Raw genomic sequence first — 57,671 nt, 5'->3', positions numbered from 1 at the left:
CGAGCCGCAGACCATCTGCCCGGCAGGTGCCATCCGTTTGCACTCCGGACAGTGAAACACCGGCGGTCCGCCGGGAGGAACGGTCGGAGGGGAACTGGTCGGCCAGGCCCAATGACCCCGCCGAAGAAGCTCGATGATCCGCATGCCCCCAACAGTGCGTCATCGTGACCGCCACCACCAGAGAACCCCGGTGAGGCGTGCACCATCCAAGGACGACGGCCACCCTTCAACTCACCCGGTCCACTCACCGGCCCGGCATCGCCGGGGCCGGTGACATCACCACCGAACTCACCAGCGCCCCGGCCCGGGTCCGTTGAGCTCATGCAGAACCCGGGCGGCTCTGTGAGCCGAAATCCATCGCCGACCTCGGCGTGCCAGGACGGTTTGGCGGCTGCGTTCCTCGATGTGCTCGTTGAACCGCCCGTCGTCGCATCGAAGGATGCGGCGCAGGCTGCCGCCGGGATGCCGCTCCAGCACCGGGGTGACCTGTCGCCATGTTCCGCGCACCAAACACCGGGAGTGCTCCGCCGCACTCCTGGCAGGTGCGGACACCGCCTGGCCCGGGGCCGCGTACGTCGCCCCGTGGCGCACCACCCCGCCCGCCGGCGGCGCCGAGGCGTTGCCCCGCAAGCTGGTCGGCCGAGTCAACCGCAGGCCACCCGACCTCGACCGGAACCGGTCGATCACCCGCACCTCCCCAGCATCTCCAACGACGCCAAGGAGGTGGGCGAAGCAGTGGAGAAAGCCGAACCCGCAGCCGCGTCGACCGGCGTCATCGACCTCATGGCCCTGCGCACCGACTCGGAGCGGGCCGCGAACCCGGAGGCCACCAGAGTGAGGCCACCGCCTCCACCAAGAACACAGCCATGAAGAGGGCGGCGGCGAAGAAGCGGATCCGATCCGCCCCCAAGAAGGAGAACGGGATCCATCAAGATCCTCATTGACCCATGTCAGCGCCTCAACACGAAGAGATCCGAAACGGCGCCACGGATTTCAGAACGTGCGGGCGCAGGCTGCTCTGCCGAGCCATCGACACGGAGCGATGAGTCTCTCGCTCCCTGGGAGCCTCCCAGACCCGGCATCGGCCGGCGGATGGCACTTGGGCGACCCGAAGCCTCCCAGCGGACACCTCGGAGGAAACGATTTGCCCGCAGGGGCCGCGTCCGGTCACATACGGCCATGAGCAGAATGGCGCAGGTACTCGTGCTGGCCCGGTACGAGGACGAGGTGATGGAGCCGCTGACGCGGGACGACGAGTCGCGTACATGGCGCGGCCGGTTCGCGGCGATACCCGGCTGGTTCGTCGGCGGGTGGTACCTCGAGTTCTTCCGGGAGGGTCAGCGCACCGGAGTCCTCAAGGACCTGGAGGCACTGCCGTGGAACAACCCCGAGTGCGTGCAGGTCATGCTCCACGACGAGGAGGACGACTGCTTCGGACTGTGGATGTTCCGTGAGGGCAAACTGGTGGAGCTGCCGCTGCCAGGCACCGAGCGCTTCCACAGGCCGGCCCCGCCCACGCAGGAGTACGCACCCCACCCCGGGTACTTGCTTCGTACGGACGTCGGGCACACGTGGCTGCCCGAGCAGACTCCGGAGGAACTGCGGGACCCGCGCCCGGCCTGGTAGGCCGGGACACCGCGAGGCCGGGGGCGCCCTCTCGATTCCGCTGACCGACCACTCTCTGCCTCAGCCGGACCGTCGGTGGCCGGCAGCTCCCGTGACAGGGCGAGAAGCAGCGGCAGCCGAATGCGGCGACTGGAATGAACGTGGGGCGGGAACGGGCGGCGGCCGGGGAACCCTCCCGCGGAACGCGGCGCGGCGCGGGTGGAGGACGGTGGCGTCAGATAGTGCGGGAGCGCGTCCACGAGGCGCCCGACCGCGGTGGAGGACGGGCCGCCCTTCCAGGACGTGTTGTCGCCGGTGCAGGCCAAGTACGCGCCGTGGAGGCCGGAACGCCCTGGTCGAAGATCCGGTCCATGCGGTGGGTCGGCCAAGGCCACTGGCGGGAGCCGATCAGGAGACCCACCTGTGTCTCGGGCAACACGTCCTGCACTCCAACGCTCGCGGCGCGGCAGCAACGGCGGACACACGGGCGACCCACCGCCGACCGGGCCCGGGCAGTGGCCGGTGAGGGCCGGGCAGCTCACTCGGGTTTGGCTCTGCTCGTGGATGAACTCGTGGACGAACTCGTGGAGGAAGCGGATCGGGTCGCGGCCGAGGGGTTGAGCGGGCCGGCGTAGACGGAGGCGAACGCCGAGGCCGCGACTTCGATGGAGTATCGCGCCCGGACGGTTGCTCGGGCGCGCCGGGTCATGGCGTCGACGGCCTCAGGATCCAGGGCCATCAGTCGCTCCAAGCCCTCGGCCAGGGTTTTGGGCGACGAGGTGTCCAGGAGAACTCCGTTGACCATGTCCTGGAGGTAGTGCGGGATGCCGCCCCGGTCGGTGCCCGCGACGGGCAGGCCCGCGTCCATGGCCTCCAGCACGGCGATGCCGAACTCCTCCTTGACGCTGGGGCAGACGTAAAAGGCTCGGCCCGTGGTTTCCGAGTGGGCCAGCGCCCGCTCCAGACAGCGGACCTCGGCGTTCGGCATGGCCGGCACCAGGGCCAACCGGGCGGCCGATTCGGGGTGTGCCTCGATCAGATCGGCGATGGCCGCGCGTACCTCCCGCTCCGCCGGGTCCCTTGATTCCGGTCGGGCGGACCCGCCCACGACGACTAGCGCGGATCGGAGGTGGAGGCCGGACTCGATCCACGCGCGGACCAGGACGTGCTGCTGCTTGAGCGGGTGGAGGCGCCCCACGGTGAGCAGGACGGGAAGGTCTCGCACCGTGGGGTCGATCGCCGAGGGCAGCCCGGAGAGCCCGGAGTCGAAGAGGCCCTCCAGCAGTCGCCCTTGCCGCAGTGCTTCGCCTTCGGCCGGAAGGTAGGCGGTGATCCCCTCCGGGGGTGCGTCGGGGCCTTCCCCGCCGTTGGAGGCGGCGAGCTGCGGAAAGTAGCGGATCAGCTCGGCCGTTCCGCCCCGCCCGGGGATGCCGATGACCTCGTCGGCTCGGTCGACGAGCATGTCCGCGACGAAGACGCGGTGCAGGTCGTCGCGGAGCTCCTCCGTTTCCGCCGCTCCGGTTGCCGTGCGTCCGGCGTGCCGTTCACCGATGCGGCGGTGCGGATCGGGCGTCGCGGTGAAGACGAGGCGTGCGCCCATCGCTCGGGCGGCCTCGGCGATCGCCAGCGAACCGTCGTCCGCGTATCTGACGTGGACGAGGTCGGGGCGTCGCCCGAGTCCGGCCACCAGGGTGCTCGCCCACCAACTCAAGGCGTGCCGTCCGGGGCCGCCCGGCCCGGGCGCGGCGTTGTCGTGCGCGTCGACGGGCAGGCAGAGCGTCCAGTGGCCGGCGCCGCGGCCGCGCAGGAGAGTCGGCTCCCGGGGGAGCTCCCGCGCGTCCTTCGTCACGAGGGTGATCACCGCGTCGATGCCCCGCGTGCGCGCGAGCGTATCGCCGAGGCCCGTGAGGAAGACTCCGAGTCCTCCGCTCGTTCCCTGCCCCGGACTGTCGATCTCGCCGAGCAGCATCGACTGGACCACGAGCAGACCGTCCTTCTGCGGCAGGACCGGTCGTTCGAACGCGTTTCCGTCTCTTGCGACCGTGAGCAGCAGGTGTTCGTAGGCATCGGCGGCCGTGTCGGGCTTCGGAAGGAGGTGGCGAAGGGGTGGGTGGCCCGCGAGGTGACGCCACAGGGCGATGCGGGCCGCCCTGTCCCGGAAGGGTTTCCGGGTGGCCATGTCGGCCCACTCGGCGGCGTCCAGTACCGCCAGGCGCGTCGCGGTGGCCAGATCGATCAGGCGGGCCAGCGCGGCGGGGTCGGTGCAGCGCGGGATGTCGTCGCGCAGTGCCCGGCGGACGTACGCGGAGCCGTGATGGCTCAGCGTCGCGGGCCAGGCCTCGGCCACGGTGCTGCGCAGACGTTCGTCATCGCTCAGCGCGGCGGCCAGGAGGTCCTCGGGGGCGATCACCTCTCGGGCCCGCAGGGCGCGGCGGAACGAGGCCGTCGTCCGGTCGAGGGGATCGGCCGGAAGTGGGAACGGTTCCTCGTGGTGCGGTGCGAGGTACTCGGCGTTCAGGAATGCCGTGAGAGTGCCGCACGTAGGGGGAACCCTCTCGGCCGTCCCGGGCGCCCAGAAGTTCTGGCGGGCCGCGACAAAGGGGTCGGTCCCGTCCTGCGGGGTGATTGCGTCCATGGGGCGCCGCTCTCGCTCGGTCGGATCGTCACCCTTCTTTCCGTGAGCTCGCCGGCTTCGGATGCGGGGGCAGAATTCATCGGTCCGATGCCTCCGGACGCGGGTCCCGCGAGGAAGAAGGGACCGATGTCCGTCCAGCGGAAGTGAATCCCCCATGCCTCGTGTCACCGTGATCGCTCCGCCGTTCCACTCGCACGCGGCTCCCCTGTCCGTGCTGGCCGGCGAGCTACGTGCAGCGGGGAACGAGGTGACGTTCGCCTGCGCGGAGCCGTTCGCCCCCCTTGCCAGGACGGCGGGGGTGGGATTCGCCCCGCTCACCGTGAGCCGGAACGCGAACACGGGAATCGCCCGGCGCACCGTTCAGGCCGACGACGAGGGTCGGCGCCTGGAGGAGTTCCTGGAGGCGACCCGGGCCGGAGCCGTTCCCGCCCTGCTGGTGCAGGCCCGCCATCGAAGGGCCGACATGCTGGCCGAACCGGAACGGGTCCTGGCGGAGCTGCGGGCGCTGCACGCCCGACGACCGGCGGACTGGTACGTCGTGGACCAGCTGAGCTATGCGGTGACGCTCGCGATGCACTGTCTGGACCTGCCGTACGCGACCTTCTGTCCCGGCCATCCGAGCTATCTGCCGGCCGCCCCGGGGGCCCTGTTCGGAGTACCCCAGGCGTGGCCGCGAGCGGTGCGACCGAGCGCCGCGGACCTGCGGACGTTGCGGGAGGAGGCCCGGGCGAACGACCGCTCCTTCACCGCGCTGTTCGCACGTTTCATCGCCCACCACGCTCCCCACCGACCCGTACCGAGCAGGGCCTTCGCCCACTGCTCTCCGAGCGCGGTCGTCCTGAACTACCCCCGGCTCGAATGGTTGCCCCAACGCCCAGAAGGCCCGGCCTACGTATTCAGCGGACACCTCACCTCCGCCGACGCCCTCGACCCGGGACCCTTCTGGAACTCCGAGGTGGGCCGGCTGCGCCGGGCCGGCAAGCGCCTGGTCCTGGTCGCGCTGGGCACCTTCCTCTCCGCGCGGCGGGACGTACTGGAGTCGGTGACGCGCGGCGTTCTCGCCGAACGGAACGACACCTCGGTGATCCTCGCGGCCGGGGACCAGGCCGACGCCCTCGCGCATCTGGTAGGGCCACGAGTGGCGGTGGCGGCGACCGTGCCGCAGCAGGCATTGCTCCGACACGTGGATGCCATGGTCCACCACGGGGGCAACAACTCCTTCACCGAATGCCTGGCGGCAGGTGTGCCCGCCCTGGTGCTGCCCTTTTCCAGCGATCAGTTCTCGGTCGCGCACGATGCCGAAAGGTCCGGCGCGGGCCTGTGTCTGGACCCCAACCGACTGGAGGCGAACACGGCGGGCCGGGCCGTCTCCACCCTGTTGGACGCACCCCGACACGCCCTCGACGCGCTGAGCGCGCACGTACACGCGCACGGCCCCACAAGAGCCGCGCGGGCCCTGAGCGAGCTGATGCGGGGACTGCGGGGCCTGTAACCGGGTCGGCGGGGGTGGGGCGCCGGGCTTCGGGCGCTGGGTGTCGGGCTTCGGGTGTCGGGCTTCGGGCGTGCGGACTAGATGAGGCGGGATTTCCGCTGGGCTGCCCTACGCGGGCGCTTGCCCGGATGGTCCGGGTCGTCCTGCGCCGTGGGGAGGGCGGAATGCCCCTCCAAGTGATCGTTCACCCAACCGCACAACGGGCAGGCGTACCTCCCGTTCAGGCCGGCGATCAACGTTCCGCACTGCCGGCACTCGGTCTCGGTGATCTCCAGCGCGGACAAAGGCGGTTCCTCGCCACTGGGCAGGCTCGGCGGTTCCCATCGCGTCATGGGCCCACGCTAACGCCCCGCCGCCCGGCACGACCGCGCTCCACCCACAATAGTTCGTGCAGAACCAGCGTCCGTCAGAACCCTGCTGCGCCCCTGCACCGCAGTTGGGGCAGTTGCTGGGAGTTCTCATCGCCCGTCTCCGTTCCTGAACGGCGCCCGGCGCACGCCGGGATCACGGTGGGAGACGCACGCGTTCCTACGACCCCGGCCACCAGTACAACCCTCGGGGCCCTCCGGGACAACACCCCGTCCCCGTTCCCCTGGGGGGCGGAACATCGGGGCCGCGGGCGGGGGTCGCGAACTCCTCGCTGTTGTGGTGAATCGCGGCCACGCCGACGGCTCCCGGCCTGAGCACGGGGCGACCGCATGGGGGCGCCGGATCGGTGATCAACGTATGGAGCGGTGATCAATGTGCGGATCGGTGATCAATGTGACCGGCGATCCCAATCCGTTCGCGTCCCGGCTGCGAAGTACGGGTGAATCGGCCGCACAAGGCGGCGTGGCGAGTGGCGGGAGCGGGCGCCCGCGCCCGCCGCAAGTTTCGGCCCCACGTCCGTCACATGCTCCTCACCGAAGGGATCCCGCGATGAAGCCCGTCGCCGAACGCCTCACCGAACTGCTGGGACACGTCCTTCCCATCCCTGTCCCCGTGCGGGTGCGAGGCTGGGACGGCAGCGAGTCCGGGCCCGAGCACGCACCCACGGTCGTGCTGCGGTCTCCCACCGCCCTGCGCCGCCTGCTCTGGCAGCCGGGCGAGCTGGGCCTGGCGGAGGCCTACATCAGCGGCGACCTCGACATCGACGGCGACCTCGCCGCCGCCCTCTCAACAGCCGGTCGGACGGTGCGCGACCAGGCGATCCCGCGTCCACGAACGACCCGACTGGCAGCGGCCGCGGCCCTGGCGGCCGGGCTGGGCGCGGCCGGCCCGCCGCCCCGCCGGCCCGACGGACGCGCCCGACTCGTCGGCCGTCTGCACAGTTCCTCCAGGGACCGCGCCGCGATCAGCCACCACTACGACCTGTCCAACGACTTCTACGCCTTGCTCCTCGACGAGTCGATGGCCTACTCCTGCGCGTACTGGACCCGTCCCGCCGGCCCCGACTACGGGCTGGCCGAGGCGCAGCGGGACAAGCTGGAGCTGATCTGCCGCAAGCTCGGGGTGCAGCCGGGCGACCGGCTCCTCGACGTCGGCTGCGGCTGGGGTTCCCTCGCGGTGCACGCCGCTCGCGCGCACAAGGTGCGGGTCACGGCGGTCACGCTGTCACGGGCGCAGCGCGACTTCGTCACCGAGCGGGCCGCTCGGGAAGGAGTGTCCGATCTGGTCGAGGTGCAGCTCAGGCACTGGCGCCACATCGACGGTGGCGGGTACGACGCGGCGAGCGCCATCGAGATGGGTGAACACGTCGGTGACGCCGAGTACCCGGTCTTCGCCACCAAGCTGCACGATGTCCTGCGGCCCGAAGGCCGTCTGCTCGTGCAGCAGATGTCGCGCGGGGCCAACGCTCCCGGCGGTGGACCCTTCATCGAGACCTACATCGCGCCCGACATGCACATGCGACCGGTCGGCCGCACGACCGACCTGTTGGAGACCGCCGGTCTGGAGGTCCGCTCCGTCGAGTCGATGCGCGAGCACTACGCGACCACCATCGATGCCTGGCGGACCCGCCTCGAGGACCGCTGGACGCAGGTCGAGGACCTCGTCGGCGAAACCACCGGCAGGGTCTGGCGCCTCTACCTGGCCGGAGCCTCCCTGGCGTTCTCCGAACGCCGCATGGGCGTCGACCAACTGCTCGCCGTCCGCCCGACCCGCGACGGGGGCTCGGCCATGCCGGCCACCCCCGCCACCTGGTACTCACCCTCATAACCAAGATCGCCTCACCGGTCGCGTTGCGGAGGCGCGGGAGAGCTTCAGGAGGACGGTGAAGAGCGGTGCGGGAGGCCGTCCGAGACCCGCCGGATGTCTTGCGGAGCAGTGCGGACCGCACCAACACCGTCGGCATCGGGGACGCGATGTTCGGCAACACCTGCGCGAAAAAGGAACACACCATAGACTGAACGCGTTCAAATCACTGGGGACCGGGGGGCGCATGCCAGGCGACACGCACACCACGAAGGACAAAGGACTAGAAGTCGGAGCGAAAAGGCTTGCCGCTCACCCGTGGCAGACAAGGATCGCGCTGACAGCCCTGATGCTCCCGCTGCCATGCGCCTTCGCAGTCGCAGTCGACGGCGGGTCGATCTTCCGCCTGGCAGTCCCCGCCCTCCTCCTCGGGATACCCCTGACCCTCCGTCGGAACCGGGCGTGGTTCATGACCTCCTGCGTCATCACCGCCGTCCTGGTGCTCGGATGGTCCGTCGTCGGCATCCTCGAAGGAACCTGGGCGTTCCTCTCCTCAGCACCCCTACTCATCTGCGCGAACTTCGCCGACCCTCGCGCATACCGGACACCCGCCCTCGTCGCCGCCACCCTCGCGTGCGTCATCTCCACACCGCTCACCCTCGCCATCACCACCCTGTTCATCACGTCGTAGGGCCGGCCACACCCAACCCCCGGCCGGCCGACCGGACGGCGGTCGGATGCCTGCGACGCGACTTCGGCCGACCGGCGGTCGGAGCGGGCGGGTCGTGATCGGCTCCTACGTGCCTTCGCCCGGATGCGTCCAGATGCCGGGGCGCGACCGGAAGGCGGTGCGTTCGCGGGTGCCCGTTCGCATAGCGGACGGAATGATTGGTTCCGGGACCTCGTGACCGCGGATGTGCCTTTTCGGTCAGGTGGGAGCGGTTACTCAGGGTAGGGCGCATCGTCCTGCCCAGAGGCCCGACTTCGGCCACCCCTTGGCCCGACCGCCTCCCGCCGACCGCCTCGCTCACAGGAATTCACACGGTGATACCCCGGATGGTGCGAAGATTTTTTCGAGGAGGGGCTGTTGGGCCGTCAAATACGTCCGAAAGTGACAGGTTTGCTTTGACTCCCGACGGATGCATCGGTGAGTGTCCTTCACATGTCCGACACAAACCGAGCCGCTGCCACCAGCGGCCCCTTACGCCTGCGTGACTTCCGGCTGTTGCTCGCGGGCGCCGCCACGGGACAGTTCGGTGCCCAGGTGACGCTGGTGGCGCTGCCCTTGGTGGCCGTCCTCGAACTCGACGCGCCCGCCTTCCAGGTGGGCCTGCTGACCGCCGCGGAGACGGCCGCCTTCCTGCTCGTCGGGCTGCCCGCCGGGGCGCTCACCGACCGCATGCGCAAGCGGCCCCTGATGATCCGCGCGGACCTGGTGCGCGCCGTGGCCATGGCGAGCATTCCCGCTGCCGCGCTCGCCGGTGCCCTGACCATGGCCCAGCTCTACGCCGTCGCGCTCGTGACCGGCGTGGCGACGGTGTTCTTCGACGTCTCCCACCAGAGCTACCTGCCGCAGATCCTGCCCCGTGACCAGCTCGTGGCCGGCAACGGCGCGCTGGAGACGGTGCGTTCCACCGCGCAGGTCACCGGACCCGGTGTCGGCGGCGGACTCGTGCAACTTCTCGGGGCCCAGTTCGCGGTCATCGTGGACGCCGTCGGGTACCTGCTCTCCGCCCTGTTCCTCTCCCGTGTGAAGCAGACCGAGGAAGCGCCGGAGCCCGTTGTCGGGAGCTCTCTGCGCGGGGAGATCGGCGAGGGTGTGCGTTTCATCCTCAGACACCCGCTGCTGCGCGTCATCGCCCTCACCACGGGACTCGCCAACCTCGCCATGGCCGTCCTGATGGCGACGCAGACCGTGCACCTCGTCCGGGTCGTCGGGCTGGAGGCGGGCGGGCTCGGGCTGGTGCTTTCCGCCTCGGCCGTGGGCGGGCTCCTGGGCGCGCTGTGCGCCGGGCGCCTCGCGGCCCGGCTCGGGCAGGCCCGGGTCATGTTGCTGTCCGTCCTGGCGACCGGACCGTTCGCGCTGCTCTGGCCGCTGTCCGGGCACGGGGCGACCGGAGCGGCGCTCTTCGCCGCCGGATCGGCGGTCGTCTCCTTCGGCGCCGTCGTCTACAACGTCGCCCAGGTCAGCTTCCGTCAGGGGATGTGCCCGCCGCGGCTGCTCGGCCGGATGAACGCCACGCTGCGCTTCCTCATGTGGGGCACCCTGCCGCTGGGCGCGCTCCTCGGCGGGGCCCTCGCCCAGTCCTACGGCACCCGCACGGCGCTGATCTGGTGCGCCATCGGCATCCTCGGCGTCCCCGTGCCGCTGCTGCTCTCGCCGCTGCGCCGCATGCGGGACCTGCCCGGACCGCAGGACGACGGCGCCCTCCCGTCCGAGGACGGGGAACGGGCGGCCTCCGCCCCCGCCGGTTGACGCGTCCGGGCAGCTGCCGCACCACGTACCGATGACCACGACACGGAGAATCACGTGCCCAGCATCACGGGTCAGTACCTGGCCCGCTTCCGGCGTCTCGACGACGACCGGAACGACACCCTGCTCCCGGCCACCGGAGCGCAACGACGCTTCGTACTGGTGCGTTCGCTGGACCCGTCGGGACGCCCCGACCTGGTGCCGATGGTCTTCGCGTTCCCGCACGGAACCGTCGACCCCGAACGCCTGCGGACGGCGGCCGGCCGGCTCGTCGCACGGCATACCGCGCTGCGCGCGCGGCCCGCTGTCGTCCGGGGCACTCCCGTCCTGCGCGTCTGCGAGCCGGAGGTGCGCCTGACCCGGCCCGAACGGGCGCCGGGCGAGTCGCCCGCCGACGTGCTCCGCCGGGCGCTGGCCGCCTGGGAGGCGCAGGGCCCGCCGTTGCGGCTCTTCCTCGTGCACGACGAGGAGCGGGCCGAGGACGTTCTCGCCATCGCCCTGGACCACGCCGTCTGCGACGGCCGTTCGCTGGCGCGGATCGTGAACGACTTCGGCGCCGCGTACGACGGGGAGGTCGCCGGGACGGAAGCCGAACCCGCCGCCTACCGCGCGGCGGTCCTGCGCCAACTCGACGCCGAGGAGCGGGCGGAGACGCCCGGAGCGGCCGCGTACTGGGCGGAGCGGCTGCGGGCGCTGGGCGCGGGGGCTCCCGCGCGCGGCGCGGCCCGGCTGCCCGGGGGTGGTGCGCCCAGCGGGGCCGCGCAGGCCCGGCTGCCCGGGCACGACGGCGGCGTTTCCTTCCCCGGACTGCTCGACGCCTGCCGCTCGGCGGCCCGCGAGCTGTACGGCCCGGACCTCACGGTCCCGCTCGGCTACCCCTGGGGCGGTCGTCCCGCGGGCACGGAGCCGGTCGTCGGCTGCTTCCTCAACACCCTCGTCTTCCCGGCCGACACCGGCCGCGGGCTCGGCCCGGAAGCGACGGCCGACGCGTGGTGGGACGACCTCGACCGGGCCGACGTACCGTTCGACGCCGTCGTGGCCGCCGTGCGGGCCGCCGGCTCGGGTTGGACCGGAGGCCTGAACGGACTGCTCACCGTCGACGACGACACGCGCCGCCCGCCGCTGCGGCTGGCCGGTGTCGAGGGGCGCGAGGTGGAGCTCGACGGCCGCCCGGTCCCCGGCCCCTTCGCCGTCTCCGTCACCCAGGGCGCGGAGCTGCGCCTGCGGATGGTGTGGGACCGGGCGGCGATCGACGACGAGGCCGCGCACCGGGCCTTCGACGCGCTCACCCGCGCGCTCTCCCCCGCACCGCGTCCCTCGGACCACACCGCGGGGTAGGGCCCGTCCCCGCACCCTCGCCTTTTGCTTCCCCCACGGCATCCCCACGCACGAAGCGGCGCCGCGCGACCCGCGGAGCCGCCCGCACCACCGCCGGACACCACCGTGACCGGCTCCTACGCCCGACCCGACAACCTCAGGGATCGCCCATGCTTCCCCTCTCCTCCTCGCAGGAGATCGTCTGGCTGCACGAACAGATGCAGCCGGGCAGTCGTGCCTACAACTTCACCGCCTCGCTGGACCTGTGGGGCACGCTCGACACCGAGGCGCTGAGCCGGGGGCTCGCCGCCACGCTGGCACGCCACCCCGGTCTGCGACTGGAACTCGTCGCCTCCCCCGCGTCCGTACCGGACCAGCGGGTCGCCGCGCACTGCGCGCCGAGGCTGCACACGGCCGACCTCAGCGCGGAGGAGGACCCGGAGGCCGCGTTCGCGCGGCTGCTGCGCACCGAGGCGCACACCCCGCTCGACACGTTCGAGGCACCGCTGATCCGCTGGACGCTCGTACGGCTGTCCGAACTCCACCACCGGCTGATCCACGTCGAGCACCACCTGATCCACGACGGGCACTCCTTCGCGATCCTGCTCGACGACGTCTTCCGCGTCTACCGCGCCCACGTCCTCGGTGAGGCCCTGGAGCTCCCGCCCGCCTCGTCCTACGCGGACCACGTCCTCGCCAGGGCCGGATCCGAGCCCTCGTACGCCGCCGAATCCCTCGACTTCTGGCGGGCCGAACTGCGCGACCAGCAGCACGACCTGCCGCTGCCCGGCCTCACCCGCCCCGGCGCCCGCCGCAGGCACCGCGGCGGGCAGCTGCGCCAGACGATCGGCGCCGACCTCGCCGAACGCCTGCGCGGGCACGCCGGTGCCCGCGGTCTCACACCGTTCAGCACGCTCCTCGGGCTGTTCGCCGAACTCCTGCGTCGGCACAGCGGCCGGTCCCGGATGGTCATCGGCACCGCCGTCGGAAACCGCCCCCTCGGCTACGAGGACGCCGTGGGCATGTTCGTCAACACCATCCCGCTGCCGCTCGCACTGGATGCCGCCGCACCGGCCCAGGACGTGATGGACGAGGTCACCGACACCCTCATCCGGGCCCTGCCGCACCAGGACGTGCCGGTCCAGGAACTGACCCGGGCGCTCGGCATGCACACCTCCGGCGCCGACAACCCGCTGTTCTCCGTCATGTTCAGCGCGCACGACGCCCCGCTGCCCGAGATCGACGTCCCGGGCCTCGACATCACGCTGTTCGAGGGCTTCAACACCGGCACCACCCGCTTCGACCTCGATGTCGTCCTGCTCCCGGACGACCGGCGCGGCGTCACCCCGCGACACGGCGCGCCCGGTATGACGCTGGTCTGGGACTACGACGCCGACCTGTTCGGCGAGGATGTCGCCCGGCTGGTCTCGGGCCGCTTCCTCGACCTGCTGCGCGCCTACCTCGACAGCCCCGGGACCGCTCTGGCCGATCTGGGGCCGGCGGTCGCGGAGCCTGCCGCCGAGCCCGTGCCCGTTGCCGCCGACCGCGAGCCGCTGGACCCGGTGGCCGCGCACCACCCGTCGCTGCCGGCCGTGCTGTGCGGAGCCCGCCGGCTCACGTACGGCGAGCTCGACGAGCGGGTCGCCTCTCTCGCGGACCGGCTGCGCGCCTGCGGCGTGACACCGGGCCGGCCGGTGGCCGCGGTCCTGCCGAGGGGGACCGACTCCGTCGTCGCTCTGCTCGCCTGCCTGCGGACGGGCGCCGTCTACTGCCCGCTGTCCCCGGCCGACCCGCCGGCCCGGCTCGGTCTGCTGCTGGAGCGGCTCGACCCGGCGCTGGTGCTGACCGGCGACGGCACCCCGGAACTGCCGGGCACGCTGCCGGCCGCCCGCATCGACGCGCCCGTACTGCCGCCCGCGCGCGGGGCTGCGGTGCTCCCCGGGACCGCGTACGTCATCCACACCTCCGGCTCCACCGGCACGCCCAAGGCGGTCGCCGTCGGCCACGGGGCGCTGGTGCACCACATGACGGCGGCCGCGGACCGGTTCGGCCTCATCACCTCCGACCGGGTCCTGATGTTCGCCCAGCCGTCCTTCGACGTGGCGTTGGAGGAGGTGCTGCCGACCCTGTACTCCGGGGCGTGCCTGGTGCTCCCCGAGCACGAGGTGCCCACGGGCGGGGAACTCGCCGACCTGCTGGTGTCCGCCCGGGTCACCGTCGCCAACCTGCCGACCAGCTACTTCCTGGCCACCCGGGAGGACCTGCGCCCCGCCCTGCGCGACGGGAGCTGGGCCCCCAGGCTCCTGGTGCTCGGCGGCGAGCGCCTTCCCGCGGAGGTACTGCGCGGGGTGCTCGCCGACACGGGGGCCGTCGTGCTCAACGCGTACGGCGTCACGGAGGCGGCCATCACCTCCACCGTCCACGAGGTGTCCCGGGACGCCCTCGACGCGGGAGGGGAGATCCCCCTGGGCACCGAGCTGCCCGGCGAGCGGATCCTCGTCCTGGACGCCCACCACCGCCCGCTGCCCCGCGGCGCGGTCGGTGAACTCGCCGTCGCCGGGCCCGGTCTCGCCGAGGGCTACCCGGGGAACGCCGAGGCGACGGCCGCCCGGTTCGTGAACGTCGGCGCACTCGGCGGCCTGCGGGTCTACCTCACGGGCGACCTCGGCTACCGGGGCCTGGACGGCCTGTTGTACTTCCTCGGCCGGCGCGACAACCAGATCAAGCTGCGCGGCCACCGCATCGAGCTGGAGGAGATCGAGGCCACGGCGTCCGCGGTGCTGGGCGGTCGCTCCTGCGCCGTCGTACTGGACCGGGAGGACCCGGCCGGGCCCCGCCTCGTCGGCTTCCTGGAGGACGGATCCGGCGGATCCGGCGGATCCGGGGCGGACGGTTCCGGGGCGGACGGTTCCGGGGCGGGCTTCGACGAGCAGGCGCTGCACGCCGAGCTGAGCCGTCGACTGCCCGGCCCCCTCGTGCCCGCTCGGTGGGCCCTGCTGGAGGCGATGCCGACCCTGCCGGGCGGCAAGCCGGACCGCGCGGCGCTGTCCCGACGGGCGGCCGCGCTCGGCCCCGAGGCCGCCGCGACGCCCGGGACCACGTCCGGGACGTCCGAGACCGCCGACGCCGACGCCGACGCCGACGATCCGATGACCGCCGTGCTCAGGGAGGGTTGGCGGCAGGTGCTCGGCCACGGCCGGTTCGACGCCCGTTCCCACTTCTTCCACAGCGGGGGCCACTCCCTGCTGGCCGCCGAGCTCGCCGCCTGGCTGGAACCCCGGTTGGGCACGCGCCCGCCGCTGCGGACGCTCTTCCGCAACCCCGTCCTCGCCGACCAGGCCCGGGCCCTCGCCGCCACCGCCACCGCCACCGCCACGGAGTCGTGATGACCCAGTACCCGACCGCGCAGGTCGTCCCCGCCGTGCCGCCCGTCACCACGGCCACGCCCGTGCCGAGCGTCGCCCACGGCCCCGCCGCCGAACCGTCCGCCGTCCTGGCACGCTTCGAGGACCGGGTCCGGTGCGCCCCGCAGGCACCCGCCGTGATCGACTCCACCCGGACCTGGACGTACCAGGACCTCGACGCGGCGGCCGACCGGATCGTCACCGCCCTCGGCGACCGGGTCCGGTCCGGCGACCTGGTCGGCGTCTGTCTCGACCGCTCCACCGCCCTGGTGGTGACCGCCGTCGCGCTCGCCCGGATCGGCGCCGTCTACCTGCCGCTCGGTCCGCGTCCCGGCGAACGCCGTACCCGGGCCGTCACCGAGGACCTCGACGTCTCCTGCCTCATCGGCGACCCCGACGTCATGCCCGGGGAGCACCGGACCGGGGAGCACACGTCGCTGCCGCTGCCCACCGACGGGGTCAACGCCCCCGTCGTCGCGGTCGCGGCGTTCCCCGCCCCCGGCTCCGCCCACGGCACCCGGCGCGCCCCGGAGGGCGCCCTCTACGCCGTCCTCACCTCCGGTTCCACCGGCCGTCCCAAGGCGGTCGCCGTGGCCGAGGCCTCGCTCGCCGTAGCCCTCGACTGGTACCGGGCCGAGACGGGCCTCGCACCGGGCGACCGACAGTCCCTGCTCATCGGCGTCGCCTTCGATCCGCACCTGCTGGAACTGTGGGCGGGCCTGACCTCGGGAGCCGCCCTCGTCCCGGCCCCGGACGACACCCGCTGGGACTCCGGGGTGCTCACCGAGTGGTGGCGCGACGCCGGCGTCACCCACGCGGTGGCGGCCACTCCGACCGTCGATCCGCTCCTGGAGCGTCCGTGGCCGCAGGACCTGAGGTTGCGTCACCTCGTCGTCGGCGGCGACCGGATGCGCCGCCGCCCCGGCGCCGACGTCACCGCCACCGTCCACAACGCCTACGGTCCCGCGGAAGCCACCGTCCTGGCCACCGCCCACCGCATGCGCGCCACGGACCCGGATGCCGGCAGCCAGGCCCCGCCGCCCATCGGCACCGCGCTGCCGGGCGTCACCCTGTGCGTGACCGACGCCGAGGGCCGCCCCGTCGCCCGCGGCCAGGACGGTGAACTCCGCGTCGGCGGACACTGTCTGGCCCTCGGCTACCTCGACCCGGAGCTGACCGCGCGCCGGTTCACCGCTCCTCCGCAGGATCCTGAACTGTCCGGGGTCGACCGCCTCTACCGCACCGGCGACCGGGTACGGATGAACGCCGACGGCAGCCTGGACTTCCTCGGCCGCCTCGACGACCAGGTAAAGATCAGCGGGGTGCGGATCGAGCCGGCCGAGGTGGAAGCCGCCTTCGAGCAGGACCCTCGGGTGCGCGGCGCCGTCGTCACCGCCGTGCGCGACGGCTCCGGCCACAGCCGCCTGGTGGCACACGTACGACCCGCGGACGGCGCCGCCCCCGCGCCCGGGGACCTCCTCGACGCCGTCCGGGCCTGGCTCCCGGAGCAGGCCGTCCCGGCCGCCGTACGGATCGTCGACGCCTTCCCGCTCGACGCCAACGGCAAGGTGGACCGGCCGGCCCTTGCGGCCCGGTCCCACGGCTCCGCACCGTCCCGGGACACGTCCCCGCACGAGGCGGCCGTCACCGCCGGCGAGCGTCTCGTGCTGACGACCGTGCGCGACCTGCTCGGCCGGCCGGACACCGGCCTCGGCGACAACTTCAGCGCGGCCGGCGGCACTTCCATCGTCGCCGCACGCCTGCTGCAGACCGTCGAACGCGAGACCGGCGTGCGCGTGCGCGCCCCCGAACTCCTGCGCAGCACCGACCTGCGCGCCTTCGCCGCCCTCATCGACCAGCGCCGGACCCCGCGGCCGGAAGGAGCCTGACATGACGCTCATCGCCCCGCATCCCGTTCCGCCTACGACCACCAAGCCGACGATCACCACCGAGCCGGCGACCACGCTGCCGGCGCTCCTCGTACGGCACGCCGACCGCAGCCCCGACGCCCTCGCCGTCGTGGACGGCGACACCACCCTCACCTACGGCGGTCTCCTGGGCGCGGGCCGCGCCCTCGCGGCGCGGCTGCGCGCCCACGGCGTGGCCCGGGGCGACCGCGTGGCGCTCCTGACGTCACGGTCGTCCCGTACGGTCGTGGCGCAGCTCGGGCTCTGGCTCGCCGGAGCCGCGTGCGTGCCGCTCGATCCCGCCCAGCCCCGGCCGCGTACCGAGGCGGTGATCGCCGACGCGGGGGTGACCCTCACCGTCGGCGACGCGAAACTGCTCGAAGCGGCCACCTTGCCCGGTCCTGTCCTCGCCCTGCCCGAGGAGCCGCTCGCGAGCGGGGGGCCGGTCGACGACTCGGACCCGGACGGCCCGGCGTTCATCATGTTCACCTCCGGTTCCACCGGGCGCCCCAAGGGCGTCGTCGTACCGCACCGCGCCGTCGCCGAGCTGGTCACCGCACCCGACTACGTCACCGTCACCGGCCGCGACCGCGTCCTGTTCCACTCCCCCATGACCTTCGACGCCTCGACGTTCGAGGTCTGGGTCGCGCTCGCCAACGGCGCCGCGGTCGTGGTCTGCACCGAGCAGCGGCCCTCCCTGGAGGACTTGGCCCGGCACGTCGAGCGGCACGGCGTCACGGTGGCGTTCTTCACCACGGCCCTCTTCCACCAGCTGGCCTCGCGCCGCTCCCGCGTCTTCGGCCAGCTGCGCTCGGTCGTCGTCGGCGGGGAGGCGATGGCCGCCGCGCAGGCCCGGGAGGTGCTCACCGCCTTCCCCTGGCTGGAGCTCGTCAACGGCTACGGGCCGACCGAGACCACCACCTTCGCGACCGCCCACCGGGTCACCGCCCGGGACTGCGACGGGCCGGTGCCGATCGGCAGGCCCGTACACGGGGCGACCGCCCACGTCCTGGACGTCGACGGCCGTCCGGTGGCCGACGGCGACCGGGGCGAACTGTGGATCGGCGGCAGCAGGCTCGCCCACGGGTACACGGGCCTGCCCGAACTCACCGCCGAACGGTTCGTCGACCACCACGTCACCGGCCGACGGCTGTACCGCACGGGTGATCTCGTCTCCCAACGGCCCGACGGAGTCCTGCGGTTCCACGGCCGCAACGACGACCAGGTGAAGGTACGCGGTTTCCGCATCGAACCCGCCGAGGTCGAACACGCCCTGCGCGAGCAGCCTGAGGTGGACGACGCGGTCGTCACCGTCGAGGGCTCCGGCACCGCCGAGGCATCGCTCGTGGCCTTCGTCGTCGCGGCGCCCGGGCCGGTGCCCTCCGGCGGGACGCTGCGCGAGCGGCTCGCCGCCGTCCTCCCCGCCCACCTGGTGCCCGACGTGATCGGCGTGCTGGACCGGCTTCCCCTGACCCCGGCCGGCAAGGTCGACCGGCGCTCGCTGGCCGGCCGCGCCCGGGCCGCCGCGCATGCGGCCGACGACGGCCCGGACGCGCCGATGACCCCGCTGGAGCAGGCCGTCGCCGAGGTGTGGGGCCAGGCCCTGGGCATCGAGGTCACCCGTGCCGGGGACGAGTTCCTCCACCTCGGCGGCCACTCCCTGCTCGCCCTCGTCGTGACCGAGGACCTGCGCGAGCAACTCGGCGTGGAGCTCTCCCTCGCCGAGTTCTTCGCCGCCCCGACCGTCGCCGCGCAGGCGGCGCTGGTCGAGGAAGCCCTTCTGGCCGCCCACGCGGACCTCCAGCCCGAGACCACCCCGGAGCCCACCGATGTCCACTGACGCCGAGTCCGCGGCCGGCGACGGCCGCCTTCAACTCCAGCGGGAGCTGCTGCGCCGGGCCCGGGCCGCGACGACGGGCCGGGACACGACGGCCGGGGACACGAGGGCCGGGGACACGAGGGCCGGGGACACGACGGACGCGCCCCCGGCCACGGAGGCGGGGCGGGTTCCCCTCTCCCGGGCACAGCACCGCATGTGGTTGATGGAGCGGCTCGGCGGCGCCGGCGACTCCTACCACGTGCCGTTCGCCACCCGGCTGCGCGGCCCGTTCGACCCGGCCGCCTTGGCCACCGCCCTCACCTCGCTGATCGCCCGGCACACCATCTTGCGCACCCGCTATCCGGAACGTGCGGGTGAGCCGTACCAGGAGGTGCTCCCGACGCCGCGGACGGTCCCCGTGCACGTCGTCGACACCGACCCGGCGCACGCCCCGGAGCTGCTGCGCCGAGAGGCGGCCCGCCCGTTCGACCTGGAGGCCGGCGACTGCGTACGGGCCCTCGTACTGCGGCACGGTTCGCAGGATCACACGCTCCTGCTGACGTTCCACCACATCGCGATCGACGGAGCCTCGCTGGAGACGGTGGCCGGCGAACTCGCCGTCCTCTACGCGGCGGCCGCCGACGGAACGGGCCGGACCGGGCTCACCGCGCCGCCCCAGTACGCCGACCACGCGCGCCGCGAACACGACTCCCTGCCCGGCCTCGACGCCGAACTGGACAGCTGGAGCGCCCAGTTGGCGGACGCCGCCCCGCCCACCCTGCTCGGGCCGTCGGAACCAGCCCCGGCCGCCGCGGGAACTCCGGCTGCCGCGCACGAGGTGCCCCTCGCACCGGCCGTGCCCGCGGCCCTGCGCGCCCTGGGTGCGGAGCGGAACGCCACGCTCTTCGCGGTGGCGCTCACCGCCGCCTTCGCCGCGCTGCACCGTCTCACCGGCGACGACGACCTCGTCATCGGCGTGGCGGGCACCCACCGCAGCGGATCCGCCATGCGCGGTCTGGTCGGCCTCTGCGTCAACACCCTGCCGGTACGGGTGGACGTCTCCGGCGCCCCGTCCTTCGCCCGGCTGCTGGGACGCGTGAACGCGGCGCTCCTCGAAGCCCACCGCCACCGGCACCTCCCCTTCGACCTGGTCCTCGAACGCCTCGGCGCCGGGGCCCGCGGGGGCGACGGCACGGCCCTGGTCCGCGTCACCTCCGACGTCCTCGGGGCGCCGACCGTGCTGCGGCTTCCGGGCACGACCGCCGAGTACGTCGACGTCCCCATCGGCGGCGCGAAGTTCGCCCTCTCCTACGGACTGGACCTGGGCGACGCCGAGCGCCCTCGGGCACTCGTCCAGTACGACGCGCACACCCTGGACAGCGCGGCGGCGGAGGCGGCCGTACGGGACTACGCGGCCCTGCTGGAGACGATCGCGGCCGACCCGGACCTCCCCCTGGACCGGGCGGCCCCGCCCTCCCCGGACCGCGGCACCGCCCCGGAGGGTCGGCCCCACCTGGCCGAGGGGGTGCTGCGCGCCCACCCGGACGTCGCCGACGCCGCGGTGGTCCGGCCCGAGCAGGGGCCGCCCGTGGCCTACGCCGTCCTGCGCGACGGGGTCGGCCCGGCCGGCCACGAACTGCTGGGCCTGCTGCGCCGGTCCCTTCCGCCCGAAGCCGTGCCCGCCTCGGTCACGCTGCTCGACGCACTGCCCCGTACACCCGGTGGACCGACCGACCCGGTACGGCTGCCGGGCCGGGACGTGGCGGCCGTACCGTCCGGCGCGCGGGCCGGAGCGGTCGAGGCGGCCTTCGCCGCCGTGCTCGACACCGGTGTGCCCGTGTCGCCGGACGACGACTTCTTCGCGCTCGGCGGGCATTCCCTCAAAGCCGTGCAGCTCGCCGAACGGCTGCGCACGGAACTCGAACTGCCGCTCACGGGCCTCGACGTGCTCCAGGCCCGTACGCCTCGGGCGTTGACCGTGCTCCTGGAGGCACGCGCGGCACGGCAGCGCGCCGCGCGCTCGGCGCGCAGGCCGACCCACCGCTCCCGGGAGGTCCGGCCGGGCACGGTCCTGGTCACCGGCGCGACGGGCGGTGTGGGTGCGTTCGTCGTACGCGAACTGGCCGCCCGGGGCCGCCCCGTGCTGGCGCTGGCCCGCCCCGAGTCCGCCCACCTGATCGCCGCCGAGGGCGTCGACGTCATCGAGGGCGACCTCGGCGACCCGGCCGGGCTGCGGGACGCGGTCGCACGGGCGGACGCGGTCGTCCACGCAGCGTGCACCTTCACCCGGCACGAGGTGGACCTCGCGGCGATGGAGGCGATGGTCGGCGCCTGGCGGCGCGGCCCGTTCGTCTTCGTCAGCAGCGTGGACGCCTACGGGCACCCCGACACCGAGCGGGTCGCCGAGGAGGCGCCGCCCCACGGGCCCGTGAGCCCGTACGGTCAGGCCAAGCTCGACTGCGAGGACATGGTGCTGCGCGCCGCGGGCACCGGGGGTCGCGGGGGCGCGAGCGCCGTGCGGTCACCGATCGTCTGGGGCGCGCACGACCGGCTGCGCGAACAGCTGCGTTGGGGCGCCGTCGGCTCGCTCTACCAGTCGGCCCACCAGGGACTGCCGATCGAGCTGCCGCGTGACGGCGCCGGCGGACACGGCTGGTACGGGGCGGCCTGGGTGCACGCGGCCGCCCTCGCCCGGGCGGTCGTCGCCTGCCTGGACCGGCCCGTGCACGGGGTCGCCAACGCGTGCAGCGGCCACGTCTCCTGGCGCGACCTGGCCCGTGACCTCACCGAACTGCTCGCAACCCGGGCGGAACTCCGGGAAGCGGACACCGTCCCCCGGGACCTCGATCACCGCTGGCACTACGACAGCGCCCGCCTGGCCGGACCGCTCCGGGCCCGTCCCGGTGAGGAGCGGCGCACGGTGCTGGCCGAGATGACCGGCGCCGTCCCTCCCGGCAACGGCTGACCGGCTGGGGCCGGCGCCCGGTTGAGGACCTTTCGGTCCGTCGTCACTCTCCGGTGAGAGATCGGAGAGTGACGGCGTCGCGCTCGGCGAGCGCCTGGAATTGGCCCAGGTCGTAGTTGGCCAGGACCGAGTCGAGGTTGGTGAGGGCGCCCACATGTTCGATGAAGCCCTTGGGGTCGTACTCGATCTGAAGCGTCACGCGGCTCCGGGTCTCGCCGAGACGGTGGAAGGTGACCACGCCGGCGTGGTGCACTCCCTGGGTCGTACGCCAGGCGATCCGATCCTCGGCGATCACTTCGGTGAGTTCGGCCACGAACTGCTTGTCCGCACCGGGCAGGGAGACCTGCCAGGCGAAGGTGGTCGGGTCGATCCGCTCGACGTGCTGGACGTGGCTGAGGAAGGACGGCCAGCGCTCGACGTCCTGCCACAGGGCCCAGCTCACCGAGACCGGGGCTTCGATGTCGACGGCTTCGATCAGGGAGGACGTCATGGGATTCTCCTTCTGCTTGGCACGGGCATCCGGTTGACGTGCGGATACCCAGAAGGCCCGGTTTCACCAACGGACGCTCAGATGGCCGCGGTGGGTGCGGTGGGGTGGGGTGCCCGACGGTACGGCGGGCGGGCTTCCGCCTCGTGGGTGCCCGTGCGTACCCGCACCTGCCGTCGCCGCCGAAGCCGCCGCCGGGTCCGTCCGCTGGACCTCGGCGCGGTGGGCTGGAGAAGTGCCGGCTCCTACCGCCTCGGGCGTGTTCTCACCGCACGGAGCGGGTGATCCGCGTGATGCACGCCGCGATGTCAGTGAGGAGTCCGATGACGGGTTCGTTGTCACGGAGTGCGCCGCGTGTCGGGGTGTCGTCGTTCTGGTGTGTGGTCAGCTCGTCGAGGCGCTGGGCGTGAAGCTGTGTGAGGTAGAGGCACACATCGTCGAGGGCGTCGGTCAGGGCCGGTGTGTGTGCGTCCCGTTCGTCGGGCTGTGGTGCCGTCAGGGCCTCGCGGGCGTGTGTGCGGTAGTCGGCGAGGTCGGGGATGAGCGTGGCGCGCGGTGTGGTGTGGACCGTCAAAGCGCCGATGTGCTCGATGAGTGGGGCCGGCGTGGTGATCGTGACGGAGGCGACCGCGAGGGCTTCGGCGTCGTGGCCGGGTTTCCTTCCGGCGTGGTGCCATGTGGTCCGGGCCTTGGCGAGGGCGTCTTCCGCTGTTCGGCGGGCATGGTCCGCGGCGGGCGCCTCGGGGTTGGTGAGCGACTCAAGAGCCGCGTCCAGGTAGGTGGCGGCGGCGTGGGTCGCCCGGGTGGTGTGCGAGGTGAGGCGGTCGTGGTCCCAGGAGGGCCACAGGAGGTAGCCGCCCAGGAGCGCGGCGGCGCTGCCGAGGACGGTCATGGCGATGCGTTCGAGGGCTGATGCCCGGTCCCCGGGGTGGGCGACGTCGCCGATGAGCAGGACCAGGGGGGTGCCGAAGACGACCCAGAACGCGTAGTTGACGGGTCGGAGCGTGAAGCCCGCGCTGATGATCGCGAAGAGCAGGACGGCCAGAACCGTGGGGTCCTTGACGCCGGCGATGAGGAGTGCGGCGCAGGTGCCGCCGATCAGGTTGCCGGTGATGCGTTGTCCGGCGCGTTCGAGGGTGGTGCCGTACTGGGGGCGCAGGACGCGCAGGACGGCCAAGGTCGCCCACTCGCCGTGCGGAAGGCCCGTGGCCGTGACGAGGATGAAGACGGCGGCGCAGACGGCAGTGACGCGCAGGGCGTGGCGGTAGGAGCGGGAGCCGAGGGTCATCGCGGCGCGCAGGCGTGCCGCGTCGAAGCCGATCTTGGGTGGTGGGGCCTGGTGGATTCGGGTGGAAGCGGCTGCCGCCGGAGCAGCGGCTTGCCGGTGCGCGGTCAGCGCGGCGGTGTGGATGCGATCCAGAAGCCGGCGTTGGCGCGCCGCTCCGGCGAGCATCGCGTACGGCTCCTGGCCGAGGGCCGTCCGTGAACGCATGGCGTCGCAGGCGAGGCCGAGTTCCTTCAACGCCCGGGCTGTATCCGGCGGCGCGGTCGCATGGCCCGGAGCGGCGAGCCTCCGTGCGGTATGGGAGAGGTGGTCGGCCAGCGCCTGGGTGGCGGTGGTGAACTGCCTTCGGACGGTTGGTGGCGGGGGGCCGGTCCGGGCCAGGGCCGCGGTGAGGTCGCCCGACAGGGCCGCCTGGCGCAGCAGTGGATCGACCTGGGCCGCCAGGCCCTCGTCGCCGCCCGGGCCATGCAGTGCCAGAGCGGTCTGTTGTGCCCTGCGCAACGCGGGAACCACACTCGTACGGTCGCCGTCACCGCGGCCGGAGCCGGCGGCGATCCGGACGAGGCGTCGGCCGGCCTCCCGGTAGGGCACGGCTGCGGCCGTCAGGACGCTGCGCAGGCGCGGGGCAGGCGTGAGCAGACCGGTGGCGGCGGCGTACCAGAGGCCAACGACCAGTACGAGAAGCGCGGCGCGCAGCACTGTGCCGTCCGAGGGCCCGGAGGCAGCCTGGCCGGCTCCGGCCAGCAGGGCGGTCGCCGGCATGGTGCCCATGCGGCCCACCGTCCCGTGCACCGCCTCGCCCATGGCAGCAGGAAGACCAGCCCCGCCAGCAGGGCGAGCGCGAGCGGGAACAGTCCCGCGGCCACTTCTCCGGCCCAGAACGCGAGCGCGTTGACAACACCCGCCACCGCCAGTCCCGTCGTCCGCTGCCTCCGGGGGCCGCCGTTGTTGGTGAACGCGGCCACGTACGCGCCCAGGCACACCAGCGCCCCGGCCTCGGGATCACCGGCCACCACGCCCACCATCAGGGGCAGGCCCACGGTCACCCCGTTGACCAGTCCCGCTTCGGCCGCGGGTCTGCTTCCCTCGACCGGAGCGAACAACCCGGACGGCCAGGCCCAGCCCTGAAACCCTCTCAACTCCTCTGGAACCGGCCCATCAGCACCGCCTGCTCCAGGACATGACCTTCCATGGCCGCTTCCAGCTCCGCACGCCCCGCAGAGCGCAACAGTTCCAAGTCGGTGTCGAGCGCGTAGAGGGTGAAGTAGTACCGGTGCGGGCCGTCACCGGGCGGCGGGGCCGGACCGATCCACGTGTTCGTACCCCTCGTCGTGACCCCCACCACCCCCACTGCCTCGTCGACTTCGGACAGGCGACGCCGCCCCGCGGGAACGTTCCACACCACCCAGTGGTCGAAGTTCCCGTCCGGTCGCCTCTCCCGCGGCACATCCGGATCACGCACCACCAGCGCCAGGCTCACCGCGCCCGCCGGCACCTCATCGAACTCCAACGGCACCGGCGACTCGCTCCCGTCCACCGAGTGCTCGACGGGGATCCAGCCACCGTCCTGGAACGACGGCTCGCCATCTTCATGGCGGCATCCTCCGCCACTCCGTCGAAAGCGGCTCACTGCCACACCCTGGGCCACACACAACGCCTTCAGGCGGCCGGGCTCGGTGCAGGGCATCCCCCATAGATGTACGGGTCGATTTCGTTGCCCCTCCGGTCAAAAAGGTGGAAGCAGTGACCGTTGGCCCAGACGGTGACCGAATCACGCCGGTGGTCAACCTGGAACGGCTCGTCCCCTAGCTGCGTCCCGGGCCACGATCCGTCTCCCGCAGCGGAATGAGTGACAACGACGCACTCCTCCTTCGGCAGGATCCGATGGAGTTCACCCCAGGGCTCCAGCATCAGATCCAACGGCACTTCGTCGTCGTTGCCGACCACCAGCCGTGCCGTTCTCCCCGCGAACATCTCCATCACCCCTCCTTGGTGGCTCGGACAGCCACGCGTGTACCTGCTTCCTGGGCGCGCACACGGCACGAATCCTGACACGCGGGATCACCCGAACGGAGCGTCCGCGACCGAGTTTCCAAGCACCCCGGCCGGACGAAACACTCTTTCAGGAGACCGGGACGTCGAGACGGCCGAGGTGGTCCAGGCGGCCCAGGTGGTCGAGGTGGTCGAGGTGGTCGAGGTGGCCGAGGTGGCCGAGGTGGCCGGCGAGGAAGCGGGCGGCGCGGTCGAGTGCGGCGTCCGCCTCGTCGAGCCGCCCGTGCTGGAGCTGGTAGACGTGCGGGAGGCCGGATCCGATCTCCAGGGTGGTCTCGACATCGGCGGCGCCCGCGCGCCCGGCCAGGCGGACCGCGTCGTCCAGCAGCACCTCGTTCGCCCCGACCTGGACGAGCAGCGGGGGCAGGCCGGCGAGGTCGGCGAACACCGGGCTGGCGAGGGGGTGGCTCCGGTCGCCCGCGCCGATGTAGAGGTCGGCGTACGCGCGCACGTCGGCCTCGGTGAAGAGCGGGTCGGCATCCTCCTTGGTGCGGATGCTCTCTCCGGAGAGGGTCATGTCGACCCACGGGGAGAAGACGACCACGGCGGCCGGCTGCGGCAGTCCAGCCTCCCGGGCGGCGAGGAGGGTGGCGATGCTCAGGCCGCCGCCGGCCGAGTCGCCGGCCACGACGAGGTCGCGGGGGTCCGCGCCGGCGGCCAGGAGGTCGCGGTAGGCGGCGAGTCCGTCGTCGACCGCCGCGGGGAATGCGTGTTCGGGGGCGAGGCGGTAGTCCACCGATGTCGTCCGCAATCCGGTGCGGGCGGCGAGTTCGCCGGCCAGGCCGGTATGGGTGTCCGGCGAGCCGACGACGTAGCCGCCGCCGTGGAAGAACAGCAGACGGCCGCGGTCGGCCGATCCCGCCGGTTCCAGCTCCAGCGCGGGCCGCCCGCCGAGGACGGTCCTGCGGGTGGTCACACCGTCCGGCGCCGGTCGTGTCAGGGCCGCGGCGTAAGCGGCGCGCTGCTGGGCGGGGGTCAGCGGGGTCTCGCTGCGCGGGGCTGAGCGGAGCAGGGCGTCCAGGGCTTCGCGCTGCTGTCGGGACATGGTGGCCTCCATCGGGTCGGGATGCAAGGATGGATTCCCAGGAATCCATCTGCTCATCCAAACCGGATTCCAGGGAAGATGATTCCCAGGAATCTATCGGAGGTTCTGTGAGACACCTCACTCCGCTCTTCCTCGATCTCGTACGGGCGGAGACCCGCCTCTACAACGCGGTCGGCTCCCGCCTGCGCGCCGAACACGGTCTGACACTCGGCCAGTTCGAGTTCCTGCAGATCATCGACCGGGTCGACGGGTGCCGCGTCCTCGACATCGTGGGAGAGCTGGCGATCACCGTGGGAGCCGTCAGCAAGGCGGTCGACCGTCTGGTGGCCGCCGGCTGGTGCGTACGCGTCGCGCACCCGCAGGACCGCCGCTCCTCCGTACTGCGCCTCACGCCCGAGGGCGAGGAAGTGCTGACGGCTGCCCGGCCCGTGGTGGAGAGCGCACTCGCCTCACTGACCGGCTCGATCCCCGCCGCCGACCTGAAGCGCCTCGCCACCACCCTGGCCGCCCTCCGCGCGAACCTCGAGGCGCAGGACCTGGGCCGGCCGGGCTGAAGGCCGGCACCACGTCCCGGGCAGCCGGCGCCATGACGCCCGATGCCGGGACACGTGCGCAGGCCGCCCCCCGCCCACCCGCGCACGCGGACCGGGCCCCGGGTCGATGCGACCCGGGGTGGGCGTGGTCGGCGTCCGCTCGCGCTCGCCAGGCGCTGAGTTCTGACGCGAGGAGTTCCGCGCGCATCCGGGGGGGGCGGCCGCTGCCGGGAGTCGGGCACGAACGACGGTTCGGAGGTCGCGGGGTGCCGGTCGGCCGGAACGCGCTGAGGGCGATGGATTCTTCCTCGTTGCGCCGGAGGATGGTCGACACCACCCCATGTGGCCGGGACACCGTTCGAGGTCGGAAGACACCGAGCAGGCTAAGGCTGGGCCAGCTTCTGGAAGAGCGCTCCGATCTCCACCTGGTTGGCGACCAGCGGGAGGGTGTCGAAGTACAACTCCCATTCACCGCCCGTGCCGAGGCGCTCCACGATCCCGAACGGGATGTCCTTGCCCTTCGGTCCGGAGACCGTGCCGTGCCACTCCACGTAGGTGGTGGTCCTGCCGAAGGCGGCCTGGCCGGCCTTGAAGCGGACGTCCGCCGTGTCGAAGAACCGCTGGAGGTAGGCCCGCTTGCCGGCATTCGTCGCCAGCGGAACGTCCAGCCCGGGCCCCGACAGCCGTGCGTTCCCCATCCGGGCGAGCAGGGCGTCGACGTCCTCCCCGTTCCATGCCGCCAGGCGGTCCGGGATCTCCGCGGCCCGCAAGCGCTCGGGCGCCGGGCCCCGGGAGGGAGCCCGGCCGGCGTCCGCGATCCCGTTGAACAGGCCCTCGGGCGCCAGCTCCGGGACCGTGTCCCGGAACAGGGCGTAGCGGTCGTAGTAGCGGCGGGCCTGGAGGGTCTTGCCGTCGTCCCCCAGGACATTGCGCGCGATCTGCGGGTAGGCCACCTTGTGCCCCTTCAGGGTGACCTCGTTCCACTGGCCGAACATCATGACACCGCCGTCGGCCACCACGTCCGTACCCCGGTAACGCAGGCCGGGTGCCAGCCGCAGGGAACCGGTGATGGAGGTGCCGATCACGGTGTGGCCGCGCTGGGGCGCGCTGCCCGCCTCCCAGAGGGTGGCCTCCTCGTCGAAGATGTCGAGATAGGCCTTCACCCGGGGGTGACTCAGGTCCCCGACGGCCGGCGGGACGCCGGTCGGCAGCTCACCGAAGGCGATCTGGCGCCGCATGAACGCGCAGGCGTTCGGGGTGATCCGGCCCTCCAGTCGCTCGACCTTGGCGCGCACCTCCGGGCAGTCGCCCCCGGCGGCGGCCTCCCCACCGCCCGGCAGCGCCGCCGCTGAGGTCGCCACCCCCACGACGACCGCCGCCACCACGACTCCCACCACACCACGCCGCCCCGCGAACATCCCGTACCTCGTCCCGTTCCCGCCCGATGCGGCCCGTTGCCGCTCGTGCGGGACCAACATGCCCGTCCGCCGGGGCAGGGTCGATTACTCCTGCGGTAATGGCGGTAGGTGCCGGCCGTCCGCATCGGCCGGTCACGGTGGCGTTGCTGTGTCGGGGCCCGCCTGGTGAACCGACAGCGGAGTCAAGCTGCCCGAGGCAGGACGCCGACGGAGGGAAGTCCGATCAAGGCACGGAAGGACGCCGCATCCCCCTCGCGGTGTCCCCCAGCTGCTTCACCTGATCGTTGGTCAGGCGTCGGACATCCCAGATGAGTCGGGCCACGTCGGCCGTGACCTGAGTCAGGGGCGCGGTTCCGTCGGGCAGGACGATGCCGGTCAGTACGGCCAGGTCGTCGGCGCGGATCCCGAGCACGGCCGCGTAGTCGACCAAGAGGTCGGGGGTCAGTTCCTTGCAGCCGCGGCCGACCTGCCCGTACGTGGCCGGAGACCAGTACCGGCCGGTCAGGGACAGGAAAGTCATGGCTCCGGCGGCCCACCCAAGGTTCCGATTGGCGAGCAGACGCATGAGCAGGCCCCCGGGACCTGGCGGATACTGCAGATACGAGCGGGGCTCCGGGGCCGGCTGTGTGCGGTCCTCCTGTGGCAGCGACGCCGCGAGCCGGCGCAACCGGTCACGGTCCTCCTGCGGCAGCTGTGCGGCGTGTTTGGCGAGGCCGGCCACCCATGTTCCGGCGCGCGGGTCGAGCGGCGTCATCTCCAACGGCAGGTCAACGGAAGCGATGACGAGCAGATCCTCCGTGTGCAGCTGAACGACGGGCGCGAGCCGTCGCAGCGACGACGGGTCCGGCGCTGCACCGTCGAACACCGCCCGCAGTTCAGTTTCCGGGACGGCCGACAGGCGGGACAACTCATCGATGCGCAGCCCGCGGTGCTCTGCCAAGCGGGTGAACAGCACATCGAAACCTGGGAATCCCGTCATCGATTCAGCGTAGACCTTGCCGCCGCTCGATGCTGATCTCGCCCATGGTCGGCTCCATCGACCCTACGAGGCCGGCCCGGCATCGACCCCCGCCCCGGCGCCGGGCGCGTTCCGGCTGATGAGGTCCTGGAGCAACTCGCGGATGGGCGGCGGCATCAGTCCCTCGGTGGCGAGGAGGTGCCACCGGCAGCCGGGGGCGAGGTCGTCGAGGCGCCGGTACTCCCCGAGCTGGTAGAGCAGCACCAGGGCGTCGAGGGCGTGCTGGGTGGGGCCGGTCGCGGCTCACGTGAGTACGATCGACGGCGGCAGGCCCCGGCCCACCACGGCAAGGTGGACCTTCGTGGTCAGCCCGCCTCGGGACCGATCGAGGCTCTGACGCGCCTGCGAGCGGCCCGCATCTTCCAGTTCGTCCGTGTCCGCGTCCCCCTTGTGCGGGCGCAGACGGCGTGCTGGTGGGCGTGTTTGGCCGTGGAATCGACCGAGACGGTCCACTCCCGCGCGGCCCACCGCCTCGTCGCCGACCTGGATGTGTTCGAGCAGGCGGGCCCAAGTGCCGTCCGATTCCCTTCGGCAGAACCGCTCGTACGCCGGCTGTCGGGGCCCGTATCGCTCGGGCAGGTCACGCCATGGAGTCCCGGTCCGCAAACGACACAGCACGCCGTTGACGACCTGACGGTGGTCCTGCCACGGACGTCCGCGCCCATCCACCAGCGGCACCAGGGGCGCCACCAGCTCCCGACCCCGCGTCCCTCAAGTCGCCTCGACCCGCCGCAAGATCAATCATTGGGCGCCTTAGGGTGTGCGGGTGACCCCTTCCGACGCTGGATCGAAGACACGTTTCCTGGTCCTGAACGACTACGGCATGGGCGGCACCTGGTGGTGGGTCCACGCCCGGTCCGAACAGGAGGTGCTGGAGACCTTCGCCGACGTGGAAGTCGTACACACCGAGGCCACCCGCGCGGAGGCCGAGACCTGGGGACTCGACGAGGCCGACATCGACGGACCGACCACACCACCCGGCCTGGCCGAAGCCCGAGCCCAACGAGACACCCAGCGTGGCCTGCCCGGCTTCGGCGCCTTGGCCGGCCGGCACCTGCTGTACCTGAGCCGCCGGTGGGACGAGGACGACGATCCGATGGTCTACCTGATGGAAGTCGGCCCCGACGGTCGTCGACTCCGCCAGGTCGAGCTGACCGAGGACGGAACGGCCTACCGGAGCACTCCGGAGGACTGGCCCTTCAACCCGCCGTGGGTGGACCGCCACGACCCCACGTGGGTGCCGTTCGTGATCGACCGAGAAGAGTTCGAGGCCCGGTGGACCCGAGCCGTTCACGATCCGAGCCGCTGGGATTAGGGCCTGCCCGACAACTTCCACCGGGGCCGGCCGGCTTGGCACGAGCCCTCCTTGCCTCCGTCGGAAATTGTCGGACAGGACTTACGAGCCCTCCTCGTGAACGGCGTGCGGGGCACCGGAGCCGGGGTCGAAGACCGCCGCGACAAGGACGGTGGCGGCGCGTCGTGCGGCGGCGACGACTTGGGTGTTGCCCGCCCGGGAGGTCCAGCCGTTCTTGATGCCGAACAGACCGGGATTCGGCCGTACCCCGACTCCGGTCAGCAGCCTGTCCTGTGGCGGATCTCTCGGTCTCCGCGTTCGGGGCCGCAGGGAAGCGGGTCGCGGCCGTAGCGGCGAAGGCGGCCGAGTCCAGGTTGGGCAGGCCCAGCATGCCCGAGAGGGCCATCGCGGGCCGAGCCGGTCCGGCCGGCCGCCTCGTAGCCGACGGGCGGGGACGCGGGTGGGGTGGTCGGCGCAGGTGCGTCCATTCGATGGACATGTGGGATCGGGCCCTGCCATCGGCCATTCGTCACCCGTTCGGCCGATGGGTCCTCGGGTGCGGGGGCGGTGGGGGGTGGGCGGACGTCCGTCGCGTGTGGGTGCGGGTGGCCTGAGCCTGCGTTTTCTGTCCCTCGTTGCGCTCGTGGGTGCGTGGAGTGTCGGGCATGCCCATGAAATCGCTTGGAGGCTCGTCGACAATGACGTTTCCCAGGTCCGGTTTGCGGTTGGCGGGCCTTCGTTGCCGGTTGGCGAGGAATGGAACTACTTGAAGCAGATCATTTTCGAGGGTGACGGGTTGCCCGAGGCGGAGAGTTTTCTGACGAGCCAATACGCTCGGGTCAGACTGTCCGGGGAGGAGACCGGTCGTAGTTTCAGCTTCGTGCGTCGTGTCTTCTCGGACGTGAGTCTGGACGGTCTGACGGTGCCGTCGGACTTCTCATTCACCTGCGATGGATTCGAGTCCTTCTGCCTGGTCAGTGTCCATCATGGTGTTTTCACGATGCACCGTGGATCCGGTATGGAGGCCCATGGTCCGGGCAGCGTCATGTTGTTGAGTCGCCCTGGCGAGTCCTTCCGGGGCAACGTCACGCAGAACGCACAGACGGCGGTCCTGGTGCATCCATCAATCATCAACCGGGCTGCCGGAATCGATGAGGACGCGGGATGCCCGCTGGGAGAGTTCAATCCGGTCTCCCGTGACGCGGAGGCCCGTCTTTGCGCACTCGTCGCCCATCTGGTCGGTATGGCGGATGCGGGCGCCCTGGACAACCGTCTGGTGGCGAAGGCCGCGACGGACTACCTGGCCGCCGCGATCCTGGACGGCTTCCCACGTGAGGACCCCCCTTCGGCGGGGACGAGCCCGTCGTACGGGAGGACATGGCAGAGGGCGGCACGGTTCATCGAGGACAACGCCCATCGTGCGATCGGGATCGCCGAGATCGCGGCGGCCGCGCAGGTCTCCGCGCGGGCAGTCCAGTACGCGTTCGTCCGGCATGCCGGGATGACGCCGATGAGTTACCTGCGTCAAGTCCGCCTGGCCCACGCGCATGTGGATCTCCTGGGTGCCGACCCGCACCTGGCCACCGTGGGCCAGATCGCCTCGAAGTGGGGTTTCTCGAACGCGGGTCGCTTCGCGGCGTTCTACCGCGACGCCTACGGTCTGTCCCCGTGCGGCACGTTGCGCAAGGAGTGAGAGGGAGCTTGAGGCTGCCTGCGGACCGCACCGGGCGCCGCGGATCGGCCGCCGGGCGGGGAGGTCACCAGTAGCGCAGCGTCGTGGACGGGTTGACTCCGTAGGCGTCCTTGTAGGCGGTGGCGAACCGGCCGGAGTTCGAGAATCCCCATCGCGCGGCAATTTCCTTGACCGATCTCGCCTTGCCGGGATCCGCGGCCTTCAGCTCTGCGTGAGCGCGTTCCAGACGTACGCGCCGTAGGTGACGGTGGAGCGTGCAATCGCCGTGCCGGGCGAACGCGTAGTGCAGGGCGCGCGGGGTCACCCGCGCATGGCGTGCGATGTCGCCGAGTCTCAGGTCTCGGTGGGCGTTGTCCTCGATGTAGCGGACCGCTCGCCGGTATGTCGCACCGCTGCCGTCCCGGGTGTCGGTCAGGGTCGGCTCGGCATCCGCGACGTCGTTGGGGAACGCCGTCAACACAGCGGTCGCGAGGGCTTGGGCCGCCGACGAGGTCATCAGGGGCGACTGACGAGCGAAGGGGTTGGCGAGCACGCCGTCGCGCACGAACAGCAGGACCGCTCGTACGAGCTGTGCGGCGGCCGGGGAGTGCGGCCTCGGCGAGGTGAAGCGGACGGGACGTCCGGTGTGTCGGGAGCCCGCCGGAGCGGTGTCGTGGAGCAGCCGGGGATCCAGAATGATGCCCATCAATTCCAGCCTCTGGACGTTCATGGTGTACGGGCCCGATCCGGGGGCGAGGAAAGCGACGTCTCCTCCGCAGTACGTTTCCTTTCCGGAGGCGCATTCATAGGCGACCGTTCCGGAGTGGATCACCGACACCAGCGCGCCGAGCATCGAATCGAACTCGAAAAAGAAGGAACAGCCGTATTTCGCTTCGTCGAACACCATGCCGTCCGCATCGATGCGCGAGATCCGAGCGCCTTGACCGGGTTCAAATTTTTCGATGCGCGCACTTTCGAACCCCGAATGGGCGAGGAATCCTTCGATTTCGTCCGCGCGATAGGAGAAGATCTGTTCCATACCGACCTGACTGGTTGTCCGCTTCGGTGGTTCACCGGACCGTGAGGCTCGGTCCGGATACATCGATCGTTGCGGAAACCGGGACGGATGCTGGTCGGGCAGCCGGTCTTTCACACGATCGTGTCGCGGCCTTCGCGGCTGCACGTCCGGTCGCCAAAGGGCCGTTCCCCTCGGGCCAGTCCGTGATGGCGGGTGAGGGCGGGGCGATGGGGTTCGCAGGCCGCCGGCCTGCCGAAGGCGTTCTGCATCGCCCCGCGGGCGATGCCCAGGGGCCCCGAAGGCAACATGCCCGCGGTGGCCGCCGGCGGGGGCGGTAGCACGAACTGATGGACCTGCACCCGAAGCGAAATTGCGGGAATGGGTGCGGCCCGGAGCTTCGGTTGCGGTATGAGATCCTCCACAATCTTGCCGGGCAATGAACATCCGGCCGACAATGCCGAATATTCCACGTGCGGGGATTCGTTTTCTGTCCGACGGGACCATCTGCCCTTGTGAGTGGGCGATCCATCGCGATCCTGATTTCCGCCGGCACGGGTTCGCACCTCGGCCGGAAAGTGATCTCTCGGCCGGCCCTCCGCACCGATGGAGCCGTCAGTGTCGATTCCGGACATCGGGCGGAAGATTTCGCCGGCGTGTCTACGGAATTCCTCTCCGGTCTTCTGTATAGATCTTCACGACCCGCCCTGTCACCTCCTGGAGAAGTGGGTGTGGAGGCGGGTTGTCGACGATCCACTCAGCACGAACCGGAGTAATTGATGGCTCGGGACGGAGAGTTGGGCATGCAGCAGGCGCTGGTGAGCTCCGCCGACGCGCCGGCGATCGCGCCGGTGATCGCGTCGGCGGGCACCGGTGCGGGAGCGTTCGCGGTGCCCGCCGACCGGTCGCGAAGGGCCGTCGCTGCCGGCAAGGAACACCCGAGTACCGCCCACGCGGGCAGCGCTGATCAACATCGGCCCCGGCGAGGCGTTCGCGGTCCAGGGCGACCTCACCCGAGCCCCCGGATGAGGATGCCGTTCACGTAGCGCCGGCAGCCTCTCACCCGGCGGCCGACGAACGGGTCGGCGAGAACGACCTCGGCGTCGGCCTACGAGCGCCATGCGGAAGCCGGCGTCACCGCGGGCCTCCGGTGAGGGAGGCCGTCGGCACGTCGGCGCCGCCAGCCGGCACGGACGCGAAGCGTTTGAGCCCCGAGTCCCCATTCCCACTCGCCATACCGGCCGTCACCGAGGAGGCGCCATGGAGTTGCTGAGCCACCAGCAACGTTACAAGACCTCGGTGTTCTGGCCCGAGGACATTGACGGCAGGCTGAACCTCCTGGTCCGGGCGGCTGCGGCAGCCGGTGAGCGTACCTCTCGCTCCGAACTGCTGGCGGCACTCGTAGCCGCCATCGACGTCGCACCAGAACAGGTGTCCGACCTCCTGCGTCACTACCGCCGCCTGCGCGCAGACGCACTCACCGACGACGAAGAACGCAGCGACTTACCCCTCGTACGGACGCGCGGACCGCGACGTGGCACATCCGGGTAGCCGGCGTCCCGGTGGTCTTGGTCGGTTCAGCAGCCTGGTACCGCGACTGCCGCGCGGAATCTGCTTTTATCCAGGAGTTATTTGGTGTGTCGACGAAGCCGCATTTCAGGATCACACCCGGGACGATATTTTCGAGGAATTGTATTTGCTGGGACCGCTTCGGCGTCGGAAGCAGCCTGTCACCCTCGTCGACCGACGACAGCAAGGTTCCGCGTCGGCGTTGCGGGCGCCGGCGCGGTGAGCGGCTCGGAGCAGCCGCTATGGGCGTTCCGGCGGGCGATCACGGCTTCGGCCGGCAGATCTGGGCCGGTCACCCTCCGGCTCGGTCGCCGTCGAGACGTGTGTGCGTGGGGGGGCAGCGCCCCTCCGCCCGTGTCGGAAACGCCGGCTTGCCGGCCCGCCTGACGGCACACGTCCCGTCCGTACGCTGCTTTCGCGTTTTGTACACTCCCACGGGGATTGGATTTCGCTTTCCGAACAGCGACTCAGTCCACGGGAATACCGATTCACACACATGGCACGTAACCGAATTCGCCCCTCTTCGGAGAGGAGCGTTGGTGTCGATCTCCCTCTCCGGTCAACCGATGTGGTGAGCTTTTCGAAAGACGCATCCGCCGACTTCCTGGACGGGCCTTCGGGCCCATTCAGCGCCTTCCGCAATCCGAGTCGGCGGGCGAGGTCCCGGTGGGGCGACCGAGGCCCGCATCGCGACGCCCGTGCTTCACCGCGCGGGGCTTCGCGCATGCGCCTGCCTGCACGCCCGAACCTGGCTTTCCACACAAGAAGAGGAGCCATGCCCCGAAGGCAGATGTATGCGGTGATGGTGGTCGCGCTCATCACCGGAACGATGGCCACTCCAATGGCGTTCGCCGACGCTGCAACCATGCGTTTCGATCAGCCGTACGTGCCGTTGATCCAGCCCGGCCAATCGGGCCAGGCCACCGTCATCGGTACGAACGGAGTGGGGGACGCCTCCATCACGGCGTTCCGGGTGACGGCACCCGACCAAACGACGTTCGCCGGGAATCAGTACTACGTCAATGGCGTTGTCGGCGCCATGCCCTGTTCGCTTTCGAACGCGAACCGGCTGCTGACGTGCACTGCCGTGGTCGGGAACGAGCCCGCCTTCCCGGCGAATTCACGCACCCGGCTGTCCGTGAACCTGACGGTGGACGCGGGCGCACCGGACGGGGTGACGCTGGAGAACGGCGAGTGGGCGATCGACTCCGGCTACCCGGACACTCCGGTCTCGTTCGCCGTGGCGACCCCGGTACCGGGCCCGCCGGGGCCCCCGGGCGAAAAGGGGGACACGGGTGACCCCGGGGTGCCGGGTTCGGACGGCACCAACGGCGCGCCGGGACTGCCGGGCCAGCCCGGTCCTCCCGGTCCCAGCGGTCCCGTCGGGCCTCCCGGTAACGACGGCGCACCGGGCCCTGCCGGAACCGACGGCAAGGACGGACTGCCGGGCACACCGGGTGCGAAGGGGGACACGGGCAGCCCCGGCCTCCCCGGTACGGACGGCACCAACGGCGCGCCGGGCCAGGACGGAGCGCCGGGTCCGGCAGGAGTGAACGGCAAGGACGGACTGCCGGGTCTGCCCGGCCCCGTCGGGCCTCCCGGCAACGACGGCGCACCCGGTCCTGCCGGCGCCGACGGCACGAACGGACTGCCCGGTACGCCGGGCACACCGGGTGCTTCCGGTGCTCCGGGCGCGCCCGGAGCCACCGGTCCGGCCGGCCCCAAGGGTGATCCGGGCACCTGTGACTGCTCGAAGGACCACCACAAGGGCAGGGGGAAGGTGGTCTCGAAGGAACCACTGGTCATCCGCTCCGGCCCGGGCACCTCGCACAAGGCGTTGGGCAAGCTCCAGCCCGGCTCCGTGGTCGCACTCCAGTGCAAGGTGAACGGCCAGAAGGTCGGCGACAACGCGATCTGGTACCGGCTGCCCGAGAACCGCGGCTGGGTCCCGGCCAGGTACGTGATCGACAAGGCCCCTGTCCCGTACTGCTCCTGAACCGGTGACGGGCGTCGGGACCACCTCGTGCTTCGGGGTGGTCCCGCCGCCCGCGGCGCACCCGATTCGACAACCACCCGAGGCAGAACTGCAATGACGACCCGGACAGCGGCCACCCTTGTCACCACCCCTGACGGTGCACCGTCACCCGGACGCGGCTCCGCGGTGCACAGGGACGCCGTATGGCGCCTGCCCACCTCGGTCTGCCGCATCACCGACCTGCTCGGATCCGAGCGTGCCGGCCGGATCCTGGAGCGGGCCATGGTTACCGCCGACCGCACCATGAAGGCCTCGACCATCCGGGACGGCGAGGTCGTGCCCGCCTTCCGCCGGTCCCGATCGGACGGCGCCTTCACCGCCCCCGAACTGCTCGCCGCCATCAACGAGGTCCTGCCGTCCGTGGAACAGGCCCTCGGCATCTCATGCCCGAACAGCGAGTTCTCCTACGGCCTGAACGTGCACAACGACGGCGACTTCTACCGCGCCCACCAGGACGTCGGGGCCCTGGACTTTGCCTCCAGGCGCCGCCTGACCTTCGTGTACTACGTGCACCGCACGCCTCGCCCCTTCGAAGGCGGCGCGCTGCGCGTGTACGACGGAGCGACCCTGCTGCACGCCGACGGACGCCCCCTGGCCTGGGAGGACCGGGCTTGGCAGGACTGGGGCCCGGACCACGACAGCATCGTGTTCTTCCGACCCGATCGGTGGCACGAGGTGCGCACCCTCAGCTGCCCCAGCGGGGACCCCCGCGACAGCCGCTTCGCCGTCAACGGCTGGCTGTGCACTCCTTCCTCCGACTGACCGGGGGCACCCTCACGTCCGCGTTCCCACGGAGCAGGAGAGATGCAGGAATCCCCCACCACGCCCACCGGGCTCCTCGACCCTTCCCCGATCGGCCCGGACGCGATGTGGCGTCTGCCCACGCCGGTGTGCCAGGTTCGCAACCTCCTCGGGCCGCGGGTGTCGGCCCGGTTGCTCGAACGCGCCATCGCCACCGCCGGTGGCCCACTCGTCCCGGCCACGGTCGGACACGCCCAGGAGGTGCGGCGCGAAGTACGCCGGTCCCACGAGGACTTCGGCTTCGCCCTGCCGGAGCTCGTCGCAGCAGTCCACGAACTGCTGCCCGGCGTCGAAGGGGCACTGGGCGTGTCATGCCGGGACACCGAGCCCCGCCACAGCCTGAACGTCCATTCGGACGGCGAGTTCCTCGTCCCGCACCAGGACTCGTGGGACACGTTCCATCCCCTGCGCGCGGTGACCTTCGTGTACTACCTGCACCGCACGCCCCGCCCGTTCGAGGGCGGCGCGCTGCGGGTGTACGACGGTGCGACTCCGGTCCGGCCGGACGGGCGTTCCACGGCCTGGGAGGATCGCAGTTGGACGGACTACCCGCCCGAGCACGACAGCATCCTGTTCTTCCGTCCCTCCGCCCGGCACGAGGTTCGGCCGGTTACCTGCCCGAGCAGGCGGCGCGAGGACAGTCGCTTCGCCATCAACGGCCGGCTGACCCGGTTGCCTGCGGGATAGGTCGGCAGCTACGTTCCCGTCGGCCGCGGCGGCGTCCCGGAGGCCACTGCCCCTGAAGTCGGGGCGCGGCCGGTTTCCACCCGGTCGGCCCACAGCCGCGGGGGCGTCGCAGCGTGTTTCGGGGGCACACGGGGAGCGTCGCCCGCCCCACCGTTGACCAAGATTGGATCTTGTGGACGCCACTTCTCGCTCGGGCTCGGCCCGCCGCGATGCCCGCTGGTCCACCCTCGCCCGCCAGTACCTCCCCCAACGGGCTGCGCCGCTGGCGATCCCGGTGACCTTCGCCTACCGCCGAAGCGACCCCCTGTGCGTCCACGCCGTCTTCCACTGCCCCCAAGGCGACGACGTCACCTGGATGCTCGGGCGCGACGTACTGGCCGCCGCCACCCGGACACTCACCGGCAGCGGCGACATCATCGGCTGGCCCGATCCGATCGACAGCCGACTGTGGCTGCGCCTCGGCCCCTCACCCGGCCACGCCCTCCTCAGCCTCGACCGGGACCAACTGAGCGCTTGGCTGCAGAACACCTTCACCCTCGTCCCGCCGGGCACCGAGGAGGACCACCTGGACTGGACACCCATCCACGAACTCCTGGCCCACTGAGTCACCGACGCAAGCCTCCGAGGACCACTTCGGTGCTCACCGGGGCCGAGTGGAACGCTCAGGCGCACATGGTCGGGGCCTCACCCTGCTCCGGACTCTGCACTCGGCTTCGACGGGCGGATGAGGGGTGTGACGCACATCCCGTCGGGTAGCCGCGTCGCATGACCTCCTCCAGGAATCCCGCGGTCCCGTGGAACGACAGCTCCCTCGGCCTCCTGACGCACGGGTACGCGTGGCTGCCCGGCCGGATTCGCCGGGAGTCCGCGGGCGTGGTCAGGACCCGGTTGCTGGGTCGCCCGGTCGTCGCCCTGGGCGGGCCGGGCGCGGCCCGGTTCTTCTACGACCGGCGCCACGTCGTACGAACTACCGCCCTGCCGAGCCCCGTTGTCGACACCTGGTACGGGCGGGCCGCCTCGCCCGCTCCGGACGACGACGCGCACCGGGCCCGCACGGCGATGTTCGCCACCCTCCTGGGGGACGGGGCCGGCGCCGCCACTCTCGCCGGGCACGTCGGCTGGCGGTGGCGCGAGGCGGTGGCGGGCCGGCAGCAGGACCGGGTGGTGCTCTTCGACTTGATCGCCGAGGTCCTCGCTCAGGCGGTGTGCGACTGGGCAGGGCTCCCCCTGACCGAATCGGCGGCCTCGGAGATGGCACGCGACTGCACGGCCATGGTCGACGGCTTCGCCGTTCCCGGACCCCGCCATCTGCGCGCCCGCCGTGCCCGCAGCCGGCAGGAGAAGGCTCTCGCCGACCTGATCGCGCACGTGCGCGGGACCCAGCCGGAGGCCGTCACCAAGCGATCGGCCCTGGAGACGGTCGCCTGGTACCGCGGCACGGAGGGGCGGCTCCTGGACCTGCGCACCGCGGCGGTCGAGTTGCTGGACCTCGTACGACCCACCGTCGCCGTCGCCTGGTTCGCCACGTTCGCCGCGCATGCGCTGCACCGGTGGCCCGAGCACCGGGAGCTGCTGCGGTCCGACGCCCGGGGCGCCCACGCGGTGGCGTTCGCGCACGAGGTCCGGCGCTTCTACCCGTTCGCCCCGTTCGTCGGCGGCGTGGCGGCGCAGGATCTGACCTGGCGGGGCGAGCACCTGCCGAAGGGGACCGTGGTCCTGCTCGACCTGTACGGACAGAACCACGACCCCGCCCTGTGGGAACACCCCTACCGCTTCGATCCGCAGCGATTCATCAGCACGAACAGCCCGCTGGACCACCTCGTGCCCCAGGTCGGCGCGGACCCGGCCAGGGGCCATCGCCGCCCCGGCGAGGAGATCACCGTCGCGGTGCTCGCGTCCGTCGTCACGGAGCTGGCGCAGCTCGACTTCGACGTTCCCGAGCAGGACCTGACCATTCCCCTGTCCCGGATACCGACGCTCCCCCGCAGCCGCTTCGAACTCAACCTGCCGTGACAAGACGCCTCGCGCGTCGACGCCGACCGGCACCTGGACGTCGATGAGGAGCGCAGGCTGTACCAGCACTACGGCCTGCCCGGCTCCCACGCCCACGGACACGGCAGTGGACACGGGATGACCCGTCGCACCGCCGTGGACGCCCCTGCCCCCGATGTGGGGGTTCGGTTTCCCGAACCCCCACATCGGGGGCAGGCACGATCGATAGCCGCGCCCCGCCCGCCGAGGATGAGGTCATGGCTGAAACAGTGACAGGGATCGGTGCGGGAACCGCCGCGCGGGCGCAGGACCTGCACCGTGAGTACGGGCGCGGCACCGCAGTGGTACGGGCGTTGCGGGGGGTGTCGGTGGACCTCGCACCCGGGACGTTCACGGCAGTGATGGGGCCGTCGGGTTCCGGCAAGACCACCTTGCTGCACTGCCTCGCGGGGATGGACCGGCCCACTCGGGGCTCCGTGTGGTGGGGCGGTACCGAGGTGTCCCGGCTGCCCGAGCGGCGGCTGGCGGAACTGCGGCGGAGCCGGGTCGGGTTCGTGTTCCAGGCCTTCAACCTGATGCCGGCGATGACGGTCGCGCAGAACGTCGAGCTGCCCGGCCGGCTGGCCGGCGAGCGGCCTGAGCGCGGTCGGGTGTTGGACGCGCTCGCCCGGGTGGGGCTGGCCGGGCGTGAGCGGCACCGGCCCGGGCAGCTGTCCGGCGGGCAGCAGCAGCGGGTGGCGATCGCCCGAGCAATGGTCTCCAGCCCTCAGGTGCTTTTCGCCGACGAGCCGACGGGCGCACTGGACCGGGCCACAGGCCACGAGATACTCGCCCTGCTGCGTGCCGATGTGGACCGGTACGGCCGAACCTGCGTGATGGTGACCCACGATCCGGTCGCCGCCGGGTACGCGGATCGGGTGCTGTTGCTCGCCGACGGCCTGGTGGTCGACGAGTTGGACCGGCCCTCCGCCGCCGTGATCGGCGCGCGCCTGAGCCGTCTGGGCGGGTGAGCACGATGACCTCGATCGCCCTGGGGCAGATGCGCCGGAGTCCGGCCGCTTTCGTCGGTCTGGCGGTCGCGCTCTTCCTCGCCATCGCCACCCTGACGCTGTTCGGCACCTTGTTCGCCACCGAGGTCACCGCTCCTGCGGCCGTCCGGAAGGGGGTCGTAGGGCCCGGTCTGATGGTGATCGCCGGCGCCTTCGGTGAGATTTCCGTTCTGGTCGCGTTCTTCGTCGTGGTCAACGCGTTGGGCTTCGCCATCCGTCAACAGCACCGCGAGCTGGCCCTACTGCGCACCATCGCGGCGACGCCCCGTCAGGCACGGCGGCTGGTCCGTGGCCAGGTCGTCGCGGCCACCTTGCTGATGACCGTGCCGGGTTGGGTCGCCGGCGCGGGGGCGGCCCGTATCGTCCTCACCGAACTGCAGCGGCGAGGGATGGCGGCGTCGGGCCTGCGGGTGCCGGGGACACCGGTGCCGATGCTGATCGCGCTGGTGGCCGTGCTCGCCGTCGGCCTGGCGGCGTCGGCCGTCGCGGCGAGCCGGATCTCCCGGATCGCTCCCGCGGTCGCCCTGACCGCGACCTCGACCGAGCACGGACGGACGGGCGCGCTGCGGCTGCTGGCCGCGATCGTCGCGTTGGTGGGCGGCGGCCTACTGCTGCGACTGGCCGCGACGCGGCCGGCGGAGCAGCTGGACAAGGCAGGGCAGGCAGCATTGCTCGGTTCGCTGGTGCTGCTGATCGCGGTGGCCCTGGCTGGGCCGCTCGCGGCGCGCGTCCTGGCGGCCGCGTTGGGCGCGCCGATACGGGCCCTGATGCCCGGTACGGGGTGGCTGGCCGACGCCAACCTGCGCGGGTACGCGCGGCGGCTGTCGTCCGCCGTGGTACCGATCGCGCTGCTCGTGGGCCTTTGCGGCACCATGATGATCATGACGAGCACTGCCGAGCACGCAACGGGCGCGACAGGTACCAGCGTCACATCCGCCACGGATGTCTGGTTGCGCCAGGCCGAGTTGGCACTGCTGACCTGCTTCGCCGCCGTCTCCACCGTCAACACGCTGATCGCCGTGACCGCCGACCGCCGCCGCGAGTTCGCCCTGCTGCGACTCGTCGGCGCGACCCGGTCGCAGCTTCTGCGCATGCTGACCGCGGAGGCGGGACTGACCTCGGCGGTGGCGGTGCTGCTCGGCTCAGCGGTCGCGGGAGCCGCGTCGGCGGCGTTCAGCACAGCGGTGACCGGCTCGGCGATGCCCTCCGTGCCAATGGCATCCTGCGGCTGGATCGTCGCGGGCGCGGTGGCGCTGACCATGCCGAGCATTCTGGTCACGGGCCTTCGAGCGGTTCGTGGTCCGGCGGCGGAGTTGGTGGGCGGTGGCCGTGACTGAACGGAGCGGCGAGCCGGTTCGCGAGGGTGCGGCCGGCGAACGGACGCCCACCCACCCGGGCCCTCGGGCCGTGACGAGCGCGCCGCCCGCCGGGTCGGCGCCGTCCCTCGCCCTTGGCCGGCCGGCCGAGGTGCCCGGGGTGGAGGTGGCTGGGCAACGACGGTACTTCTCCGTTCGGGGCCGCGAATGGGCCTTCGCCGTTGTCGGGCTGCCGCTCGCCCTGCTCGGCAGCGTGTACGCGCTCGCCGTCGTGTACGTGGGTGCTCTGCTCTCGCTCACCGTGCTCGGCCTGCCGTTCGTGGTCGCCGCACTACTGGGCGTGCGTGGTTTCGGCACCCTGCACCGGTGGCTGGTCGGCCGGTTGCTCAGGGAGTCCATCGAGGCGCCGGCCAGATTGCCCCGCCCGGCGGGTGTGATCGCCCGCGGCCGTGTCGTGCTGACCGACCCGGTCGCTTGGCGGACGTTGCTCTACCTGGTGCTGCGGTTGCCGCTGGGCGTGCTCGGGTTCGCCGCCGCCGTGGCGCTTCCCCTCGGCTGTGGCTGGCTGATCGGCTTTCCGCTCTGGGCGCGCCTACTGGACCCGGCCCCAGGGCCGTCCGCTTCGATGGCTGCCGCTTCCGTTCTGCTGGGCTCGGTCCTCCTGTCCGCGGTTCCCGGTGCGGTCCGGGTGCTGAGCCGGGCGAACCGGTGGCTCGCCCGGCTACTGCTCGGCCCCGCCCGCGCCCAGCGGCGTGTCAGGGAGTTGGAGACCGCGCGTACCGTCCTGCTCGCGGATGGCGCCGAGCAGCTCCGCCGCCTGGAGCGTGACCTGCACGACGGCACCCAGGCCCGGCTGGTCGCCCTGGCGATCACGCTCGCGCTGACCGAGGACGCGCTCGATCCCGCCGGCCCGAACCTCGAACGGCTGCGCACCCTGGTGGGCCGGGCCTGCAGCCAAACCGACGAAACCATCGCCGAGCTGCGACGACTCACCCAGGGCCTGCACCCGGTGACGCTGGACGGTGGCCTGGACCAAGCGCTGCCCGGCCTCTCCGCCACCTCGCCGGTGCCGGTCACCATGCGCCTGGACCTGCGGGAACGCCCTCATCAAGTGGTCGAACGGGCCATCTACTTCTGCGCCGCCGAGCTCCTCACCAACGTCGCCAAGCACAGCGGTGCCCGCTCGGCCGAGCTCACGGCGAGCACGGCCGACGGCCGCATCCGCTTGATGGTGCGCGATGACGGCCGCGGTGGTGCGGCGCTCGGCGGCGGCACCGGGCTCACCGGTCTGGCCGAGCGGCTCGCGGCGGTCGACGGCGTCCTGCGGGTCGACAGCCCACCGGGCGGGCCCACCACGGTCACCGCCGAGCTGCCGACGCACCTGTGACGACGGATCAGCTCCCGCTTTCGGTCAAGTAGGTCAGGACGGCCTTCACCCGCCGGTTGTCGGTCTCCGTCGCCCGCAGGTCGAACTTGGTGAAGACGGCGGCCACGTGCTTCTCCACCGCCCGCTCCGACACTACGAGCAGCGCGGCGATGGAGCGGTTGGAATGGCCCTGTGCCATCAGCTCCAGCACTTCGCGCTCACGCGGCGTCAGAGTGTCCACCCGGCAGCGCTGAACCCCCCGCATCAACCGGGTGACCACCTCCGGGTCGAGCGCCGTGCCCCCATCGGCGACCCGGTGCAGTGCTTCGACGAACTCGGATGTACGGGCGACGCGTTCCTTCAGCAGGTACCCGATACCCGCCGCACCTTCGGCCAGGAGCCGGGAGGCCCACACGGTCTCGACGTGCTGGGAGAACACCAGGATGCCGACCTCGGGTGTCCTCGCACGGATCTCGACGGCGGCACGGATGCCCTCGTCGGTGTGTGTGGGCGGCATCCGTATGTCCACCACGGCCACGCAGGGCCGGTGCTCGGCCACTGCGGCAAGCAGCTCGGGCGCAGTCCCCACGGCCGCCGGCACTTCGCATCCGCGAGCCTCCAGCAACTCGACCATGCCGTCGCGCAGAACGACGGAGTCCTCGGCCAATACGACGCGCAGCTTCCTGTTGATCACGACACCATTATCGATGTGCGTTGCATGCCCGGCGCGACGATCGGGTCGTCGCCGGTCCTGGTTGAGTTGCCGGAGACCGCGGCAGGCGCGGGCCTTCCCCCGGAGGCCACCCGCCTTCGCCGATCCGGTGTACGTGGCCGACGCGTAGTGGGGTCCGGGAGGCGTTCGGGTCACGGTGGTCGGACGTGAGGCAGGATACGAAAGTGGACTCGGTGCGGACTACGCAGCGGACGTCTCCACGACGTTGGAGCGGTATGCGCGCCAGTACCGCGCCCAGACGTCGCCATACAGTCCGCACCCGGAGCGATGCCTTTGCCACGCCTGCCTCACCGGCGAGGGCCGTGCATCAACCGCCTCAAGCAGTGGCGTGGTCAAGCCATGCGAATCGACAGACTCGCCATCGTCCACCAGGCGGCACGGGACCTGGCTGCCAACCTCGTCCGGACTCGCAGGTGACCAAAGAGGCAAGCCGTGGGCCCGAGTCAGATGGCGGTCCGACATGGCCCTCAGCCGGTCCGCGTCCGCGGGTCGGCAAGCCCGCGCCTGCGCAGCACCATCACCTGTGCGGTCGGGTGTGCGGTTCGCGGGCGGGGGCCGGTGAGCGCGTGGAGGGCGGCGAGCAGCCGGCCGCCGGCGCGGCCGGGGAGCACCGCGAGGAGGGTACCGGCGGCGAGGTGTTCTGGATCAGCGTCACGCGCAAGTCTGCCGGTGCCGAGTGTCCGGGCTGATGGGTCAGCAGTACACGACGCCCACCGGGAATGCGGCCTTGTCGAGGTACCAGGTGGCGCTACCCCAGCCCGGGACGGTCTGACACTGCCCGCCCTGCCAGGACGTCAGCTTTCCCGGCTTCGCCTTGACCGCTCCCTTGGAACAGTTCAGGATTCGATACTTCACGTCGAACTGCCGGCGCCGGCGGTTGTTCTCCACGACGAGGAATCCGGTCGACTGCGTGCCACAGGGCCCGATTTCGCCTGCGGTTGCGGTGGGCACCGTGACGCCCGTGAGTACGATGGCGGCCGCCGCGGCCAGGGCGGGGCCTGTGGCTGCGGTACGGGGGTGTGGGTGACTGTGTCGCGCGGCATGGCTGGGCAGCCGACGACTATGTGCAGGAGCAGGTCCTGATGACCCCCTCCGCTACCGCGGGAGGTTCTGACACTGCGTGGCTGCTCCCGTGAGAGCCTGCCGGCCCCCGGCGTCACAGCGCGGGGCCCCTCGTCGCGGATCCGATCCATGTGGGTCACGAGCAGGGGCCACTGGCGCGAGCCGACGCCCTCTCCCTCGCCCGGGTCCGGTTCGGGTCCGAGGTCAATGCTGTGTTCCGTCCGAAGGGCCGGCGCACCATTGCTGGTGCGTCAGCCATTCGTACGGCGTACGACGGGTGAGGCCGCGGGAGCGTCCGGGTCCGTGAACACCCCGATGTAACTGTTCACGAGGCGCGGTGCGGATTCCAGGGATTCGGGTCTGTCGGCACCGGTCCGGGCATCCAGGAGCACCGCCCCATCGTCGAGCGTCGCGTAGACCAATCCGTGCCACACGGCCGTGACCTCGATGGATCGGCGGGTTTGCGTGGGGAGGGCCCAGAGTTGCCGACCGCTCTTGGCGTCCAGGCCGACGGTGACCCCATGGCCGTCGCTGCACACGACGGTGGTCGTGACCGGGTCGTCCGCGCAGCGCTCCGGTACGCGCCGCATGCTGTGCTCGGTCACTCGACTGCCGGTCGCCAGGTTCAACAGGGGCAAGTCGTCACCCGTCCCGTTATTCCTGGTTTGGACGGCGACGAAGTGCGGGCCGGCAGGGCCCACCCTGAACATGTCCTCGGTGTGCATTCCACTCCACGCGGGCTGCCCGTCCGCCGCGCGGACCCCGTAGAGCTTCAAGTCGCCCGTCGTCCCCTCGTAAAGGGCGACGTTGCCATCCCCGACCGCGACGGCTGTGACGCGGGCCTTGGACCACAGCAGGGACTTGGTGACGAGGTCGACGGCGGCGACGAAGCTGTGATCCCCCGGTCCGTGTCCGTAGCTGATCACGGCCGTGGTGCCGGAAACACCGACGATGGAGAGGACTGGGCGGACGCCGTCCCTGGCCAAGAACGTGACGGCCTCATTCGTGACCCTGAAACTCCAGGCCGTCTCGGAGGTCTTCGCATCGACGGCGAGGATTTCCAGCTCGTGGTGACCGCGTTCCGTGCCTTTGCCCTCGACAGCGATGGGGAACGCGGTGAGGATGACGGTACGGTCGGCGACCTTTGTCACAGTGGGTGATGAATGCACCAATGCCGTGGCCCACGCGCCAGTTGGACCGATGCGAGCCGTGCGGCGGGTCACCGCGTCGAATCCCACAAGACCCTCGCCGGTACTCATCCATGTCGTCGTCCCTTCCAGAATGAAGGGAAGCGGATCCTTCCGTAACCTCGCGCCCGACCATGGCAGGTCGTGACCCTCCGTCTCGAATTTCAGCGGCGGATCGTATGCCTGCGGCGCAGCAGGCGTGGAAGGCGCGGCAGGTGCGGACACGCTCTGCTCGCTGCCACGGGGAGGGCTGTCCCCCTTGGGACTGCATCCTGACCCGGAGGCCAATGCCAACACCAGACCGCAGGCGCTGAGAGTCCATCTGACCTTGCGAGTTCTCGAACGCATGGCACCCCCCGGAGCCGGCCCGACCAAGTGGGCAGCAACCCGCAGCCCACCTGCCTACCACACCATTGTCATGCCTGGTTGGCCCATGTGTACCTCGTCGACGCAATCATGGCTGGGATCATCCGCTCATCGTCGCTGTGGCGACTTTGCACCGGCCTCACGGCGGGCCCTGACCAACGCGCGCGCTCTCCTGCTCCAGTCGCCTTCGACCGATGGGTCGGGAGCGGCCTCCGTGTTGCTCCGGGTGGGCGGTGTCCTCGGGCTGGATAGGACCGGCGACGGCCGCAACGGCTCCGCCCACGCCGAAGGCCCTCTTCAGCCGGTTGCCGCAACACACTGGGGCTGGTTGTGTCGGCAGCGGCCGCGTCCCCGGTGGGGTCCCATGTCCTCGCGCGACCGGATAACACGTCACGTCGGGTCCTTCAGGATCTGCGTCGGACTCCCAACTGGACTTTTGCGCAGTTCGCTTGGTGAGTGTGCCCGGGGGGGGCGGGCGGTCCGAAGCCGGCACCCGGCTGCGTCTGGAGTGCATACGGATGATGGGGCGGGTTCTGACCGGGCCCGAGGTCGCTGACCTGCTCGAATGCAAGGACGTCACTGTGTGTGGCACGGTCCGCCGCATCGCGGCGCGCGGGTTCGCGCCGCCGGCGGATGCCCCGCGCCCGGGCCGGCCCGCCGTAAAGCCGATCAGGCCTGAGCGGGACGTCACCGCTCCTCGCCGCCCTGGGTGCCGGATGCGCCGGTGGTGCCGGATGCGCCGGTGGGAGGCCGGACCAGGATGGCGACGTGTGCCCAAGGGCCGGTCAGGGCCACCACCAGTGCGATTCCGATGCCGACGACGAGGTCCGCGTGCGACGTGTGGGGGCGGAGCAGGACCGTCGCGGGGATGGCGGCCGCGACGAGGCCGCACTTCGCGAGGGTCGCCCGCAGGACGGACAGGTGCGGGGCTTGCTGTCGTCCCCGCTTCCGGCGCCGCCGCTGCTGGGCCGCGTGCAGCAGCGGCGGCACCACGATGACCAACGCCAGCAGTCGGACGGCGTGCTCCCGGACCGGCATGCCCCGGTTCACGCCCCACGCCGCTCCGAGGAGCAGGCCGATGAGCAGGTAGCCGAGTCGTAGGGCCGCGGGCCGGGGCCACCGCGCGGTCGTGCCGTTGCGGGAGGGCCGGTCACCCGTGGGGTTGGGGCGGTCGGCGCGGATCATCCTCGCTCGCCACGGGCGTCCTCGTGCGACGTCATGCGGGTGCCTCGACTTCGAGGGTCCGCGTTTCGCTCGGCAGGCTGTCGTGCAGATCGGCGACGAGGTCGGCGCGGAGGGAGGCCAGGGAGGGGTCGTCCCACCGGTTGTGCCACTGGTGGGGGTCGTCGTGGACGTGGTAGAGCTCGCCCTCCGTGCCGTCGTACTGGATCCAGGTGGGGGTCAGGACCGCGTCGCCCCAGGTCTTCTCCAGCCCGTTGGGCCGCCCCGCCGTGGACGTGCCGTACGCCGTGCAGAGCCAGCCGTCACGGTAGATGGTGCGCATGTGCATGCCGTAGCCGGGGAACTGGCTGTCCCATTCGCACAGGACCCGCTCGTGGCGTCCCTCCCCGTCGGCGACGGGCAGGGCGCTGCCCTGCATCCAGTCGGCCGGGGGAACGCCCGCGATGGCGCAGAAGGTCGGGGCGAGGTCCAACTGGCCGACGGGGTCGCTGATGACGGCCGGGACGACGGGTCCGGCGGAGGGCGCCGGCCGCCACACCAGCGGGAGGCGCATGAGCGCGTCGACGTGGAAGGGCCCCTTGTAGAGGAAGCCGTAGTCTCCTTGCATCTCGCCGTGGTCGGTGGTGAAGACGACGTCGGTGTTCTCGGACAGTCCGAGTGAGCGCAGGCAGGTCAGGATCCGGCCGCAGGCTTCGTCGATGAGCTCGTTCATGACGTGGACGCGCGCGTTGATCTCGCGTATCTGGTTGTGCGTCAGTCGTTCGGGCACGAAGGCCATCGGGCCGCCTTCGGCGTTGGCCCAGGTGCCTTCGTAGTAGGCGAGCCAGTGGGCGGGCCGGTTCGCGAGGATCCTGCGGATCTCCTCGTCGCTGCCCGGGTGGCCGGCCGGGAGGTCCAGGTCGCGCCAGTCGACGCGGGACATCTCCGATGCGGGCGGGTCCCACGGGTGGTGCGGGTCGGGGAAGCTGACCCAGCAGAAGAAGGGGGCGGCCGGGTCCTGGGCTCGCAGCCATTCGACGGTGCGGTCGGCGACCCAGTCGGTGTGGTAGAGGTCGCGGGGGATGACGTTGTGCTTGGCCTCCGGTGCACCGGTGTCACCTCCGGGCAGGGCGCCGAGGAGGTCGGCGTAGGCGTGGAGGAACTCGCTGTGCTCCGAGGCGATCCAGTCGCCGTAGTGGCCGATCCGGAAGTCGTCGAAGGCCGCCGCGTGGGCGGCCTGGACGGCGTGGTCGAAGCCGCGCCACGAGCCGGTGGCGCCGGTCGCCGCGCGCCGGGTCTCCGTGTAGCGGTAGTGGGGGTCGAAGGCCGGTTCGAAGTGGGCCTTGCCGATCAGCGCCGTACGGTAGCCCGCGCGGTCGCGCAGGTGGGCCGCCACGGACGGGGCGTCCTCCGGGAGGGGGATGCCGTTGGCGACGACTCCGTGGGTGCGTGCGTACTGGCCGGTGAGGAGGGTGGACCGGGCGGGCATGCACACGGTGTTCTGGTTGTAGGCGCGCTCGTAGCGGTAGCCGGCGGCGGCCAGTCCGTCGAGGACGGGGGTGCGGGCGATCGTGTTGCCGTTGCAGCCGAGCGCGTCGTAGCGCTGCTGGTCCGTGGTGATGAAGAGGATGTTCCGGGGCGCGGTCACCGCGCTGCCTCCCGTCCGGTGCAGCACAGCAGGACGGTCGCCGCCAGCCCCCGGTCCCGGTGGCCGGTCGCTTCCTGGTACTGGCCGGACGTCACCATCTTCGTGAACGCCTCCTTGGACGGGTAGGCCACGAGCGCCACGGCGTCCCATCCGTCGAGTGCCGGATCACCGACGACGAGGTGCTCGACGAGGCCGACCCACCTCAGCTCCGCCCCGACGTCCGCGAGCCGCTCCCGGACCAGTTCCTCGTAGCGGCCGTACTCCTCGGGCCGGTCGCTGAACTTGAGCAGGTTGAGCATGACGATCTCCCCGCTCCCGTCGTCCGCGAGCAGTTCGGCGGCCTGCTCGGGGGTGGGGACGAGGCCTGATGTGCGGATCATGAGGTCTCCTCGACGAACGAAGCGATGATCTCCGCCACGCGGTCGGCGGCGTCCTCCTGGAGGAAGTGGCCGGCCCCGGCGACGGTGCTCCGGCGAGCCGCGGGGAAGGCCGTCAGGAAGGGCTCGTCGCCGCCGCGGGTGATGGGATCGCCGTCGCTGAAGGCGGTCAGGACCGGGCGTTCGAACTGCTTGAAGGCTTGCCAGGCCCGGCGTTGGTCGTCCGCTGCCGGATCGTCGGGCGTGGTGGGGACCAGCGAGGGCATGGCCCGTGCGCCGGCCTGGTAGGTGGGATCGGGGAACGGCGCGTTGTACGCGGCCTGCACGGACGGGTCGACCGGGTGGTGGGTGCCGAGCTCGACGACGGCCCCGGCGTCGAACACCGGTGTGGTCGCGGCGAACTTCTGCCACGACAGGAAGTGCTCGGGGGCGGCGGTGTCGCCGGTCGGCAGTCCGGTGTTCGCGAGGACGGCCCGACTGAAACGGTCGGGGGCTTCGGCCAGCAGCCGCAGACCGATCATTCCTCCCCAGTCCTGGCCGAACAGCGTGATCTGACGCAGGTTCAGGCCGTCGAACAGGGCGTGGGACATCCACGCCACGTGCCGTGCGAAGGTGTGGTCCGCCCGGGCTTCGGGCTTGTCCGAGCGGCCGAATCCGACCAGGTCCGGGGCGACGACCCGATGACCGCGGTCGACCAGGCCCGCCATGACGTGGCGGTACAGGTAGGACCAGGTGGGCTCGCCGTGGAGCAGCAGGATCGGGGTCGCGCGGGGCGGGCCCTCGTCCACGTAGTGGATGCGGAGCCGGCCCGGACTTCCGTCCAGCGTAGGGACGTCGACGTAGTGCGGCCTGTACGGCCAGTCGGGCAGACTCGTGAAGCAGTGATCGGGTGTGCGGAGGATGCGCATGCGGCCTCCCGGCCTCGACTGCGAAGATAATTGCAGACTGTATGAAACTTGTCTGACGCGTCAACCCCTCGTACGAGAACCCGCGCGCCCTGCCCGCCCCACCCCTGATCCCCGATCCCTGACCCTGAGTCCGTCATCCCTGATCCCCGATCCCTGACCCCGAATCCGTCATCCCCGATCCCTGCCGAGGACCGCCCCATGCCGAAGGACCCCACAGCGACCGACCACCGTGACGGCCGAGTCGAGCGCGGCCGTCAGACGCGGGCCCGCATCATCAACGCCGTGTTCGAACTCGGAGAAGAGGGCGAGACCGCCCCGACCGTCGCCCGGATCGCGGCCCGGGCCGGCACCTCCGCGCGACTGGTGCACCACCATTTCGGCAGCGTCGAGGAGATCATCGATCAGGCCATCGACCAGCGCCTTCACGAGTTGATCGCGCGCCAGCCCGAGTTGCCGGTGAGCGGTCCCCTCCGGCCCCGCGTCACCGCCCTCGTCGCGGCGCGGGCGGACGCACTGGAATGGATCACCCCGCTGCGGCTGACCACCGTACGGCTGGAGCAGCATTCGGAGCGACTGCGCCAGTGCCGCGACACCGCTCTCGGCGTCGCCCGCGCCCAGCTGGAGGCCGTCTTCGCGGCCGAGCTCGCCGCCCAGCCGGAAGACCGTCGCGCGCTCCTGCTCGCCGCGCTGGAGACCAGCACCTCCTGGGAGGCCTGGCACCACCTGCGTTTCACCCGCACTCCCGAAGAGGCCCGACAGGTCATGGTCCTGATGGTCGAGGCCCTGCTCGCGACGGGACGCCCCTGAGGGGGCCGGTGCCGGGTCGGTTGGGGAGGCGGATCGGCTGAGGAAAGGGGCTGCTGAGGAGAGGGGCTGCTGAGGAGAGGGGCTGCTGAGGAGGTGGTCGGCCGGGGAGGCCGGATCCGCTCACCTCGTGCCAGCCTCCCGGCTGTTGCTCACTGCACGTCCATGGGCTCGTAGAGCACATCGGTCCTGAGGATTGTCTTCGTGCCCTCAAGAATCGGGGCCGAGTCGTGAAGCGTCCGATGCCAGAAGAGGAGCGCATCGCCCGGTTCGGGGCGGTGGGTGCTCAAGATTTCCTCGGGCTCTGCGGGCCGGGACCAATCCGAGAAGTCGCGTTGCGCAAAGGGAAGATCGTTCTGCTTGTCGGCGATGAACCGCGTTCCTCCGCCCACCGCCTCGTACGACAGGTAGACGACGACCGTCAGGAGAGTTCGCCTTCCGTCCGGGGCGAAATAGGGCGAATCGTAGTGCGGGACAAGAAGTCCGCCGCGTTCGTACGTGATGAAGCGCATGCGCGGATTGACGGCCGCCGGCTTCCAGGGCCTTCCGTCCGAATCCGTCGGATCGTCCGGCCCCACTTCGACCGACAGAAACGTCCGCAGCCTGCGGTAGAACTCCGCCGCCAAGGCTTCGGATTCAGCCGTGGCACGGAGGTGGCCGACCGGGTCCCCCTCTGCGTAGTTGGCGGCATCGCCGTCCCGACCCACCGGAACAAAGCGCTGGGAAGCCAGTTCGGCCGTGAATACCTCAACTTCGGCCGGAGTGAGAAAATTACGAATCACCCTGGCATCGACGTTCGGAATCTCCGACTCGATCGGGGCCCATGAGTCATCGGCAGTTATTCGACCCACCGCTTCTTCGGAGAGCTCAAAGGGGTTTACCGGCATTACGAACACGCTCACCGCTCCGTCCTGAGGTCATCGTCGATACCACTGCGGTCGTGGACCCGACCGCCCGGAGCAGCCGCGGGCAACACATGGAGGTGAATGGCGGAACTGCGGGCCACCACGCGCCTGTGCGCATCGAATCCGCGGAGGGAGTCGAGGCCCTCGGAGTCACTGCCCGCAGGGAGCGGGGACCGCCGAGCGGTTATCGTCATGATGACGAGAATAAGGCGTGGTGAACCCACAAAGCAAACGGAGCGTGGCCACGCCGCCGAAGGAGCGGGGAGGCGGGGCAGGAACCGGCTCACGGGACCACCGCTGCGCGGTAGTCCCGTGGGAACCACTGCTCCACACCAGGTGGTTCACGGGCGGGTCCGGTGCAGGGTTGGGGTGACAGGTTCGGTCACGCCGCCTGGAGGGCCGCCCTGACGCAGAGCGTCCGCGCGTTGGTGACCCGCACACCCAACCCCGACGCGATCACAGCAGGGGCGGTCAACCGAGGCGGGCAAGGGCGCGCCGGACATGACGCCGGCCCGGTACGCCGCGACGTACCGCGGCCACGATGCGATCCGGTCATACCGCCAGGAGCGCCTCGGACACCGGTTGTGACCCGCACGCCCGGGTCGGCGCGGACTCGCAACGACCCTGGCGCCGCCAGCAGGCCGACCTGCACGGCGTCCTCGAATGCCGCAGGCCGGTTGTCAGCCGTTTCACCTGCCCGGACATGGCGTCTCTGCTCGGCCATGCATGAGGCTGGTCCTCATGAAAATCAGACTGGGTGGCCGGAATGACGCCGCCGACGTTGCGGCGCTGCATGCCGAGAGTTGGCGTACGGCGTATGCGGGAATCATGCCCGCCGACTTCTTGGACGGCCCTCTCCTGGAAGATCGTGTGGACCTCTGGTGCGACCGACTGGACGATCCTCTCCCGGGGGCCGTCCTGTTCGTGGTGGAGACGGCGAGCGGCATCGATGGGTTCGCGTACTTGATACCCCGACCTGACGGCCGTGTACTGCTGGACAACCTCCACGCCAGACCCGGCCGCACCGGGTCGGGGATCGGCGGCCGGCTCCTGAGCCATGCGCTGGCGTGGGCAGCCGACGAGCACCCGAGAAGGACGGTCTACCTGGAAGTGCTCCGCGCCAACACCCGCGCCATCGCCTTCTACGAGCGGTACGGAGCCGCCCGTACCGATGAACGTGTCTGCCGGTTCGATCAGGGCTTCGAGCTCCCCGAACTGGAATACAGCTGGCCCGTTACGACACCCGCGTAGGCAGCCGAGGTGCGCACGCCCCGGGAGGACGAGGAGCTCCCGATCGCCGGCTTACGACGCTGTCGGCGCCTGGCCGGCGGCATGCCGGCCGTTCCGGGGCGTCAGTCGAGTTCGAGCACCGCCTTGCCATGGAGTCGGCGGCCGAGGAGGGCCTCGGCCGCTTCGGCGGCCTTGTCCCAGCTACCACGCCAGGAGATCCCCGGATCGAGTTCGCCGGTGGAGACAAGGGCGGAGAGCCAGGTCAGGTCGGGGGCGAGGTCGGTGCAGGCGAGCAGGAAGAAGGTGGTGATCGAGCGGTCATGGCGTCCCTGGTCACCGAAGAAGGCTCCGAACGGGAAGTGCTCGCCCCCGTCCGTCGCATGGCCTACGGCTACCAAGGTGCCCTTCTCGGCCAGCGCCTGGTAGGCATCGACGAGCTGACGGCCACCCACCAGATCCACGACGCCGTCCACCGGCGCACCGACCGCTCCCGGCTCCGCGATCACTTCGTGGGCACCGAGCGCATGCAGACCGTCGCCGTGTGCCTCGGGGTTTCCGGTGACCGCGACGACGTGCGCACCGCCGAGCCGGGCCAGTTGGACGGCGTACCGTCCGACGCCGCCGGTGGCCCCGGTGACGAGGATCCGTTTGCCGAGCAGCGGGCCGATGCGGTGCAGGGCGCGCAGGGCGCCGGCACCCGCCACCGGGATCGTGCTGATCGCGCCCGGGTCGGCTCCCGCGGGGGCAGTACCGATCAAGCCGGTGTCCACGGCTCGGAATTCAGCCCAGGCGCCGTCGTGGCCCAGGGTGGTCACGAGGGTGCCGACGGCCGGCCCCGAGCCATCGGCGGCGGCCTGCTCCACCACGCCTGCCGCGTCCCAGCCAAGGACCGCACCGTCGGGTGCGTGTTCAAGGACGTGCCTGATCTCGCCGTAGTTGAAGGACGTCGCCGCCACCCGGATCAGGGCTTGGTGAGGAGCGGGCTCAGGATCGGGACTTTGCCCGAGCCGCAGTCCGGCGGGAGCGGAGCGGTCGACCAGCAGAGCGCGCATGATGGTGCACCTTTTCGGCAGGGGTGGATGGGATGGCGCTTCGGGACGAGGCGCCGCCTGCCCATTTCTGCCACTCAGTGGCACAAGCCGTCAAGTGGCGATCGCTTTCCGGTAGCGATTCCGGTTACACTGCCGCCATGTCCGAAGCCGCGAACGAACGGCTGCCGCTGCGCGAGCGCAAGAAGCTCCGTACTCGGCAGACCCTGATCGACACAGCCCTGGAGATGTTCACCGAGCGCGGCTTCGACGGCACGACGCTCGACGAGCTGTGCGACGCGGTGGACGTCTCCAAGCGCACCTTCTTCCGCACCTTCACCAGCAAGGAAGACGTCGCCAGTGCGCCGACCCAGGACCTGTGGGCGGCTTTCCTCGACGAGCTCGAAACCTGCGAACCGGCGGGCCATACCCTTCTGGGGATGCTGCAGGACGCGCTGCTCGCCGCCCTGGATCGAATGACGGCCGACGGCTGGGCCCAACGGGTGCTGCTCAGTCGACAGCTGGCCGAGAAGGCCCCTTCGATCGGCGCCCACGGCCTCCATTTCTGCGACCGAACGGGCCGCGCCGCGCTCACCGTCCTGCACCGCAGACTCGACCTCGACGGCCCGGGGGATCTACGCCCGCGACTCGCCCTCGACGTACTGATCGCCGCGTTCCACTGCGCACTGGACACCTGGACGTCGCGCCCGGGCACTCCCACCCGAACCGGCCTCGCGGCCAACCTGCGCGAAGCCTTCGCCGCGGTGCCCGGCAGCCTCACTCTGACCGCGGAGCCCAGAAGGGCCCCTTGACCGTGCCGCAGCACTGGCTTTCGTGACTCGACGCGGAGGCCGATCCCTGCGGCGTTGCTCGGCTGGTGATGGTCGGGTCCCCGGCAGACCCCTTCCACGCGCACGCTGAACGTCAAAGGCGGGAAGACTGTTCGGGAGGCAGCGGCTTTGTTTCATTCCGCCGAAGACACGGATCGCGAGGCCACACTCACCCGGGCCGAGGACGTGAATGGTCGGCTCTCTTCACGGGAGGACCTTTGAGCAGGCGCTGCCCGCCGTGGTCCACGGTTCGCAGCGGGGCAGAGTCCGTGTGCGAGGTCAGGGCCGGGGCTTTCGATGACGTCCCGTTCCCGGCGCCAGTGGGTTTCGTCCGGTGATGGGACCGGTCGTCTCGGTCTGGTCGGCGGGCGCGGCTTCGGGGGGCGGGCTGAGGGCCCGGCATGCCGCCGCGTAGTTGTCCACGGTCGTGAGCGGCTGCCAGGCGAAACCGTCCCATTCGAGGATCAGGCGCGGGGCATCGGGGTCGAGGTGTGCGGCGCGTTGCGGGCCGGCTCCCAGGGTGATGGCCTTACGCTCACCGGGTTTGCGCAGGCGCCCTTGGCGGCGTGCGGCCCACTGGTCCAGGGGTTCGTCGTTCATGGTGCTCCTCCGTCGAGCAAGGGCAGCACCTTACCGGTACGGGAAAGCGCGTCGTTCCCTTCTCCTGAAAGAGGAGGAGGGGCGTTCCTGTTCGAACGCTCAGGCAGGCCAGGTGATTGTCTGCCGGTCTGGGGTGACGGCGATCTCGAACCGGTCCAGGGCGGGGGCACCGTCCTTCTTCCAGCGGGTGAGGTGGTCCTCGACGTCATCCCACAGCCGGTCCGAGCCGCCCTGACACACGAGGCACCAGCCGTTGTCCTCGTGGAGCGCGGCCCATGACCCGCCTTCGACGTCGAGAAGGGCGTGTTCCGTGCGGCCGTCCCGCTTGAGGCTGATCCGCTGGGCACAGGGAACTGCGAGTTGAGCCACGAACCGCGCGTCCCAGTCGTTGATGACATCGGCGCCGAGT

The 57,671-nt window shown here is 71.4% G+C and carries 48 protein-coding genes and 2 pseudogenes (1 of these 50 running past the window's edge); 26 read left to right on the top strand and 24 right to left on the bottom strand.

What is annotated here, in order from left to right; translation table 11 throughout:
- Nucleotides 1-1,179 precede the first annotated feature (1,179 nt).
- Nucleotides 1,180-1,626: a hypothetical protein gene (locus tag ACFVS6_RS06120; protein WP_389701074.1), complete on the top strand. Its 447-nt coding sequence runs from the start codon at nt 1,180-1,182 to the stop codon at nt 1,624-1,626.
- Nucleotides 1,627-2,143: 517 nt separating this feature from the next.
- Here the strand turns inward: ACFVS6_RS06120 and ACFVS6_RS06115 are convergent.
- Nucleotides 2,144-4,240 (bottom strand): glycosyltransferase family 4 protein, encoded by a 2,097-nt coding sequence (locus ACFVS6_RS06115; protein ID WP_389701072.1) that lies wholly within the window; start codon nt 4,238-4,240, stop codon nt 2,144-2,146.
- A 154-nt stretch (nt 4,241-4,394) separates the two neighbouring features.
- On the opposite strand from ACFVS6_RS06115, the gene ACFVS6_RS06110 reads away from it, so the two are divergent.
- Nucleotides 4,395-5,732, top strand: coding sequence for a glycosyltransferase (locus ACFVS6_RS06110; RefSeq protein WP_389701070.1), 1,338 nt, complete (start codon nt 4,395-4,397; stop codon nt 5,730-5,732).
- A 77-nt stretch (nt 5,733-5,809) separates the two neighbouring features.
- Here ACFVS6_RS06110 and ACFVS6_RS06105 read toward each other — a convergent pair whose 3' ends face one another.
- The gene (locus ACFVS6_RS06105) at nt 5,810-6,064 is read right to left on the bottom strand and encodes a hypothetical protein (RefSeq protein WP_389701069.1); all 255 of its coding nucleotides are present in this window, start codon (nt 6,062-6,064) and stop codon (nt 5,810-5,812) included.
- 586 nt (nt 6,065-6,650) lie between these two features.
- Between ACFVS6_RS06105 and ACFVS6_RS06100 the strand changes: the two genes are divergently transcribed.
- The 8 genes from ACFVS6_RS06100 to ACFVS6_RS06065 all read left to right on the top strand — a co-directional run bounded on the left by ACFVS6_RS06100 (nt 6,651) and on the right by ACFVS6_RS06065 (nt 21,789).
- On the top strand, nt 6,651-7,928 hold the full coding sequence (locus tag ACFVS6_RS06100) for a class I SAM-dependent methyltransferase (RefSeq protein WP_389701067.1): 1,278 nt from the start codon (nt 6,651-6,653) through the stop codon (nt 7,926-7,928).
- 325 nt (nt 7,929-8,253) lie between these two features.
- A complete protein-coding gene (locus ACFVS6_RS06095; protein ID WP_389701066.1) occupies nt 8,254-8,595 on the top strand; it encodes a hypothetical protein in 342 nt (113 codons plus the stop codon).
- Nucleotides 8,596-9,066: 471 nt separating this feature from the next.
- A complete protein-coding gene (locus ACFVS6_RS06090; RefSeq protein WP_389701064.1) occupies nt 9,067-10,380 on the top strand; it encodes an MFS transporter in 1,314 nt (437 codons plus the stop codon).
- Nucleotides 10,381-10,434: 54 nt separating this feature from the next.
- Complete coding sequence (locus tag ACFVS6_RS06085) at nt 10,435-11,715, top strand: condensation domain-containing protein (protein WP_389701062.1); 1,281 nt, start codon at nt 10,435-10,437, stop codon at nt 11,713-11,715.
- A gap of 149 nt (nt 11,716-11,864) precedes the next feature.
- Nucleotides 11,865-15,080, top strand: a complete 3,216-nt coding sequence (locus ACFVS6_RS06080) for an amino acid adenylation domain-containing protein (RefSeq protein WP_389701061.1) — start codon at nt 11,865-11,867, stop codon at nt 15,078-15,080.
- Nucleotides 15,080-16,987, top strand: coding sequence for a non-ribosomal peptide synthetase (locus ACFVS6_RS06075; protein WP_389701060.1), 1,908 nt, complete (start codon nt 15,080-15,082; stop codon nt 16,985-16,987). The genes ACFVS6_RS06080 and ACFVS6_RS06075 overlap by 1 nt, the downstream gene beginning before the upstream one ends.
- Before the next feature lies 1 nt (nt 16,988).
- Nucleotides 16,989-18,845 carry an amino acid adenylation domain-containing protein gene (locus ACFVS6_RS06070; RefSeq protein WP_389701058.1) on the top strand — a complete coding sequence of 619 codons (1,857 nt, stop codon included), beginning with the start codon at nt 16,989-16,991 and terminating at the stop codon, nt 18,843-18,845.
- Nucleotides 18,835-21,789 (top strand): condensation domain-containing protein, encoded by a 2,955-nt coding sequence (locus ACFVS6_RS06065; protein ID WP_389701056.1) that lies wholly within the window; start codon nt 18,835-18,837, stop codon nt 21,787-21,789. Before ACFVS6_RS06070 ends, ACFVS6_RS06065 begins: the two co-directional genes overlap by 11 nt.
- 43 nt (nt 21,790-21,832) lie before the next feature.
- On the opposite strand, the gene ACFVS6_RS06060 is transcribed toward ACFVS6_RS06065, so the two are convergent.
- From ACFVS6_RS06060 to ACFVS6_RS06040, 5 genes are all read right to left on the bottom strand, one after another.
- Nucleotides 21,833-22,279, bottom strand: coding sequence for an SRPBCC family protein (locus ACFVS6_RS06060; protein WP_389701055.1), 447 nt, complete (start codon nt 22,277-22,279; stop codon nt 21,833-21,835).
- A 262-nt stretch (nt 22,280-22,541) separates the two neighbouring features.
- The gene (locus tag ACFVS6_RS06055) at nt 22,542-24,332 is read right to left on the bottom strand and encodes an FUSC family protein (protein WP_389701053.1); all 1,791 of its coding nucleotides are present in this window, start codon (nt 24,330-24,332) and stop codon (nt 22,542-22,544) included.
- 364 nt (nt 24,333-24,696) lie between these two features.
- Nucleotides 24,697-25,248: a YbhB/YbcL family Raf kinase inhibitor-like protein gene (locus tag ACFVS6_RS06050; protein WP_389701052.1), complete on the bottom strand. Its 552-nt coding sequence runs from the start codon at nt 25,246-25,248 to the stop codon at nt 24,697-24,699.
- On the bottom strand, nt 25,221-25,541 hold the full coding sequence (locus tag ACFVS6_RS06045) for a hypothetical protein (RefSeq protein ID WP_389701050.1): 321 nt from the start codon (nt 25,539-25,541) through the stop codon (nt 25,221-25,223). The genes ACFVS6_RS06050 and ACFVS6_RS06045 overlap by 28 nt, the downstream gene beginning before the upstream one ends.
- A 142-nt stretch (nt 25,542-25,683) precedes the next feature.
- Nucleotides 25,684-26,658, bottom strand: coding sequence for an alpha/beta hydrolase (locus ACFVS6_RS06040; RefSeq protein WP_389701048.1), 975 nt, complete (start codon nt 26,656-26,658; stop codon nt 25,684-25,686).
- Between the two features lie 107 nt (nt 26,659-26,765).
- Here ACFVS6_RS06040 and ACFVS6_RS06035 point away from each other — a divergent pair, with 107 nt between their 5' ends.
- On the top strand, nt 26,766-27,212 hold the full coding sequence (locus ACFVS6_RS06035; RefSeq protein ID WP_389701046.1) for a MarR family winged helix-turn-helix transcriptional regulator: 447 nt from the start codon (nt 26,766-26,768) through the stop codon (nt 27,210-27,212).
- 362 nt (nt 27,213-27,574) lie between these two features.
- On the opposite strand, the gene ACFVS6_RS06030 is transcribed toward ACFVS6_RS06035, so the two are convergent.
- The 4 genes and pseudogenes from ACFVS6_RS06030 to ACFVS6_RS06015 form a co-directional block, all read right to left on the bottom strand.
- Nucleotides 27,575-28,609: a hypothetical protein gene (locus ACFVS6_RS06030; protein ID WP_389701044.1), complete on the bottom strand. Its 1,035-nt coding sequence runs from the start codon at nt 28,607-28,609 to the stop codon at nt 27,575-27,577.
- 223 nt (nt 28,610-28,832) lie between these two features.
- Nucleotides 28,833-29,564: a hypothetical protein gene (locus tag ACFVS6_RS06025; protein WP_389701043.1), complete on the bottom strand. Its 732-nt coding sequence runs from the start codon at nt 29,562-29,564 to the stop codon at nt 28,833-28,835.
- An 87-nt stretch (nt 29,565-29,651) separates the two neighbouring features.
- Entirely contained in the window at nt 29,652-29,831 is a 180-nt protein-coding gene (locus ACFVS6_RS06020; protein WP_389701041.1) for a hypothetical protein, read from the bottom strand.
- A 42-nt stretch (nt 29,832-29,873) separates the two neighbouring features.
- Nucleotides 29,874-30,372, bottom strand: a pseudogene (locus ACFVS6_RS06015) (IS5 family transposase); the annotation flags it as partial.
- A gap of 21 nt (nt 30,373-30,393) precedes the next feature.
- Between ACFVS6_RS06015 and ACFVS6_RS06010 the strand changes: the two are divergent.
- Complete coding sequence (locus ACFVS6_RS06010) at nt 30,394-30,942, top strand: hypothetical protein (protein WP_389701039.1); 549 nt, start codon at nt 30,394-30,396, stop codon at nt 30,940-30,942.
- 745 nt (nt 30,943-31,687) lie between these two features.
- Complete coding sequence (locus tag ACFVS6_RS06005) at nt 31,688-32,614, top strand: helix-turn-helix domain-containing protein (protein WP_389701037.1); 927 nt, start codon at nt 31,688-31,690, stop codon at nt 32,612-32,614.
- 64 nt (nt 32,615-32,678) lie between these two features.
- Here the strand turns inward: ACFVS6_RS06005 and ACFVS6_RS06000 are convergent, their stop codons facing one another.
- On the bottom strand, nt 32,679-33,632 hold the full coding sequence (locus tag ACFVS6_RS06000; RefSeq protein ID WP_389701036.1) for an AraC family transcriptional regulator: 954 nt from the start codon (nt 33,630-33,632) through the stop codon (nt 32,679-32,681).
- A 1,236-nt stretch (nt 33,633-34,868) separates the two neighbouring features.
- Between ACFVS6_RS06000 and ACFVS6_RS05995 the strand changes: the two genes are divergently transcribed.
- The 9 genes from ACFVS6_RS05995 (at nt 34,869) to ACFVS6_RS05955 (ending at nt 44,444) form a co-directional block, all read left to right on the top strand.
- Nucleotides 34,869-35,159, top strand: a complete 291-nt coding sequence (locus ACFVS6_RS05995; protein WP_389701034.1) for a hypothetical protein — start codon at nt 34,869-34,871, stop codon at nt 35,157-35,159.
- 793 nt (nt 35,160-35,952) lie between these two features.
- Nucleotides 35,953-37,173 carry an SH3 domain-containing protein gene (locus ACFVS6_RS05990; RefSeq protein ID WP_389701032.1) on the top strand — a complete coding sequence of 407 codons (1,221 nt, stop codon included), beginning with the start codon at nt 35,953-35,955 and terminating at the stop codon, nt 37,171-37,173.
- Between the two features lie 165 nt (nt 37,174-37,338).
- Nucleotides 37,339-37,974 (top strand): 2OG-Fe(II) oxygenase, encoded by a 636-nt coding sequence (locus tag ACFVS6_RS05985; protein ID WP_389701030.1) that lies wholly within the window; start codon nt 37,339-37,341, stop codon nt 37,972-37,974.
- Nucleotides 37,975-38,016: 42 nt separating this feature from the next.
- Complete coding sequence (locus ACFVS6_RS05980; protein ID WP_389701028.1) at nt 38,017-38,700, top strand: 2OG-Fe(II) oxygenase; 684 nt, start codon at nt 38,017-38,019, stop codon at nt 38,698-38,700.
- Nucleotides 38,701-38,872: 172 nt separating this feature from the next.
- On the top strand, nt 38,873-39,304 hold the full coding sequence (locus ACFVS6_RS05975) for an SsgA family sporulation/cell division regulator (protein WP_389701026.1): 432 nt from the start codon (nt 38,873-38,875) through the stop codon (nt 39,302-39,304).
- Nucleotides 39,305-39,465: 161 nt separating this feature from the next.
- Entirely contained in the window at nt 39,466-40,713 is a 1,248-nt protein-coding gene (locus tag ACFVS6_RS05970) for a cytochrome P450 (RefSeq protein WP_389701024.1), read from the top strand.
- Between the two features lie 236 nt (nt 40,714-40,949).
- Nucleotides 40,950-41,702: an ABC transporter ATP-binding protein gene (locus tag ACFVS6_RS05965; RefSeq protein ID WP_389701023.1), complete on the top strand. Its 753-nt coding sequence runs from the start codon at nt 40,950-40,952 to the stop codon at nt 41,700-41,702.
- A 5-nt stretch (nt 41,703-41,707) separates the two neighbouring features.
- Nucleotides 41,708-43,078, top strand: a complete 1,371-nt coding sequence (locus tag ACFVS6_RS05960; protein WP_389701137.1) for an FtsX-like permease family protein — start codon at nt 41,708-41,710, stop codon at nt 43,076-43,078.
- Between the two features lie 145 nt (nt 43,079-43,223).
- Nucleotides 43,224-44,444: a sensor histidine kinase gene (locus ACFVS6_RS05955; RefSeq protein ID WP_389701021.1), complete on the top strand. Its 1,221-nt coding sequence runs from the start codon at nt 43,224-43,226 to the stop codon at nt 44,442-44,444.
- 7 nt (nt 44,445-44,451) lie between these two features.
- On the opposite strand, the gene ACFVS6_RS05950 is transcribed toward ACFVS6_RS05955, so the two are convergent.
- Nucleotides 44,452-45,117, bottom strand: coding sequence for a LuxR C-terminal-related transcriptional regulator (locus ACFVS6_RS05950; protein WP_389701019.1), 666 nt, complete (start codon nt 45,115-45,117; stop codon nt 44,452-44,454).
- 342 nt (nt 45,118-45,459) lie between these two features.
- Between ACFVS6_RS05950 and ACFVS6_RS05945 the strand changes: the two are divergent.
- Nucleotides 45,460-45,573, top strand: a pseudogene (locus tag ACFVS6_RS05945) (IS5/IS1182 family transposase); the annotation flags it as partial.
- A 50-nt stretch (nt 45,574-45,623) separates the two neighbouring features.
- Here the strand turns inward: ACFVS6_RS05945 and ACFVS6_RS05940 are convergent.
- The 7 genes from ACFVS6_RS05940 to ACFVS6_RS05910 all read right to left on the bottom strand — a co-directional run bounded on the left by ACFVS6_RS05940 (nt 45,624) and on the right by ACFVS6_RS05910 (nt 51,865).
- The gene (locus ACFVS6_RS05940) at nt 45,624-45,767 is read right to left on the bottom strand and encodes a hypothetical protein (protein ID WP_389701017.1); all 144 of its coding nucleotides are present in this window, start codon (nt 45,765-45,767) and stop codon (nt 45,624-45,626) included.
- Nucleotides 45,768-45,849: 82 nt separating this feature from the next.
- Nucleotides 45,850-46,044, bottom strand: a complete 195-nt coding sequence (locus ACFVS6_RS05935; protein WP_389701015.1) for a hypothetical protein — start codon at nt 46,042-46,044, stop codon at nt 45,850-45,852.
- Between the two features lie 425 nt (nt 46,045-46,469).
- Nucleotides 46,470-47,630, bottom strand: coding sequence for a hypothetical protein (locus ACFVS6_RS05930; protein WP_389701013.1), 1,161 nt, complete (start codon nt 47,628-47,630; stop codon nt 46,470-46,472).
- A gap of 828 nt (nt 47,631-48,458) precedes the next feature.
- Nucleotides 48,459-48,956 carry a hypothetical protein gene (locus ACFVS6_RS05925; RefSeq protein ID WP_389701011.1) on the bottom strand — a complete coding sequence of 166 codons (498 nt, stop codon included), beginning with the start codon at nt 48,954-48,956 and terminating at the stop codon, nt 48,459-48,461.
- Nucleotides 48,957-48,987: 31 nt separating this feature from the next.
- The gene (locus ACFVS6_RS05920) at nt 48,988-50,580 is read right to left on the bottom strand and encodes a sulfatase (protein ID WP_389701010.1); all 1,593 of its coding nucleotides are present in this window, start codon (nt 50,578-50,580) and stop codon (nt 48,988-48,990) included.
- Nucleotides 50,577-50,960 carry a DUF1330 domain-containing protein gene (locus ACFVS6_RS05915; protein ID WP_389701008.1) on the bottom strand — a complete coding sequence of 128 codons (384 nt, stop codon included), beginning with the start codon at nt 50,958-50,960 and terminating at the stop codon, nt 50,577-50,579. The genes ACFVS6_RS05920 and ACFVS6_RS05915 overlap by 4 nt, the downstream gene beginning before the upstream one ends.
- Nucleotides 50,957-51,865, bottom strand: coding sequence for a haloalkane dehalogenase (locus ACFVS6_RS05910; RefSeq protein ID WP_389701007.1), 909 nt, complete (start codon nt 51,863-51,865; stop codon nt 50,957-50,959). Before ACFVS6_RS05910 ends, ACFVS6_RS05915 begins: the two co-directional genes overlap by 4 nt.
- Nucleotides 51,866-52,063: 198 nt before the next feature.
- Here ACFVS6_RS05910 and ACFVS6_RS05905 point away from each other — a divergent pair, with 198 nt between their 5' ends.
- On the top strand, nt 52,064-52,672 hold the full coding sequence (locus ACFVS6_RS05905; protein WP_389701005.1) for a TetR/AcrR family transcriptional regulator: 609 nt from the start codon (nt 52,064-52,066) through the stop codon (nt 52,670-52,672).
- A 149-nt stretch (nt 52,673-52,821) separates the two neighbouring features.
- Here ACFVS6_RS05905 and ACFVS6_RS05900 read toward each other — a convergent pair whose 3' ends face one another.
- Complete coding sequence (locus ACFVS6_RS05900) at nt 52,822-53,571, bottom strand: phytanoyl-CoA dioxygenase family protein (RefSeq protein WP_389701003.1); 750 nt, start codon at nt 53,569-53,571, stop codon at nt 52,822-52,824.
- An 831-nt stretch (nt 53,572-54,402) separates the two neighbouring features.
- On the opposite strand from ACFVS6_RS05900, the gene ACFVS6_RS05895 reads away from it, so the two are divergent.
- Nucleotides 54,403-54,825, top strand: a complete 423-nt coding sequence (locus ACFVS6_RS05895) for a GNAT family N-acetyltransferase (RefSeq protein ID WP_389701002.1) — start codon at nt 54,403-54,405, stop codon at nt 54,823-54,825.
- Between the two features lie 101 nt (nt 54,826-54,926).
- On the opposite strand, the gene ACFVS6_RS05890 is transcribed toward ACFVS6_RS05895, so the two are convergent.
- Entirely contained in the window at nt 54,927-55,856 is a 930-nt protein-coding gene (locus tag ACFVS6_RS05890) for a zinc-binding dehydrogenase (protein ID WP_389701000.1), read from the bottom strand.
- 137 nt (nt 55,857-55,993) lie between these two features.
- Here ACFVS6_RS05890 and ACFVS6_RS05885 point away from each other — a divergent pair, with 137 nt between their 5' ends.
- On the top strand, nt 55,994-56,644 hold the full coding sequence (locus tag ACFVS6_RS05885) for a TetR/AcrR family transcriptional regulator (RefSeq protein ID WP_389700999.1): 651 nt from the start codon (nt 55,994-55,996) through the stop codon (nt 56,642-56,644).
- Between the two features lie 297 nt (nt 56,645-56,941).
- On the opposite strand, the gene ACFVS6_RS05880 is transcribed toward ACFVS6_RS05885, so the two are convergent.
- Entirely contained in the window at nt 56,942-57,262 is a 321-nt protein-coding gene (locus tag ACFVS6_RS05880; RefSeq protein WP_389700997.1) for a DUF6087 family protein, read from the bottom strand.
- A 99-nt stretch (nt 57,263-57,361) separates the two neighbouring features.
- A protein-coding gene (locus ACFVS6_RS05875; protein WP_389700996.1) for a hypothetical protein crosses the window boundary here: on the bottom strand, nt 57,362-57,671 show its 3' portion. It continues 164 nt past the right edge of the window; the window shows 310 of its 474 coding nt (coding positions 165-474); its start codon lies off the right edge, out of view; the stop codon is at nt 57,362-57,364.

The sequence above is a fragment of the Streptomyces sp. NPDC057939 genome (assembly GCF_042887545.1).
Taxonomy (GTDB): domain Bacteria; phylum Actinomycetota; class Actinomycetes; order Streptomycetales; family Streptomycetaceae; genus Streptomyces.
Note: the sequence above shows the minus strand (reverse complement) of the source record. Positions and strands in the feature narration are given on the sequence as shown.

Bases quoted from the DNA above. Each gene is read 5' to 3' on its own strand.
- ACFVS6_RS06120 (WP_389701074.1), top strand. From the start codon at position 1,180: ATGAGCAGAATGGCGCAGGTACTCGTGCTGGCCCGGTACGAGGACGAG.
- ACFVS6_RS06115 (WP_389701072.1), bottom strand. From the start codon at position 4,240: ATGGACGCAATCACCCCGCAGGACGGGACCGACCCCTTTGTCGCGGCC.
- ACFVS6_RS06110 (WP_389701070.1), top strand. From the start codon at position 4,395: ATGCCTCGTGTCACCGTGATCGCTCCGCCGTTCCACTCGCACGCGGCT.
- ACFVS6_RS06105 (WP_389701069.1), bottom strand. From the start codon at position 6,064: ATGACGCGATGGGAACCGCCGAGCCTGCCCAGTGGCGAGGAACCGCCT.
- ACFVS6_RS06100 (WP_389701067.1), top strand. From the start codon at position 6,651: ATGAAGCCCGTCGCCGAACGCCTCACCGAACTGCTGGGACACGTCCTT.
- ACFVS6_RS06095 (WP_389701066.1), top strand. From the start codon at position 8,254: ATGCTCCCGCTGCCATGCGCCTTCGCAGTCGCAGTCGACGGCGGGTCG.
- ACFVS6_RS06090 (WP_389701064.1), top strand. From the start codon at position 9,067: ATGTCCGACACAAACCGAGCCGCTGCCACCAGCGGCCCCTTACGCCTG.
- ACFVS6_RS06080 (WP_389701061.1), top strand. From the start codon at position 11,865: ATGCTTCCCCTCTCCTCCTCGCAGGAGATCGTCTGGCTGCACGAACAG.
- ACFVS6_RS06075 (WP_389701060.1), top strand. From the start codon at position 15,080: ATGACCCAGTACCCGACCGCGCAGGTCGTCCCCGCCGTGCCGCCCGTC.
- ACFVS6_RS06070 (WP_389701058.1), top strand. From the start codon at position 16,989: ATGACGCTCATCGCCCCGCATCCCGTTCCGCCTACGACCACCAAGCCG.
- ACFVS6_RS06065 (WP_389701056.1), top strand. From the start codon at position 18,835: ATGTCCACTGACGCCGAGTCCGCGGCCGGCGACGGCCGCCTTCAACTC.
- ACFVS6_RS06060 (WP_389701055.1), bottom strand. From the start codon at position 22,279: ATGACGTCCTCCCTGATCGAAGCCGTCGACATCGAAGCCCCGGTCTCG.
- ACFVS6_RS06055 (WP_389701053.1), bottom strand. From the start codon at position 24,332: ATGGGCACCATGCCGGCGACCGCCCTGCTGGCCGGAGCCGGCCAGGCT.
- ACFVS6_RS06050 (WP_389701052.1), bottom strand. From the start codon at position 25,248: ATGCCCTGCACCGAGCCCGGCCGCCTGAAGGCGTTGTGTGTGGCCCAG.
- ACFVS6_RS06045 (WP_389701050.1), bottom strand. From the start codon at position 25,541: ATGGAGATGTTCGCGGGGAGAACGGCACGGCTGGTGGTCGGCAACGAC.
- ACFVS6_RS06040 (WP_389701048.1), bottom strand. From the start codon at position 26,658: ATGTCCCGACAGCAGCGCGAAGCCCTGGACGCCCTGCTCCGCTCAGCC.
- ACFVS6_RS06030 (WP_389701044.1), bottom strand. From the start codon at position 28,609: ATGTTCGCGGGGCGGCGTGGTGTGGTGGGAGTCGTGGTGGCGGCGGTC.
- ACFVS6_RS06000 (WP_389701036.1), bottom strand. From the start codon at position 33,632: ATGGAACAGATCTTCTCCTATCGCGCGGACGAAATCGAAGGATTCCTC.
- ACFVS6_RS05995 (WP_389701034.1), top strand. From the start codon at position 34,869: ATGGAGTTGCTGAGCCACCAGCAACGTTACAAGACCTCGGTGTTCTGG.
- ACFVS6_RS05990 (WP_389701032.1), top strand. From the start codon at position 35,953: ATGCCCCGAAGGCAGATGTATGCGGTGATGGTGGTCGCGCTCATCACC.
- ACFVS6_RS05980 (WP_389701028.1), top strand. From the start codon at position 38,017: ATGCAGGAATCCCCCACCACGCCCACCGGGCTCCTCGACCCTTCCCCG.
- ACFVS6_RS05970 (WP_389701024.1), top strand. From the start codon at position 39,466: ATGACCTCCTCCAGGAATCCCGCGGTCCCGTGGAACGACAGCTCCCTC.
- ACFVS6_RS05965 (WP_389701023.1), top strand. From the start codon at position 40,950: ATGGCTGAAACAGTGACAGGGATCGGTGCGGGAACCGCCGCGCGGGCG.
- ACFVS6_RS05960 (WP_389701137.1), top strand. From the start codon at position 41,708: ATGACCTCGATCGCCCTGGGGCAGATGCGCCGGAGTCCGGCCGCTTTC.
- ACFVS6_RS05925 (WP_389701011.1), bottom strand. From the start codon at position 48,956: ATGATCCGCGCCGACCGCCCCAACCCCACGGGTGACCGGCCCTCCCGC.
- ACFVS6_RS05915 (WP_389701008.1), bottom strand. From the start codon at position 50,960: ATGATCCGCACATCAGGCCTCGTCCCCACCCCCGAGCAGGCCGCCGAA.
- ACFVS6_RS05910 (WP_389701007.1), bottom strand. From the start codon at position 51,865: ATGCGCATCCTCCGCACACCCGATCACTGCTTCACGAGTCTGCCCGAC.
- ACFVS6_RS05905 (WP_389701005.1), top strand. From the start codon at position 52,064: ATGCCGAAGGACCCCACAGCGACCGACCACCGTGACGGCCGAGTCGAG.
- ACFVS6_RS05895 (WP_389701002.1), top strand. From the start codon at position 54,403: ATGCCCGCCGACTTCTTGGACGGCCCTCTCCTGGAAGATCGTGTGGAC.
- ACFVS6_RS05890 (WP_389701000.1), bottom strand. From the start codon at position 55,856: ATGCGCGCTCTGCTGGTCGACCGCTCCGCTCCCGCCGGACTGCGGCTC.
- ACFVS6_RS05885 (WP_389700999.1), top strand. From the start codon at position 55,994: ATGTCCGAAGCCGCGAACGAACGGCTGCCGCTGCGCGAGCGCAAGAAG.
- ACFVS6_RS05880 (WP_389700997.1), bottom strand. From the start codon at position 57,262: ATGAACGACGAACCCCTGGACCAGTGGGCCGCACGCCGCCAAGGGCGC.